Raw genomic sequence first — 43,293 nt, forward strand, 5'->3', positions numbered from 1 at the left:
TGGATTCACTTCTCGCATTAATCATTTTATAACCAATTGAAGGGTCTTTTGCCCACCTCGGAATAAACCCCCATTTTAAATATCCTAAACGATTTTTCTTTCCGTCATTAATGATGACTAAAACTTGCTGAGAAGGAGCTATATTATAACAAGCTTTATAAGAGTCATTTGGAAAAGTAATGGTCCCGTTAAACCGCCTCGCAATTGTTTCAATTGATACCGTCAATGTAAATCGTCCACACATCTTCGCTCTCCCCTTTTTTGCCCGCTTGATTGCACCTAATTAGGAAAAATACATTACTTTCACTGTTTCCAGTTTTCATTGAATACTGTCTATGTTTATAATAATAGATGACATATAGTCGCTCAACGTTTAAAATAAGAATAAGTTTGAAGAAGCATAACTTCTGCAAAAGTAACGATTTATTGGAGGTACTCATTTGATTACAGTTAATAATGTTAGTTTACGTTATGGCGATCGTAAACTTTTTGAAGATATTCATATAAAGTTCACCCCAGGAAATTGCTATGGCTTAATCGGGGCAAATGGAGCCGGAAAGTCAACTTTTTTAAAAATCCTATCAGGAGAAATCGAACCGCAAACAGGTGATATTCAAATTACTCCTGGGGAAAGATTAGCAGTATTAAAGCAAAACCACTTCGAATACGAAGAACATGAAGTATTAAATGTGGTCATGATGGGTCATGCCCGTTTATATGAAATTATGCAAGAAAAAAATGCTATATATATGAAAGCGGATTTTTCAGATGAAGATGGAATAAGAGCAGCAGAGCTTGAAGGTGAATTTGCAGAATTAAATGGATGGGAAGCCGAATCCGAAGCAGCAATCCTTTTAAAAGGTTTAGGAATCTCTGAAGATTCTCACCATAAAAAAATGGCTGACTTGTCAGGTGCTGAAAAAGTAAAAGTCTTACTTGCCCAGGCATTGTTTGGCAAACCAGATATTTTACTACTAGATGAACCGACAAACCACTTAGATTTAAATGCTATCCACTGGCTGGAAGAATTCCTAATTGATTTCGAAAACACAGTAATTGTCGTATCCCATGACCGTCATTTCCTCAATAAGGTTTGTACACATATTGCGGATTTAGACTTCCATAAAATTCAACTTTATGTAGGGAACTATGATTTTTGGTATGAATCAAGCCAGTTAGCTTTAAAAATGGCACAGGAACAAAATAAGAAAAAAGAAGAAAAAATGAAAGAACTTCAAAACTTTATTGCACGTTTTAGCGCCAATGCTTCAAAATCAAAGCAAGCAACTTCTCGTAAAAAAATGCTCGATAAAATCAGTTTAGATGAGATTAAACCGTCATCTAGAAAATATCCATATATTCAATTTACACCAGATCGTGAAATTGGAAATGACTTGCTGTTCGTTGAAGGATTGTCAAAAACAATTGACGGCGTAAAAGTACTTGATCAAATTAGTTTTACAATGAACAAAGATGATAAAATTGCCATTGTCGGCGAAAATGAGCTTGCAAAAACAACTCTTTTCAAAATCCTTGCAGGAGAAATGGAGCCAGACAGCGGTTCCTATAGATGGGGTGTTACAACATCACAGTCATATTTCCCAAAAGATCATTCCACTTATTTCGAAAATGGGGATTTAAATTTAGTTGATTGGCTTCGTCAATATTCCCCTATTGACCAAAGTGAAAGCTTTCTTAGAGGATTTTTAGGGAGAATGCTCTTTTCCGGTGAAGAAGTGAAAAAGAAAGCAAACGTCCTATCCGGCGGTGAAAAAGTACGTTGTATGTTATCAAAAATGATGCTTAGCGGTGCGAATGTACTGTTGCTTGATGAACCAACAAACCATTTAGACTTAGAGTCCATTACCGCATTAAATAATGGCTTAATCCGTTTTAAAGGCTCGATGCTTTTTGCGTCATTTGACCACCAATTTGTTCAAACGATCGCGAACCGGATTATTGAAATTACTCCAAATGGCTTAATTGATAAAACAATGAGCTATGACGAATATTTAGAACAAAAGTATGCAGAATCCCGTTAAACCTAGGAATCCATTTCCTAGGTTTTTTTCTTACTAATAAATGGTTGCAGATTCTCCATTAATTCGTTCAAACTTTCAATATGTTTTTTAACGCTTGCTTTTATTGTTGTCGAGTCCGTTGTAAGTGCATATAACTCAAGATCTGCTTGACATTTTTTTATGATCGCCTGGAACAAATCTTTTCGTTGCTTCATTGGACATTGTTTTTCCGGCCTTTTTACATATGATATCGTTGGCTGAGTATCCGGACTGGGATGTTCTTCATGCTGTTGTTGCTTTTGTACTGTTAACTCCCCGTTTGTCTCAAGAACTGCCATTTCAACATCTGAAAGTTTAAAAACATTTTTCTCTCTTAGTAATTCCATAATGTCTGCTTTATTATATTTTTGTTGTGATAAATTGTTTGAAATGATTTTACCTCTTTTAATCATGATGGTTGGCTTTCCAATTAAAATATTTCTGATTGTTTGATTTTTTAACGTGATCATTCTTAAAATAAATGGGATAACCGTCCACGTTATCAACCCGACCATACCTACCCAAAAATGATCTTTTAGCCCAATTGAAACACTTGCAGCAATATTACCGACAGTAATGCCGATTACATATTCAAAAAATGTTAATTGTGATATTTGCTTTCTGCCAAGTAGTTTTATCAATCCGAAGAGAACGAGAAATATGAATATCGAACGAACGATTACATTAAATATTTCCGTAGAAATCACAGATTTACTACCCTTCTTTCTAACTTTTAGTTACTGTTATCTTTATGCTGAATGTAATGCTGCTGCAGATCATTTTCAATTTCTAACAATTTGATCATACATTTATAGAATTGTTGCTTTTCATCGAAATTATCACAATCATTCATAATCTTTTGAGCATGTTTTCGCGCCATATAAAAATTAGTGATGCATGATTTTAAATGAATGACGATTGTCATAAATTCCCCCACGATCCTTTTTTTCGTATTTAAAGTTAGTTTGTGATGAATCAATCAATTTATGTTAGCAATAGATAAAAAAACTGACTTATCAAGAAATGACATTCTTCATAAGTCAGTTATCTATGAGCTGATTATTTTTTTATTAATCCTTCGTCAATTAAAAACTTTCGTGCTACATCATCATAATCTTTTTTCTCTAAATCAACTTCTGCATTTAATTGTTGCATTTTTTCATCAGTAATTTTACCTGCAAGCAAATTAATGACCTTTTTCAATTCAGGATGTTTCTTTAACATCTCTTCTCTTATAACTGGTGCTGCGTTATATGGCGGGAATTGATGCTTATCATCTTTTAACACGTATAAGTTAAAGGCTGGAATTCTACCATCTGTCGTGTAGGCATCAATAACATCGACTTTATGATTTTTCTCAGCACTGTAAATGATCCCTTCGTCCATCGTAGAAGTCTTTTTAAAATGAATTCCATATTTTTTTTGCAAACCAATATAACCATCTTTTCTTTCTAAAAACTCTGGTTCTGAACCAAGTGTTAAAGTCGGAGCAATTTTCGTAAGATCAGAAATCGATTTGACGCCCCATTTTTTCGCATCGGCTTTTCGAATTGTTAACGAATAGGTGTTATTAAAGCCAATTGGTTTAAGCCATATTAATTGATACTTTTTTGCATACTCATCTTTTACTTTATTATAAACAGTCTTTGGATCTGTTGAATTTACTTTTTCCTTCAATATATTGATTAACCCTGTTCCGGTATACTCAACACTGAGATCATAATCCCCTTTGCGCATTCCTTCAAATACAGGAGTAGAGCCACTTATAAAAGATTTATATTCAACATTTAAATTCGTTCGATCTTTGATCAATATTCCGTACATATGCACTAAAATTTCCTGCTCAGTAAAAGCTTTGCCTGTAATAACAATCGTATTGCCTCTTTGCTTCATTTGATAAATTCCATAACCAGATGAAACGACAACCGCCAAAATAATAATGGTAAGGAAACCAATTTTGACACCTTTTGGTATCTTTCTTTTCTGTGTACCCGGTTTTGCTCTGACTTCAATTTTTTTTAATAGCTGATCAAATAAAATAGCAATAACTGCTGATGGAATCGCACCTGCCAAAATCAAACCAGAGTTATAGGTTTGTAGTCCTCTAAAGATAAGATCTCCTAATCCGCCGGCACCAATTAATCCTGCCATCGTGGCAACCCCGATGACTAAAACCGATGCAGTACGGATCCCCCCCATAATGACATTGAATGCGAGCGGTAGTTCAACAATCCATAGCACCTGTCTGCTTGTCATCCCCATTCCAACGCCTGCCTCAACAGTGCTGCGGTTAACACCTAATATTCCTAAATATGTGTTGCGAAGAATAGGAAGCAGACCGTAAACCGTTAACGCCACGATAGCTGGGGGTTTTCCCGTTCCAATAAATGGGACAAGAAATACGAGCAACGCTAAGCTCGGTATTGTTTGGACTGCTGAAGCTAGCCCAATGATTGGATCCGCTAATTTTTTATGCCTAGTTAAAAAAATACCAAGCGGCACCGAGATAATAATGGCAATTGCAATTGCAATGAGAGATAAATATATATGTTCTAATAATAGTTTTCCAATTTCACTCCATCTATCAATAAATACATTCGCAGTTTCTTTCCACAAATTATTAATTTAAATCACTTCCTTGCTCATCACTAAATTGGCTAGCGACATAGTTTACAATACTTGATCGATTGATCATTCCTTTTACAGCATTATGCTCATCAAGAACTGGTACAAACCCAGTTCTTGATTCATTAACCATTTGTAAGGCCTTTTCAGGAGAGTCATTAATACTTAATGTAGGAAAATCTTTATGCACGATATCAATAAGATGTAGCTGTTCATCTTTATAAGCATTACGAACATCCCAAATGTTTACAACACCATAATATTGATTATTTCGATCCACGATGACTAGATGGTCAACTCGTTTTTGACGCATAAATTTGAGTGCTTCTGCAAGTCCTCTCGTAGGGTAGGCTGTAATAGGAGAAATCATGAGGTCTTCCAATTCGGGAATACTGTTGACACCTTGTAAACGATCTTCACCAATAAATTGTCGAACAAATTCGTTTGCTGGATGACGCAAAATTGTCTCCGGTTTATCTAGCTGGACAATTTCCCCATCTTTCATCAAACAAATACGATCACCGATCTTAATTGCTTCATCCATATCATGAGTAACAAATACGATCGTCTTTTTTAACTCTTGATGAATTCTCGTTAATTCATCTTGCAGCTGCTCGCGGCTAATTGGATCAAGCGCACTAAATGGTTCATCCATCAAAATAACATCAGGTTCTGCTGCCAATGCTCGAATGACACCTATCCGCTGTTGCTGACCTCCTGATAATTCACCCGGATAGCGGTCACCTACTACTTCCGGATCTAATCCAACCATTGCAATCAGCTCATCCACTTTATGTATGTATTTTTTTTCATCCCATTTATTTAATTTCGGAACGAGTGCTACATTCTCGCGGATTGTCATATGTGGCATTAAACCGATTTGTTGAATAACATAGCCGATATTTCTTCTCAGTTTAACAGGATTTTTCTTCGCAATACTTTCACCATTAATCATTATTTCGCCACTTGTTGGTTCAATTAGGCGGTTAATCATTTTCATTGTCGTTGACTTACCGCAGCCACTAGGACCAATTAACACAAGCAATTCATGATCTTCAATTGTTAGATTTAGATCTTTAATGGCGACAAATCCATCATCATATTTTTTTGTAACATGTTTAAATTCTATCAATGATACAACACCTCCGTTTTTTATATACCCGTCAACATGAAATTATAAACATTTTTTTCAGAAAAATTTTTCACAGTGATTATTTTATTAATCTGACCCCAATAAAATATCATTTATTTTTTCAAAATGATTTATTCATAAGTCGTTGTTCATATAAAAAAAAGTGGTTGATTTCCGCTCCAATTGACTATTATGAACTGTTGAAGCAAGCAAAATGTATTTCATACTTCAATTTTTCATTAGGGTAATTTTATAAACTTAGAGGACCTTTACCAAAGGGGGCCAGTTGATTTCCATTCCATTCCCTCTTTAATGGACGGAATGAGTATTCAACATTTTTTGTAAATAACCAATAAAAAAAAGATCGTATGATTAACGATCTTTTTTTCTGTTCATTATTTTGCAACCGCATTTTCTTCTTCAATTTTGCGTAAACGTTCTGCGATTTCTTCTTCTGTTAAATTATGCTCTTTTACATATAAATTTCTTGGTGAAACGCGGCATTCATGAGAACAGCTGCGCATATATTTATGTTCATTTTCTTCTGTACAAAGAATTTGTTTATTACATTCAGGATTTGCACAATTTACATAACGTTCACAAGGTTCACCAGTGAAATAATCTTTTCCAACAATTACATGTTCTTTTCGGTTGACTGGAACAGCAATTCGTGAATCAAACACGTATAATTGTCCATCCCATAGTTCACCTTGAACTTCTGGATCATATCCATAAGTGACAATTCCACCGTGTAATTGCGCTACATCTTCAAAGCCTTCTTCAAGCAACCAGCCAGAGAATTTTTCACAACGAATTCCACCTGTGCAATATGTGACAATTTTTTTGCCTTTTAATTCATCTTTATGTTCACGTACCCACGCTGGTAGCTCACGGAAAGTCTTTATATCTGGTCGTATTGCCCCACGAAAATGCCCTAGATCATATTCATAGTCATTGCGCGCATCTAAAACAACCGTATTTTCGTCTTGCATCGCTTCATAAAACTCTTTAGGAGATAAATATTTCCCAGTTTTTTCATTTGGATTAATATCATTTTCAAGACGTAAAGTTACTAACTCTTTACGAGGACGTACATGCATTTTTTTGAAGGCATGATCGTCTGCTTTATCAACTTTAAAGATCATATCACTAAAGCGAGGATCTTTTTTCATTTCTTCAATATAACGATCCGTTTGCTCTGTAAGACCTGAAACAGTACCATTAATGCCCTCTTCGGCTACTATAATACGGCCTTTTAACCCTAATTCTTTACAAAATTTTAAATGTTTTTTCGCAAATTCTTCAGGATTTTCAATTGTTACATACTTATAATACAAAAGTACTCTATACGGTTTATTTTCTTCCATTTTTCTAACCACCTATCGATTTATATTTGCAAGATATAAATGTATTTAGGCTAGGGTAACACGATACACTATTCTCTTACAAACAAATATTGTAACAAACTTTATATCATTTTCAAAGGGGGAATTCGGATTTTAATATAAAATTTATACCTTAGCTCTTAATTACGTTATACTATAAGGAACAGTTAGGAAAGTTAGGTGTCAAAATGAAATCACTTGTTTTAGCAGAAAAACCGAGCGTTGCACGTGAACTAGCACGTGTCCTAGGTTGTAATGAAAAAAAGAAGCATTATCTTGAAGGACCTCGATATATTGTTACATGGGCTCTTGGACATTTAGTCGAATTAAAAATGCCTGAAGACTATGACCATAAATATAAAGAATGGAATATGGAAGATTTACCGATTATTCCAAAGCAAATGGAAATAAAACCAATTAGAAAAACCTATCCGCAATTCAAAGCAATTGAACAATTATCTAAAAGGAAAGATGTTCAAGAAATCATTATCGCTACAGACGCAGGACGTGAAGGCGAGCTAGTAGCCCGCTGGATCCTTGAAAGAATTCATTGGCGAAAAACTGTTAAAAGATTATGGATCTCTTCGCAAACAGATAGAGCAATCAAAGATGGTTTTCATAACTTAAAACCGGCGAGAAACTACGACAATCTCTATCGATCAGCTGTTTGTCGCAGTGAAGCTGACTGGCTAATCGGGCTAAATGTCTCTCGGGCACTAACCGTAAAGTATAATGATCCTTTATCAGCTGGACGTGTTCAAACTCCGACACTCTCTTTAATTTTAGATAGGGAAAAAGAAATACAAACATTTGTGCCGAGAAAGTTTTGGACAATCCAAGCATCGATTGGAACGGTACAATTAAATTGGGAGAAGAATGGGGAAAAACGAATATTTGATGAGCAGGACGCAAAACATTTGCTAGATGCACTTGAAGGGAATAAAGCAAAGGTTGTTCAAATTACACGCAAAGAAAAACAAGAAGCTCAGCCGCTTCCATATGATTTAACAGAGTTACAGCGTGATGCCAATCATCGCTTTGGTTTTACAGCGAAAAAAACATTAAATGTACTGCAAAATTTATATGAACAGCATAAACTTGTTACGTATCCTCGCACAGATTCAAAATATCTCACAAAAGATATGAAGGATACGATGTATGATCGCTTGCTTGCCCTTAAAGCAAATTTTAAAGATATTGTACAACCGATTTTAAAAAATAAAGGAATAGTTTTGTCCAAACGTGTATTTAACGATGAAAAAGTAACCGATCATCATGCAATAATTCCGACAGATCATACTTCTTCTCTTTCGCGATTATCAGCAGATGAAAGAAAACTTTATGATCTGATCGTGCACAGATTTTTAACGCTCTTTTATCCTAGCTACCAATATGCAACGTTCATATTTACGCTTGACGTCCAAGGTAACATGCTAGTTGGTAAAGAAACAGAAATTTTAAATAAGGGATTTAAATCGATTGTTTCAAATGATCATGATCAAATGGGGAAAAGTTCCTTTCAACTACAAAAAGATAAAACGTACAAAATTGACGATGTTCAAATAATCAGTCATTTAACTGAGCCGCCAAAAAGGTTTTCTGAAGCTGATTTATTAATGAAAATGGAAAAATTCGGTCTCGGTACCCCTGCTACAAGAGCAGATATTATTGAGAAATTAGTTTCATCTGAAGCAATTCGCCGTGAAGAAGGACGGTTACATTCCACACCAAAAGGAAAACAATTAATCGACTTAGTAAATGAGGAATTGAAATCTCCTAAATTAACTGCAAAATGGGAAAAACAATTAGAGGCAATTTCTCGCGGAAAAGAAGATCCTGAAAAATTTTTACAATCTATTCGTAAAGAAACATCTCGTCTTGTGACTGAAATAAAAAATAGCGAGCAAAAATACCATGCCCACAATCTAACTGGTTCAAAATGTCCAGAGTGCGGTTCATTTATGAAAGAAGTTACTCGAAAAGACGGAAAAATGCTCGTTTGTTCTAATCGCGAATGCAATTTCACAAAAAGAAAGAGTCCGAAATTGTCCAATAGACGCTGCCCTACCTGTCATAAAAAAATGGAAATACATAAAGGAAAATCGGGTATGTATTTTCAATGCCGTACTTGTAATGTTGTTGAAAAGGCAGAACAAAAGAAAAAAGCTTTGTCCAAACATGAGGAAAAAAGATTATTAAATAAATATTCTAAAAATGAGACGTTCTCGAACAGCTTAGGTGATCTTTTAAAAGCCGCCTTACAAAAAGATAAATAAAGAAATTGGGACAAAAGTAAATTAACTAAATACGAATATTGCGCACCAGCCGCCTGAGGCAACTATGTATATTTTCGGAGTTGATTTGGGCAATGTTCGTCTTTAGCTAATCACTTTTACGTTTTGTCCCATCCTCCTTCTGTAAATATTTGAAAATTCTATATTTTGTACATGCATATTCATTCACTTTTTCAATATATTATTATATAATAAAAGTATCCCTATTTCTGATGGCTATTCCTCTGTTAATCATTCCACTTTTTTCACATATTTATATGTTTCCTAGCAAATTATATTAGAAAGGAGATACATATGAGTGAAACTAATATACAAGCTTTAATGAATGAAGGAGCGACAAAATTAAAAGTAAGATCTAAGAAAGCACGTAGGAGATTATTTCTACAACGAATTTTATTTGTGACAATAGGTGCGATTATTATGGGGGTCTCCCTCGAATTATTTCTCGTACCGAATCAAATTTTAGATGGCGGTATTACAGGTATCTCAATCATCCTCTCACATCTTACCGGTTTTAAATTAGGGGTCTTTATTTTCATCCTAAACCTCCCTTTCTTTTATATCGGCTACAAGCAAATTGGAAAAACGTTTGCAATTACGACTTTGTATGGAATTACGATCATGTCTATTACGACCGTATTGCTTACACCTGTTCATGTATTTACCGATGATTTATTGCTTTGTACCGTTTTCGGCGGGATTATCTTAGGTGTCGGAGTAGGAATTGTTATTCGCTTCGGTGGCTGTTTAGATGGAACAGAAGCGCTAGCAATTCTCTTGAATAAAAAATTACCTTTCTCTGTTGGTGAAATTATTCTTTTCGTTAACCTATTCATTTTTACATGTGCTGGCTTTGTCTTCACCTGGAAGTTTGCCATGTACTCCGTCATCACCTACTTTATTGCCTCCAAAGCTATTGATGTGGTAGTCCAAGGTTTAGACGAATCAAAATCTGTTTGGATTATTAGTAATGAAATTGATGAAATCGGTGAAGCTATTATGGCCCGACTTGGTCGTGGTGTAACGTATTTAAATGGCGAAGGTGCTTTCTCTGGTCAGGATAAGAAAGTAATCTTTTGTGTTATTACACGGTTAGAAGAGGCTAAACTAAAATCGATCGTAGAAGAATTTGATGATCATGCATTTATCGCTGTTGGAAATATTTCTGAAGTACGCGGCGGCAGATTCAAGAAAAAAGATATTCACTAAAACAGTGTATGCGCGTGAATAATTTATATGTAAAAGGACACCCTATCATTGGAGGTGTTTTTTTCATATGGCGAAAATTGGAGTTGAACAATCACTAACAGATGTCCAATCAGCTTTAAAAGAAAAAGGCTATAATGTCGTTGAGCTAAAAAATGAACATGATGCACAGGGCTGTGATTGCTGCGTTGTTACCGGACTCGATAATAACGTAATGGGAATTCAAAATACAATCATAAAAGGTTCTGTCATTGAAGCGAGAGGACTTTCCGCAGATCAAATTTGTAAAGAAGTTGAAACGAAACTTGAATCATATTCTTAATGTAAAAAGGATCAAACATGATGTGTTTGATCCTTTTTGCATTTTATACTTTTGTTGCTTTTACATAAAGTTCATTGGAGGCTTGCAAGGAGTAGCTTTCAAAAGCGAACTCTGGAACGGATATCTACCTCTTTTTTAGCAAAACAAATGTTTTCGAGAACAGCATTTTAAATATTTTTACTTTTTTAATAGATGCTACCTTTTATAAAGATGACTAAAGCGCAAGGATACGAGACTCCTACAGGAATAGCGGAATGAAGTGACCCCACAGGCGTGTAGCATGTAGCATCGAGAAGGGTCAGCATCCGCCCGCGGAAAGCAAGTATCCTGGAACGGATATTATACTCCCCTTGAAAAACGACATCCATAAAAGCGGCAATCTCTTAGAAAAAGAACCTAAATTGAAAAATATGATTATATAGCTTACTAGTAAACCTCTATGGAGATTGAAATAGTATATTTAACATCTCAAACTTTTTATATGCTCCTGTACAATAATTTTCGTAACAGAGGAAATAAAACTTCAGGAAGCTGAGAAACATTCGGAACGAGTATACTGTAATGGCCATAAATATGCTGCAGCAATAATCTTTGTTGTTCAGTAATTTCTTGATTCGATAGAAAGACATTAAATACTTCAATCCCTTTTTTTCTTGCTTCCAGCACAGCTTCATGGGTATCAAGCACACCATTTTGTTCATAGCCAAAAGCGGCAGGTTCTCCATCTGAAAAAATGAATAAAAATTTTTGACGTTCATGACAGCTTTCCAATCGCTCCGACATTAACCGGATTGCAAAGCCATCACGATTGTCTTCTGCTGGTTCTAATTGCATAATTTCTGGACCCTTGTTCTTTTGCAAAGATGTTTGAAAAGTAATCATTTCATTAAAGTAATTAGGCTGTTCAGTTTTTGTCGCTTCATTTGCATCTTCCCAAAAGCCAATAATTTCATGCCGCACTTTCACCGCTTTTAACACCTCATGAAATAAACAAATGCCTAATGTTGTCTCTTCCATTTTATCGAACATCGATGCAGAACAATCAACTAATAATGTGAAGACAGCATCAATTTCCTTAGCATTTGCCTCTTTTTTATAAAAAAGCCTTGGCCGTTCCTCTGTAAAATAGCGTGTTAACTTCTTACTTAAACGGCCATAATGCAAATGTTCCCTGCGCCATGTTCTTTTTTGCTCTAATGTTTTTTGAATCATTTTCGTCAATTTTTTTTCATAGATTTCAATTTTATGAACCTTTTCCTTGTATTGCAATATATCTTCAGCCGTTGGCATGTGTGGCTTTAAGAAAATAGGAATTGCATGCTGATTCGCCTTCCCATATTTAAATTCATTTTGGTTATAATTAGTTCGTAAAGAGGTGGGCTCCATTTCATTATATTGATTGTTACTCGTTTGCTGCTTAGATCCTTGCAATGTAAACCAAGCTCCATTATTATCTTTTTCATCTCGGCCATTTTCAGAGAATAAATTCGTTTTTGTTCCTTGTTCTAGCTCATACTGCAAAAAATGGTCTCCGCTCTCTTTCGTTTCACGATGCCATGTTTTCATTTCTTCCTTAAATGTATCTTTGTTTGAATGGTCTTCCTTCGATATATCATCATTTACTAAAGGATCGACCCGTCTAATATTGCTCAGTAATTCAGCTTTACTTTCTTCTTGTGACGTTACCTTTGGAAGATGAAAGTACTCGTTTAACATATCTTTTTGCAATACTTCTTCTAATACTGCCATAAGCTCTAAACAATGCTTTACTACTTCACTCGTTGCTTTCGCATCATAACATGTTGATAACTGTGAACGAATAAAAGGAATCACTAAATCTATGCTTTCTGAAATAGAAGGGATTTCTAAAAGTGGAGACTTTGAAAATAGCATTAAATAGATTACATTAAATAATGCATCAGTATGTATACTTTTTACAATATTCGTCTCCAATTGTGATTGAAAATATTGCAAATAGATTTCTTGACGAACAGCGAACGCTTTTTTTGTGCCCGGTCTTTCTCTTTTACAAAGTTCCTCTATCCGCATATCCTCCACTAAAGTAAATACTTGTGTTGCAAAACTTTGGAATTGCAGCGATTGACATTGCTTTTCAAACTCATAAAGATCTTTTACATCCGTATGAGTAAAGTTCCCCATTGCTCTTAAAAAGACATCTGTTTTCAATCCGTTTTTCATGACTGTAAATGGCCGATGATTCCAAAAATGTGATACATATACTTTTTTCTCTTTACGATCCAGATAGGAATGTGGCCTGAATTCTACACTATACTCCTTTTGTTTTATTAGCGTTTTAACCAAGTCATCCAATTCCATTAAAAGCATTGTATCTATTTGTTCATCGTTAAACTGAATAAACCTTTCCATATTTCCCCTCTATTCAAATAACGTTTCAGCAATATTTTGAATTGCTGCTTTTTCTCTAGTATCTTCTAATTTATCGATAATTCCTCTTTGGACTGCTCTTAAAGGCGGTAAATAAACAGCTAAGTCACAAGTATCTAAAAGGGCTCTAATTGACGCAGCTTCTTCAGATACTTGACCGTTTTGTACTTGTACAAACAAATCATTTGATAACTTAACAAACTTTTCAATCAATTTATCATCTCTTAATTTACTTTGCTGTTCAATCACTTCTTTTAATAAAAGCCCTTGAATATAGGGTACCTCAATCACGACAAAGCGATTTTTTAACGCTTCATTCATAGATACTGTACCGATATAACCTTCATTTATGGCAGCAATGACTGTAAATGATTCTGAAGCTTTCACTACATCTCCAGTAAACGGATTCAAAATCATTCGTCTATAATCTAAAACACCATTTAAAATGGGCAATGTTTCTGGCTTTGCCATATTAATTTCATCAATATATAATAAATGTCCTTTTTGCATTGCATGAATGACGGGTCCAGGAATAAAATCAATGACCGCCCCATTATTGGACTGTTGTATCGTTTTAAAGCCTAATAATCCTTCTGCATCTAAGTCGACCGAACAGTTAATGCTTTCCATTGGTTGATGTAAATATGCCGACAACGTTTCTGCTAGTTTTGTTTTGCCTGAGCCAGTCGGTCCCTTCAATAATATATTTTTTCCGAGCAATAAAGCGGTTATCGCATCAAATAAAATCGATGAATCTGACGGAATAAACCCACCTTGCCCGATATAATCGTTCTCATGTTTATTTGGAAAAAGTGATTTTCTTTTATGCAATAAATCCTTCAGCGCTGTTGGTAATGTAATATCCTTCATACAGTTAGTCCTTTCATCATGTTAAATTAAAGTTAGTATATTCATTTGATTATGTGAACAATAATTTTGTATCTTTCTCTTATCTGATTATGATAAAATAATGATTACTGATTGTAAAATATATTGAATTAAGATATACTTTGACTGATTAATTTAAGGTGTGTGAACATATTGACGCAAAATCTGATGGATTTTATGAATGACCCTATTATTTATACGCTATCATTTATGTTTCTAACAGTCGGTCTTATTTATCTTAGCCGGTTAATAGGGAAACCATCTTCCTATGTATCTGCGAAGACAACAACGATTTTAGTCGATCATAAAATTCAAAAGAAACCAACATGTGATAGTTCTAATCACTCTGTCATCATTTGGATCTTAACATGTGTTAGACGGAAAGAGTGTCCTAATGATGAGGATGATCATCATATATCCTTGCATGCACATTATGTTTTCAATTAAATTCAAGGAGGATATTTGATGAAAAGAATTTTTAGTTTATCGTTTATTATGCTCGGATTACTTGCCGTTTTGAGCGCTTGTTCTGGAGCAACAACAACTCATTCAATTCACAATAGTTTTTTACACCATTATTTTGTTAGTCCATTCGTTATGATTATTAAAGCAACAGCTAATCTTTTTAATGGAGATTACGGTATTGCTATTGTTGTAGTAACATTAATCATCCGTTTAATTTTAATGCCTTTGACATTAAAAACTTATAAGAACCAGCAAGAAATGAAAGTGAAAATGGATGTATTAAAACCAGAAATGGATAAAATTCAAAAGCAAATTAAAAATGCAAAGACAAAAGAAGAACAAGCTAAATTACAACAAGAGATAATGGGACTTTATCAAAAACATGGTGTTAATCCATTAAATATGGGATGTCTCCCAATTGTCATTCAAATGCCAATATTGATGGGTTTCTACTATGCAATTCGCGGTACAAAAGAAATTGCTTCTCACTCATTTCTATGGTTTAATCTTGGTCATGCTGATATACCAATGGCAATTATCGCCGGAATTATTTACTTACTTCAATCACAAATTTCCTTAATCGGCATGCCTGAAGCACAAAAGAAACAAATGAAGTTCATGACTTTAGTTTCTCCAATTATGATATTATTTGTTTCATTTTCTGCGCCAGCGGTTTTACCTCTATATTGGACAGTTGGTGGTCTATTCTTAATCGGACAAACCTTATTGGCGAAAAAAATCTATCAAAATAAAGCAGAAGTTGAAAAGAAAACTTCTAAATCATAATTTCAGAAACATTTAAGAAAGCTCAATGCAATACATACAGGAGATATCTCTCTTTACTTGTATTGTATCGAGCTTTTTTATTATTCTAGCTATATTGCGAGCAATTTGAGAGATACGTTATGAAAGCAGTGCAAATTTTATCTTTCATCAGCTGAACCTATACAACCTTAAGGGTTTACTTTAAAAAGGTGGAGTTGATTTCGGCGCTTCACACCTGAAGGGTCCCCTATTAGAATTACTGCTTTTCAACTTCAACCAATTTAGTGACCTACAACAGCTTATTAATTGTCGATGTGATCTCTCAGCGCTCGTTCAACATAGATTTCAATAAAAAGAGGTCCTCCTATACGGAGAACCTCTTTTTATTTTTTTGTTTTAAATGAAAATTCGAATAATTCAGATTGCACTATGCACATTTGCTGTTTCCTCGTCCTCAGATTCATTTTCATCACGAACTCTTGGATTCTTTAACCCTGTATTGGCACCAATATAGAAAGGAATTAATGATAATACAGCTACACATATTGTATCCCATGGTGCTGGTATTACTCCAATTCCACCTTTAATTCCTAAAAATCCAACGCCTGTGTCCGAGCCTTTAAATGTACCTAAATATGAGAATACTAGTAAAAATACAAAGTAGACAAGAAGCCAAATGCTCGATTTAAAATCTTCTTTAATACTTATTTTACCTTTACCAAATTCAGGATCCTTATCGACAAATGCAAAATAGAGAATTAATGATGCAATTGTGAGTCCGACTAATAATGAATCAACTGTCCAACCGCTCCAATACGTGATTAATGTAGCTGATATAAACGCAAGCGGTGCAATAATTGACATACCCGGCAGCCTGAATGGTCGCTCCATGTTCGGCAATTGTTTTCTAAAAGCAATAGCTGATACAGGTCCTACCATATAAGTTAAAACAGTTGCGGATGTTACAGCTGAAATTAAACCACTCCAAGCTTGAAATTGTCCTGGGAGCGTCCATAAAATTCCTAAAATTAGTGTTACCCACATTGCTCCACGCGGAACACCTGTTCTTGGATCCACTTTCCTGAAAATTGAATAAAAGTAACCATTTTGTGCCCAAGCAAATATAACACGTGTTGTACCAGAAAGATAAATATTTCCTGTACCCGCTGGTGAAATGACTGCATCGAATAAAATAAGTCCTGTTAACCATGAAAGCCCGACTGCTGCGGCTAAATTGGCAAATGGTGAATCGAATTGAAGAGTTGCCCAACCGTGTAATAAATGATCTGCTGGTACGGCACCTAGAAAAGCAATTTGTAATAAAATATAAACAATAAGACCAGCACAAACTGCTAAAATGATTGCTAGAGGAACATCCCTTTTTGGATTTTTTGCTTCTCCAGCAAAGTCAATTGCTTGCCTGAAGCCTAGAAAGGCAAAAACAATACCTGCATTAGCTACAGCTTGAAATACTCCGGATACTCCCCCTGGAGCAGCATGCCCAACATGAAAATTTCCCGGATGGAAAAACATAAAAAGTGCAATAATCGTAACTGTAGGTACAATAAACTTAAAAATTGTAACGATCGTATTGATTTTGCTAAAAATATTAACACTCCAATAATTTAATAAGAAAAAGACGACTAGTAAACCTATTTGAATAATAAATCCAATTGCTGTCGGCGCTCCAGATTTATCTGTTAATGCCGGCCACCAATATGTAGCATATTGTCGAACAGCTTCTACCTCAACACCAGCAGTGCTAGAATATGCGAGCATTGAAATAAATCCAATCATAAAACCGACAACTGACCCATGAGAATAATCTGGGTACTTAACAAATCCCCCTGCCCTCGGAAGTGCTGCACCGAGCTCTCCATATACTAGCCCAATTAAAATAACAGCGACTGCTCCAATAACCCATGGTAGCCATGCAAGTGAACCAGCATAGTTTGCACCTCTTAATGATGCATAAAGCCAGCCGGAACCTATAATGGAACCAATGCCGAGCATTGTCAAATCAAGTAGGTTTAATTTCTTCTTGAATTTACCCTGTTGCAAGAAACATCATCTCCTAATAATCATAATTTTATTACAATTTTGATTATAATTATAAATTAGTAAAAAATCAATATTATGTATATATAAAATCACAAAAATATGTAAGAAATTATCACATATTATATTTTTTTATTATTTTACTATATTTTTATTGCTTAACTTTTTCTTATTTGATAAATTATATTAAAGAAAGCAATAATGTAAGCGTTTTATTTAAAAATATTTCGAAATAGTAAAAAAATAAACTCCCTATAATATATAGGAAGCTGCTCAAAAAATATATATTTATTAAAGATCAATAGGTTGAAAAAAATATAGTCCACGTTCAGGCTTTTTGATTCTTGAGTCTGCCTTTTCAACAGTTTTCATAAAAGATGTCATATTTGCAATTTTAAAACCAGTTTCTTTTTCGATCAAGCGTTGTAATTCAGAACCTCTAATTGGTTCATGTTTATCTTGTAATATATGAATCGCGGCTTCCCTCATTTTACTTGATTTGCTTCTTCGTGAAGGACGCGATCTTCGCATTTTCTTATCCTTTTGTAAAAATTGATCTAAATCGTTTACTGCTGAAGACGATGAGAGAGGATTAAAACTTATGTATTCCTTTTGTTGGCTCGTTGATATACTATTATTCGTCAAGTCCAACTGTTTTTCATCTAATTCCCTTAATCTTTTGAAAATATTTTCTCGCTCTTCACGAAATTCTTTTAAAATCCTAATCTCTGCACTCTCTAACTGCTCTAGTCTAATTTTTAACGCAATTCTCTCATCAATTACCAAAAGTTATCCCCCTCGCTCTATCATTAATAGATCTATATATAGAATTATTATAATATGATAGCAGACAAATAAAAAGATAAAAAAATTATTTTTTTTTGAAAATTATCCTTTTTTGCATAAACATGCATTCCAACCCTATCCACTGCCACTACCCGACTGCTTTGTATGTAGTATATAGCACTACATTTATATTTTTTCATATTGATATTTTAAATATAAACATTTGCGATTTTGTCGATGGGAATCGAAAAAACAGTTAATATGTTTTAAAAATTCGAAATATTATTGTTGAATTTGTGAACTTTTTTCAGTAGACTATGATATGTAAGCGTCATCAAGCTACTATTATACTTTATTATTGGAGGGATTGCTTTGGATCAAATCAGCATTACTGTAAACGAAAAAGTAGAGAAGTTTTTAAAGGGAACAAAGAAACTTTATATAAACGGAGAATTCGTAGAAAGTCGTTCCGGAAAAACTTTTGACACACCAAACCCTGCTACTGGTGAAACTTTAGCTACAGTTTTTGAAGCAGATAAAGAAGATATTGATCTTGCTGTAAAAGCTGCTAGAAAAGCTTTTGATGAAGGTCCATGGTCAACTATGACGCCGGCAAGTAGAAGCAGATTAATGTATAAACTAGCTGATTTAATGGAAGAACATCAAGAAGCACTAGCACAGCTTGAAACCCTCGATAATGGGAAACCAATTCGCGAAACCTCTAATGCAGATATTCCTCTATCGATTGAACATATAAGATATTATGCTGGTTGGACAACAAAAATAACTGGGCAAACCATTCCTGTAAATGGGCCATATTTTAACTATACACGCCATGAGCCTGTTGGTGTTGTTGGCCAAATTATTCCTTGGAATTTCCCTTTGCTAATGGCAATGTGGAAAATAGGTGCGGCACTTGCAACAGGATGTACAATTATTTTAAAACCAGCAGAACAAACACCTTTATCTGCACTTTATTTAGCTGAATTAATTGATGAAGCTGGTTTTCCACCTGGTGTTGTTAATATTGTTCCAGGATTTGGAGAAACTGCTGGTTCTGCATTAGTAGACCACCCGCTTGTTAACAAAATTGCCTTTACTGGCTCTACTGAAGTTGGCAAAATGATTATGGCGAATGCTGCAAAAGGTCTAAAAAGAGTCACACTTGAACTTGGTGGTAAATCTCCTAATATTATTTTACCGGATGCTGATCTTACAAAAGCCATTCCTGGAGCGTTAAATGGAGTTATGTTTAATCAAGGACAAGTTTGTTGCGCTGGCTCTCGTGTTTTCATTCAGAAAAAACATTTTGATCGTGTTGTTAGTGATATGGCAAGTCATGCAAAAACAATTAAACAAGGCTTCGGACTCAATCAAGATATAGAAATGGGACCACTCGTTTCTAACGAACAGCAATCAAGAGTATTAAATTATATTGAAAAAGGTATTGAAGAAGGTGCAGAAGTGGTTGCGGGAGGTAAAAAGTCCCGTGAAAGCGGCTATTTTGTTGAACCTACAATTTTTGCAGATGTTAGTGATAATATGACAATTGCGAAAGAAGAAATTTTTGGTCCTGTAATTGCTGCTTTACCATATGAAGATTTAGATGAAGTAATTGCAAGAGCAAATGCTAGTGAATACGGACTAGCTGCAGGCCTTTGGACAGAAAATGTAGCCAATGCCCACTATATTGCAAATCGTCTTCGTGCAGGTACAGTATGGATCAACTGTTATAATGTGTTTGATGCAGCTTCGCCATTTGGCGGATATAAGCAATCTGGTATTGGTCGTGAAATGGGATCATATGCATTAAATAATTATACAGAAGTAAAAAGTGTTTGGGTTGCTACGCATTAATTAAGTAGCTTCCCTTATTTCCCAACATGTGTTGCTTTGCCATTAACTGTTGTTTTTAGTTTTCTTGCTTGAGGCTGGGAAAAACTCAAAAGTGGTTAGTGAAAGACGAACATTGTACAAATCAGCTTCGGAAATTACGTATAGACATAGGTGGGATCCTGCAGTGCATTAGCATGAGAAGGGCTCATCAGCCTCCGTATATTTCCGGAACGGGGATTAAAGGCAATATTCGAGTTTTCTTTTGTTAATATCCTTTTGTCTCAGCCTCTTTTAATGATTTCATAAATAAAAAACATCGGCGATATGCCGATGCTTTTTATATTATTTCATTAGAAACTATTAGCTTTCTAATAATAAGTCTTCAGGATTTTCAATTAAATCTTTCACTGTTTTTAGAAATCCTACTGCATCTTTTCCATCAATTACTCTATGATCATATGATAAAGCTACATACATCATTGGACGAATTTCAATTCGTTCATCATCAACCGCTATTGGTCTTTTCTTGATTGAATGCATACCAAGAATACCAACTTGTGAGCCGTTAATAATCGGTGTTGAGAATAGAGAACCAAATACACCGCCATTTGTAATTGTAAACGTACCACCTTGTAAATCGCTCAATGCTAGTTTTTTATCACGTGCTTTAACTGCGAGTTCAGCAATGTCGCTTTCAATTTCTGCAAAGTTCTTTCTATCACAGTCGCGAACAACAGGTACTACTAATCCATCCTCTGTTGAAACAGCCACACCAATATCATAGAATTTTTTCAATAGAAGTTCATTTCCTTGAATTTCCGCATTTACATAAGGATATTTTTTCAATCCAGCAACAACGGCTTTAGTAAAGAATGACATAAATCCAAGACGAACATCATGGTCTTTTACAAATTGATCTTTTTTACGTTTTCTAAGGTTCATAACCGCAGTCATGTCAATTTCATTAAATGTCGTTAACATAGCTGTTGTTTGAGTTACTTCTACAAGTCTCTTAGCGATTGTTTGACGTTTACGTGACATTGGAATTCTTTCAACTGGTTTTCCGCTTTCTGCTGCTGTTGAAGCTACAGGAGCTTTTGCTTTTGATGGTGCTGGTGCTTGTTGTTTAGGTTGATTTTCAAAATGTTCAACATCCTGTTTACGAACTCGTCCTAACGGATCGACAGTCGGTACTTGAGATAAATCAATTCCTTTTTCACGAGCAAGTTTTCGAGCAGCAGGTGACGCAATCGGTCTATCTTTCTTATCTCCTTCAGAGATTGTTTCTTGTGGTTGCACAGGTGCTTTTGCTTCCTGTGTTTCACTTGGGGCTTCATTTTTTTCTTGCTGGGCGCTGGAAGATCCACCTTCTCCAACAACAGCAATAACATCACCAACTTGTACAGTATCTCCCTCTTCAAACTTAAATTCTTGGATAACGCCTTCTTCTTCAGAAATCACTTCAACATTTACTTTATCTGTTTCTAACTCAACAATATATTCCCCTTTTGCTATATGATCTCCTGGTTGTTTTAACCACTGAGCAATCGTTCCTTCTGTTATTGATTCCGCCAATTCTGGTACTTTAATTTCAGCCACAACGATGTCCTCCCTGTCCTATTGATTCATATTTTTCTATATTGATTAAATACATGCCATTTGATAACAATTATTCGTTAAAGCAGAGTTTTCTCTGCTCTAACGAACTACATTTTTAAAATGGTTTGTACTAAAGCCTCTGTTAAAATTCTATTTTGTTCAAATTTATGAACAACTGGATCCCCTTCAGATGGGCTTGAGCGTCTTGGTCTACCAACATATTTTACTTCAGCCCCTTTAGGTGCTAACTTGCGTAAATATGGGGCAACAAATGTCCAAGAAGCCATATTTTTAGGTTCTTCTTGTAGCCATACGATTTCTTTTAAATTTGAATATCTTGCAAAGATTGCTTGAACCTTCTCTTCTGGGAATGGATAAACTTGTTCCAATCTCAAAATATGCAACCAACTTAAATCATTGTACTCTTTCAATTTTTCTTCTAAGTCAATCGCAACCTTACCACTACATAAAATAATTCTTTCAACCCTGTCCTGTTGTTCCCCAAGTCCAGGTTGTTCAAGAACCGTATTGAATTTTCCATTCGTCAAAGCTGATGCATCAACAGATGCAAGCGGATGACGCAATAAGCTTTTCGGCGTCATTAATACTAACGGACGAACTTCTTCTTTACTTAAAAATTGCGCTTGTCTTCTTAAAATGTGGAAGTATTGTCCAGCAGTTGACAGATTTGCCACTGTCCAGTTATTTTCAGCCGCAAGTTGCAAGAAACGTTCCATTCTCGCACTTGAATGTTCAGGGCCCTGTCCCTCATAGCCATGTGGCAGTAACATTACAAGTCCAGATTTTTGTCCCCATTTTGCTCTACCAGAAGAGATAAACTGATCAAACATAACTTGAGCCATATTCGCAAAGTCCCCGAATTGTGCCTCCCATATTACCAATGTTTCCGGAGAAAATACATTGTAACCATATTCATAGCCGACAACACCTGCTTCAGTCAGTGGACTATTATAGATCGCAAACGATGCATGAACATCTGATAGATGATGATGAGGGATATATTCAGCACCTGTTTGATCATCATGCAGAACTAGATTACGTTGTGCAAAAGTACCACGTTGTGTATCTTGCCCTGTAAAACGGATTGGTGTTCCATCTTTAAGGATTGAAGCAAAAGCTAATGCTTCTGCATGTGCCCAATCGATTTTTCCTTCACCATCAAAAACTCGTTCTCTTCTTCGCAAAATTCTTTCCAATTTTTTAAATACATGAAACTCATTTGGCCATTGAAGCAACTCAGAGTTAAGGAGCTTTAATTCGTTTTCAGCGACAGCTGTTTGATAACGCTCAAAACCTTTTACAACAATTTCAGGCGGTGTCATTTTCGTATCTGGATGTTCTTCTGCACTCGGAACTTTATCATAAGCTGCCTGTAATTGGTTTTGTACTTCCTTGTCTAAGTTTTGTACTTCTTCTTGCGGCAAGAGACCTTCGTTTGCTAATTTTTCCCCGTAAATAACACGTACTGTTGGATGTTGATGCACTAGTTTATACATCATTGGATTTGTAGTCATCGGCTCATCCATTTCATTGTGACCAAAACGGCGATAACCTACTAAGTCAATGACAATGTCTTTCTTGAATTTTTCGCGATATTCATAGGCGAAAAGTGCTGTTTGAACACATGCCTCAGGATCATCAGCATTTACATGAATAACAGGGACCTCATAACCTTTCGCTGGGTCAGATGCATATTTTGTTGAACGGGAATCATATGTTTCCGTCGTGAAACCGATATTATTATTTGCAATAATATGAATAGTTCCGCCGGTTTCATATCCATTTAATCTACTCATGTTTAATGTTTCAGCGACAATCCCTTGACCAGCAAAAGCTGCATCTCCATGAACAAGAATCGCAAATGAACGAGAAGGGTCATGTGCTGGATAACCACTTGTTGAGCGATCATCTTGAGCTGCCCTTGTATATCCTTCAACAACTGGATTTGCAACTTCCAAGTGACTTGGGTTATTCGCTAAAACAATACGAGCACTCATTGGACTGCCATTTTTTTCTTTACGGTCCGCACCTAAGTGATATTTCACATCCCCTGTCCAACCGTAAGTAATGCCAATAGAACCTTCAGATGGAATTAAATCTGCGCTTGATGCATGTTTAAATTCAGCAAAAATTAACTCGTAAGGCTTTTCAAGAATATGTGCCAAAACGTTTAAACGGCCACGGTGAGCCATCCCGATATTAACTGTTTTTACGCCTGATTTTACTGAAGCAATGATCATTTGTTCTAATGTTGGAACTAGAGCATCTAAACCTTCAATGGAAAATCTTTTTTGTCCAACAAAAGTTCTATGAATAAATTTTTCAAATCCTTCAACTTGTGTAAGACGGCGCAAAATATTCTTCTTTTGTTCTGCTGTTAGCTCAACGTAAAATTCTCCAGACTCAATCTTTCTTTGAATCCAATGTTTCTCTTCAAGATCATGAATGTGATCAAATTCAAAAGCAACTTTTTTCGTATACACTTCTTTTAAATACTCAATCGCGTCATATCCATTTTTCACTTTTGAAGGAGCATCAGGGCAAATAAACGAAGCTGGAACCGACTTTAAATCTTCAACAGTCAAGTCAAACTCATTTAATTGCATTTGTCTAATTTCCTTATTCGCCTCGTGAAGTGGATTAATGTCTGCAGCTAAGTGTCCAAATGTTCGAATATTATCAGCTAGTTTTACTGCTGCAACAATTTTACTGAATAAATTTGGGTTAGTCGGTAATTGGAATGAAATATCTGCCTGACCATGTGTTGTCTTACCTGTCTCAGGTAATATCGGAGCACCCCATTGTATAAAAAGTTCTTTCATCTCCTCAGCAACACTATCAGGATTTTCTAAATACTGTTCATACATTTCCATTACGTATCCTAGATTTGGTCCAGAAAAACTTTCCCAAAATCCCTTTGGTGTTTGTTCTGTCATTTTGAAAAACCTCCAGCACTTAAGCCTATTAATTTTCCATGATCCAATACAGTTTTAAATAGAAAAGGAAAATTGTAAATTATGTAATGATAAAGAATTTTTATAAGCTATAACGCTTACAAACACATTTTATCACTGTAAAGTGAATAGTTAAAGTTAAAAAGCACAATTTTTTAAAAAATAGATGAGCACTTATTCACTCATCTTAAGGTTGGAAATTGATAAAATTTTCTGCTTGAATACCCTTTCTAATTTATTTTGAATATTCTGTCTCTAAAACTCGCTATTATTTTTCATATTTAACACATTTCTTCTTTGAAACATAAGATATTTTATAATCTTTTTCCCTTTTTTAATGAAAGGAGCACATCCATCATGTTTCCATGGAATATGTTTCCGTTTAAACAAGATATGAGTCAATTATTGCAAAACATGGATGTCCCAAATTTATCTAAATACATGAACCAAGCTTTTTCCCAAGCTATGCCTGATAATTGGCAAGAAATGTTTAACCAAAACGGTGCATCAGATCAAGACAATGCTTCATCAGCCTCATCAGTAAACGAGAAAAAGGTTAAAATAAATATATTTGAAACATTAGATTTTATTTTTATTCAATTAACAGTAGAACAAAAAGAATGGCTTGAAAGAGTTAAAATTTTCCATACCTCTCATCAAGCCATTTTAGAAAATATTCCTGAAGCTGGTGACAAACAAACGATTGCCTTACCAGCTCTTGTTAAAAGAAAAGGAACGACCGCACAATACCGTAATGGCATTCTAGAGATCCGTTTAATTAAAAATAAAGAGACACAATTAACCGAAATAAATATTTTATACTAATTTTTAATTAGTCCACTTTTATATAATGGCAGCTTAATGGTTATTTCAGTTCCTTCTCCAACCTTACTAGAAGCGTGGATCGTTCCTCCATATCCTTCCACTAATTGCTTCGCAATTGCCAATCCTAATCCATTTCCACCTTTTTCTCTGCTACGTGCTTTATCAACTCGATAAAAGCGATGAAAAATGTGTGGTAAATCAACTTCTGGAATGCCAATTCCATAATCTTTAATGATAAGTGCTGCATCATTGGCATCTTTTTCTAAACGAATATCAACTTTTGTAATTTGATCAGAATACTTAATTGCATTATCCACAATAATGATTAAAATTTGTTCAAGATGGTTTTCGCTAATTTGTACAAGATAGTCTTCTTTTTTTTCATATTTAAAATGAAAATCAAAGTGTTCGTGTATCATTTTGAAGTTTCTAATGATTCTTTCAACAACATGGATTAAATCTGTTCCAGTATCATTTTTCATGATTTTCATTTCTTCGGCCCTGGACAAATCAAGCAACTCCTCAACTAGTTTTTTCATTCTGCTTAATTCTTGAAGTGAAGCTTGCAATGATTCTTCCAGAACAACAGGGTCATTTTTCCCCCAACGATTAAGTAAATTTAAATGTCCTTCCATAACTTGGACTGGAGTTCTTAACTCGTGGGAAGCATCCTCTACGAAACGTTTTTGCTGATTAAATGATCGCTCGATTTGATCCATCATTTCGTTGAAAATATTTGTTAATTCGCCCATTTCATCCTTTGATTGACTGGGCTCCATTCTTTCTTGAAAACCTTTTTTACGAATACTTTGCATTGTCGAAGCAAGCTTCTGTAATGGTTTTAAAAAGTTTTTTGCCATGATGAACCCTAAAAGAGCACTTAATAGTAGCCCTATGCCACCAGCAACTAGCATCACAAATAAAACATTTCGCATTAATCTTTCATAGCGGTACAACGGATAAATTACTTCAATATATCCATTAAACGATTGTGAGTGGAAACTCGTACGTCCAATTAGTATTTTTTCGTTTTTTGTTTCCATAAGACTTACTACTTTACTATGGACAGGAACAAATGGAACTTTCGCATTGGAGGAATGTTCACTTCGAACGACAAGTACTGATTTTCCCGACTTATCTAATATTCGAATGGATTGATCTTTTTCTAATACTTGCTGAAAAAGTAAACGATTTGACAATAAATCATCCATATTCTGTACCCTTGAGTCCAAATCGTCTAATACTTGAGCAACACTGCTTGCTTCTTCATGAAGCAACCATCTGCTAATTAATGTATATTGTAGAAAACCAAAGATTAAAAAAGTAAGAAAAATCGCGATACTGGCACCGACAGACCATTTAACTTTTAATGAACCTTTTTGTAACCATGGTTTGATCCGTTTCATTCACGCATCACATATCCTGTTCCTCTCACCGTTTGAATATAGCTATCTTCATTTTCTGTGTCCACTTTATTGCGTAAATATCGTATGTATACATCGACGACATTCGTCTCTACTTCGGATTCATATCCCCAAACTTTATTAAGTAATGCATCCCGCGTCATCACGATATTTTTATTTTCAAGTAATGTCAGTAATAAATCGTATTCGCGTTTCGTTAGCTCAATCACTTGATCTCCTTTTTTAACCATTCTACTTTCTTTTTCAACAACTAAATCCCGAAAGGTATAAGTGGTTAACGGAGTAGCTTTTGAACCTTGTAGCTCCATTCTTCTAAAAATTGCTCTTAATCTAGCTAATAATTCTTCGATAGCAAACGGTTTTACGATATAATCATCTGCTCCGTGATCTAAGCCTGAAACTCTATCCATTATACTATCACGAGCAGTGATCATAATAATTGGAGTATCTTTCTCCTGCCTAATTCGTCGGCATACTTCTAATCCGTTTAATTTAGGTAACATTAGATCTAATAAAATAACATCCCAGTTTTCATCTAAAGCGTATTGGAGGCCGTCTCTTCCGTCATATGCTACTTTAATTTCATATCCTTCATGATGCAATTCAAGCTCAATAAAACGGGCTAAATTTTTCTCATCTTCAACTAAGAGAATTCTCTTCATTTCAATCCCCTTTTCAACTTAATGAAAATATCATTTCTTTTTATCTTTCCTTATAAATATTATACACATACTTAGCTGATGAAAAGAAATTGATATTGAATATAATGTAACATTGACAGTGAGAGAACAAATAAACTTCTTTCATTTTTATCTTAATAAAACCTTTTATACAAATTTCAACTTCTTCTTTTAAGACTAAATAAATGCTTTAACTTTTTGTAAATTTATTAATAAGAATGACAATAATCAATGCTATGCTTCCAAAACAAATCTTAATGAATAATTCCTATAGAAGTATGAAAGAATTGTTAAATTTTCATGAGAAAATGAATGAATTTGTAGAAAGTTATCGTTTATTCCATTCAAACATATCGTTTTCTGTCTATTAAACGCTCTTTTCAGCTTACTTATAGGACTACAGCTCAAGCAAGGTTATTTTACAAAGCCATCATAAAAAAAATGAAATTGTAAATATTAATAATGAGATGTACGTAAAAGAAAGGAAAAACATTATGGAAAAAACAATGTCATCGACTTCACTGTCTGATAAAAATAACGAAATCCACGAAAAAAGATGGGCGATTGTGGCACTTTCATCAATCCCGCTCATTATGACACTTGGAAATTCAATGTTAATTCCAGTATTGCCTCTAATGGAAAAAGAAATAGGAATTACAAAAGTACAATCGAGTTATATCATAACCTTCTATTCAATTGTAGCGATCATTTTAATTCCGATCGCTGGGTTTCTTTCTGATCGATATGGAAGAAAGATCGTCATTATTCCTTCTCTCATTATTACAGGTATAGGAGGACTAATCGCGGCATATGCAGCTTGGAAGATCAGTAACCCTTTTCTATTTATCCTTATTGGAAGGACATTACAAGGTGTTGGAACAGCCGGTGCTGCGCCAATTGTGTTACCTTTAGTCGGGGATATGTTCCATCGCGATCGAGACGTTAGCGCAACACTCGGCATTATAGAAACTTCAAATACATTCGGCAAAGTATTGAGTCCTATTTTAGGATCATTTTTAGCAAGTATTATTTGGTTTTTACCTTTTACAGCTATTCCAGTATTCTGCCTAATTTCTGTCCTTTCTGTCTTGTTTTTAGTAAAAAAACCTAAGCATGATCAAGCTGGTCCTAGTTTTAAAGATTTTCTGAGCAACACGAAAAAAGCTTTTCATACACATTCTCGCTGGTTGCTTGCTGTTTTTGCTATAGGGGCAATTGTTATGTTTGTTCTTTTTGCGGTACTATTTTATTTATCAAGTAATTTAGAAAGCCAATATCATTACCACGGCGTAAAAAAAGGATTCATATTAGCAATTCCTTTAGCAGCTCTCTGTCTAGCTTCATATGTTACAGGAAAATTGATTAAAGAAAATATGGTGCTAATGAAATGGATCATATTTTCAAGTGTGATTGTTACGGGAGCTGCGATTTTAATCATTCGCTTTTCAGATCACTTTATTTATTTGATTACTGTTTTTTTGATTTCTGGGATTGGTATTGGTGCGAGCCTTCCTCCATTGGATGCTTTAATTAACCAATCAATTGAAAAAAATGTTAGAGGTACGATTAGTTCAATTTATAGTTCAATGCGATATATTGGAGTTGCCGCAGGTCCATTATTTATGGCCTATTTTATGAATAAAAATGTAATGATTAGTTTTATGATCATGGCTGTACTTTGTTTAGTTGCAGCTGGTCTCACCTTTGTTGCTGTTAAGCCAGAAGAAAAAGAAAATATAGTACCCTCCCCTACCTAAATTAAAGCCAATTCTTTAAAGAGTTGGCTTTATCCTTGATGATGAACCATTTAATTTTTGAGGTAATTTTATTGTCCCCATTGCTTTGCTTTTCTTCATATGTTCGCTATCATATTACATAGCTTATAAATAGCGACATACGATATTTTAGCTTTTATGTAAAAGAAAGAAGGTGGATATGTGTCAACTTTTAAAAAGCCCAATCGACTTATTAACGAGAAGTCCCCTTATTTGTTACAACACGCACATAACCCTGTTGACTGGTTTCCGTGGGGCGAAGAAGCTTTTGAGAAAGCAAAACAAGAAAATAAACCTGTTTTTGTAAGTATTGGGTATTCTACTTGTCATTGGTGTCACATTATGGAAAAGGAATCATTTGAAGATACTCAAGTGGCACATCTATTAAATCAATATTTTATATCAATTAAAGTGGATCGTGAAGAACGACCTGATATCGATTCAATATATATGAATGTCTGTCAAATGTTGACCGGTCAGGGCGGCTGGCCTTTAAACGTTTTTTTAACACCCGAACAAAAGCCATTCTATGCAGGTACATATTTTCCGAAATTGAGTATGTATGGTCGTCCAGGTTTGATCGATATTCTCAATCATCTTCATAAAAAATACGAAGAGGACCAACAACGCATTGTGGAAATCGCAGATAAAATTACTTCTTCTTTGAATGAACGTTCAAAACTTGCTCGTGGAGCAGGCATTCATGAAGATATTCTTCATCAGGCATTTCATAGTCTTCAACATTCTTATGATTCACAATACGGCGGTTTTGGCAATGCACCAAAGTTTCCGATGCCCCATCAATTCATGTTTTTATTACGCTATTTTCATTGGACGAACAATCAGTACGCATATGAAATAGCAGAAAATACATTAACTTCCATCATTAACGGAGGAATTCATGACCATCTTGGCGGTGGATTTGCCCGCTACTCAACAGATCGAGAATGGCTTGTTCCACATTTTGAAAAAATGCTCCATGACCAAGCCTTAATGCTCTATGCATTAACAGAAATGTATGAAATTAGCCATGAACAAAAATGGAAAGCGGTCGGCGGAGAAATACTAGCATTCATTAAACGAGAAATGACAAGCGAATACGGAGCATTTTATTCAGCATTAGACGCAGATAGTGAAGGAATTGAAGGGAAGTATTACATTTGGACAAAAGACGAAATTGATCATATTTTAGAGGAAAAAGAAGCAAAGATTTTCTGCAAAGTCTATCATATTACAGATATAGGAAACTTTGAAGGAGAAAATATTTTACATAAGATTCATACAAAGCTAAACAACGTTGCAAACGACTTGAACATGTCTGTTGCAGAAGTAGAAATGATCATTCAAAATGCAAAAAATAAATTACTTCATGAACGAGAAAAAAGAGTACATCCTCATTTAGATGATAAAATCCTCACCTCTTGGAATGGGTTGATGATTGCTGCCTTAGCAAAGGCTTCTAAAGTATTTAATGACACTGCTTATTTACAAGCTGCAAAGCAAGCAATGAAATTTATCGAGGAACAATTATGGAAAGATAAAAGGCTTTACGCACGCTTTCGCGATGGTGAAATAAAGTATCCTGCATATATTGATGACTATGCCTTCTTAATGTGGGCCTATATTGAGCTTTATGAGGCTGATCACCAAACAACGTATATTGAAAAAGCGATAGAGATTAGCAATATTCTTCTCTCTACTTTTTGGGATGACGAAAACGGGGGATTTTATTTCACAAATCAAGAAAACGAAACACTTATTTTACGAGAAAAGCAAGGCTTTGACGATGCTTTGCCATCAGGTAATAGTGTAGCTGCCTTAATGTTGTGGAAGCTTGCAAAAATATGTGGAAATGCTGAATTATTCCAGAAGGTTGATGAGATTATAACAAGCTTTCAAGACGATATAGAACAATATCCAAGCAGTTTCTTGTTCATGCTCCAAGGATTAATGGGAAGAGTCATCGGAGGAAAAGAAGTGGTCGTTTCAGGGTATAGTGAAGCGCAAAGGCAACAGCTAGAAGCAAGATTTTACAGCTGCTTCCGCCCTTTTGATGTTTTTATAGATGCAAGTCCAAATAATCAGGTTCACTTTTGGAGCGATAAAATAGACAACAATCATCCTTTCGTTTTATACTTATGTGAACATTTTTCTTGTCAAATGCCCGTCTACAACTTGGACCACTCATTACAGCTACTATAAAAAGAAGTTGAGACAAAAAAAGAACCCCTCAAGTAATCTGAACTGTAACCCAATTTACGGACAGTTTAAAAAAAGTGCTAAGCAGATATTAGATGACTCCGGTATTGTACCGGGGTCATTTTATTCAATCCCCATTGATAGCGATAATTGTTATACTCCTCGATTACTCGATCTATTTCACTTTTAACATCTTTTACATTATCAAGTGATTTATAATCTGCCAAATCCTTAAAGTGACCAAAGAAGCTTTCCATCGGTGCATTGTCCCAACAATTTCCCTTTCGGGACATGGATTGTGTTAGGCCAAGCTTTTTTACTTTACATTGGAACAAGGGGTGAGTGTAGTGGAAACCATGATCAGAATGTAATATGGCTTCAGGATGAAAATGATTGCCAATAGCTTGTTTTAGTTTTTTTAAAGTCTCATAAACGACATCCATTGTTAAGGATGTGGACAGGTGATAAGCAACAATTTCTCTTGTAGATCCGTCCTTTACACAAGATAGATATGCTTTTTTGCCTTTTCCATAATAGAGATATGTAATGTCTGTAAGCAGGACTTTCCCTAATTCCTCTTGAACGAACTCCCGATTAAAAAGATTAGGACAAGTTAAATGCTCCTGAGTTGCCTTGGCCATCTTTCGATAAGGATTTGCTTTTCTAACCTTTGTTTCAAGATTATACTTTGCCACCAGACGCCTCATTTTCTTATGATTCATGACAACTGAATAATCATTCTCCATGTTCATTTTAATTTGGAGAGCCCCTATTTATTCTTTTTTGTTTATAAAGACTTTTCAGATTAACTTTACGTCCATTTCATCCTGTTCGTCATGTTGTGCCCTTATTGGTGCAGCATTCAACCAATCATAGTAGCCACTTCCGCTGACACCAGCCCGTTCACATAGGTAGGATACAAACTTCTTTAACTGATGTGTTCTAATAGTTTTCTCGATTAAAGTATACTTCTCGTCTGTAGTTAGGATTGTTTTTTCTTCACCGCCTGCCTTTCTAGCACCTCTAGCTTTTTTAAGAAATCATTCTCTGCCTCAAGAAACTTAATCCTTGCCTCTACCTTCCTAAGTTTATCTTCTACAGAAAGCTCTTTTGAAGGGATGGTCGTCCTGTACTCCCTTTGCCACGACGTTCCGCAAGGAAAAACCTTCCTCTCCAAATTTCCGAAAAGTATCTCGCCGGCGTTTTAGGCAACGCTTAGGCTGCCCCTTCCCAATCATCTCTAAATCGAAACCATGTTCAATAAAGATTTGTGATGGAGTTTTACCACTTTTATACTCTGTTACTGCTTTCATCTTAAATTCCAAACTGTAAGAGATTGACCGGTAGGAAACACTCGAAATATTAGGATTCTTCTCAAGTTCTTTGATTTGGAATTCATTATATATATTCTTACTCATAATAATCCTCCGCCCATATTCATTAAATCTATTGAAACACAAAAAACCCCGGACACGGGGCACTTTTTTATCAGTGTCCGGTATCCGGGGTATAGTTCACCTTGAGGAGTTCTTTTTTTATTTTTTACTGTCAGTACTCGTAGTTTTTGATTCATTCTTCGTTCTTGGTAAATCTGACATATTTGTTTGGTCTTTAGTATAGTCGAAATCGTTGCGGTTAATTGGCTTAAATCCTTTTGGTGTATAGAAACGCAACAAGTCATCATATACAACTTTATCAGAAAGACTTAATTCTTGTTTTACAAATGAATTATCCTTCTTACCTAATTTCGTATCTACTCTTTGACCAGTTTTATTATCATATAAAACACCAGAAACAGAAGTATATTTATTCGTTACAAAATCACCATTTCTAAATGGTACGATTTGACGATGTTGTTTAGACAATAAATCTGAACCAAATTGGATATAATTTTTTGTATCTACTCCTAGTAAGTGCATAACTGTTGGCTCTACGTCAACTTCTCCACCGTAAGTGTGGTTTACTCCACCTTTCACACCTGGGATGTGAATAAATAAAGGCACTTTTTGTAATTGAGAATTAAGATAAGGAGTAATCTCTTTAACACCTAATACTTTAGCCATCGCTTTATTATGGTTTTCAGAAATACCATAGTGATCACCATATAAAACAATAACTGTATGGTCATATAATCCTGATTGTTTTAAATACGTAAAGAACTGTTCAAGTGCTTCGTCCATATAATGCGCCGTTTGGAAATAGTTATTAACTGTAGTATCACCAAAGTCGCCTTTAGGAAAATCAATATCTTTATCATCAAGTACAAAAGGAAAATGGTTTGATAATGAAATATATTTTGCATAAAAAGGCTGTGGCAACTTAGTTAAATATTTCATTGACTCTTTATACCATGGCTTATCTTTCATACCATAGTTAATTGTATTTTCATCACTCATATCGAAATATTTCGCATCAAAGAATCGGTCATAACCAAATGATTTATACATTTCATCACGATTCCAGAATGTTTTATAGTTACCATGCATTACAGCTGTCGTATAACCTTTTTCACCTAAAATTGAAGGCGCAGCTTGATACGTATTTTGGGCTTTTGTAGTGAAAACAGATCCTGTAGGCAATGGGAACAATGAGTTTTCCATCATAAATTCAGCATCAGATGTTTTACCTTGCCCTGTTTGATGGTAGAAATTATCAAAATAAATCGTGTTTTTATCGTTCACTAAAGAATTCAAGAACGGTGTTACTTCTTTACCGTCTAATTTGTAATTAATCATAAAGTTTTGGAATGATTCTAATGATACATAAATCACGTTCATTCCTTTAGCTTTACCAAAATACTGCGGATTTGGCTCAGTATAATTAGACTTAACAAAGTTCTCAACATCACTTATATCACTGCTGTCAGCCATAGCACGCTGAGCAGAAGATTTTGTTGTTTGAACAGCATCATAAATCGTGTAATTATACATCCCTAAATATTTCACAATATAGTTACGGTCAAATGTACGTGTTAATAGCTGCGGACGATCAGCTTCTGCTAATCCTAAATTGAACACAAAAAAAGCAATTGCAGCAATAAAAAGTCCAGCTAAAGAACGACGGTTCACTTTTTCATAATTTACTTTAATTACTTTGAACACTAATAAAGCGATCAAGATGATTGAATCTAAAAAGTACAATACGTCGTAAGGCTTCATTAACGCTGCAGTACTTCCACCTAAATCACCAAAGTTCTTCGTTTGTGTTAGCACTGGCAATGTAATAAAATCATTAAAGAAACGGTGATAACATACATTTGCATAAAGCAGAATCGATAAAATTAGATTGATCACAACAAATGCAATCGATCGAGCCCGTCCTTTAAAAAACAAAGCAATAGCAAAGAAAAATATAGCAGAACTTACTGGGTTAATAATTAATAAAAACCTCTGCATCCCATTTTGTATGTCCAAGTTAAATTCTGCTAAATAAACTGCATATGTTTTAATCCAAAATAATAATACAACCAAAAAATACAGCGAATACTTTTTATTTAGCAAACTTTTAATCTTGCTTAACGAAACCTTCATTAAATAATTACCTCCTAAACGCCAAAATTGACTGTAGGTAGCATAAAAGCATTAAGATTGTCATTCATATCATCATATTTTAATACAAAATTAAAAAAAAGCAAGTAATATTTCCAAACAACTATTGGTGTTTTCTTATAAAATGTACCATTTTCACTCCATTCAATGCATAAGATAAGGCACAGGCTATATTAATTTGTCGTGTAATATAATTGTAAATCAATGATAACAAATACGATAAACGTTTTACAAAATATTTACGTACAGATTAAATATCTTGTCCACTTTTAACAAATTTCTTATGCAACGGGAAGCGTTTTTCAATAAACATAAACAAACGCGATGTTATTAACACCCACATAAGACCTGCTATATAACCCCCAATGACATCACTGGGATAATGCACACCTAAGTATATTCGGCTTACTCCAATTGAAAGAATAATGAAACCTGCTGCAATCATAACTACATGATTAATCCATTGATGCTTACATAATTTAAAAAGAGTAAACACTAACGTGCCATATAATATCATTGATCCCATCGAATGTCCACTTGGAAAACTATAACCAGTTTCCTGCACGACACGCATAATATCTGGGCGTTCCCGTTTGAAAATAGATTTTAAAACAGCATTAAAAGCCCCTGCTCCCAACACGACAGAGCATCCTACATAAATACTTAGCACTCTGTGCCGAATCAACCAAAGTATCAAAATAGTAATAACCGTTATGATTGCGATTCCATTTACAGAACCAAGAAACGTAATCATCAGCATTAATACTGTCATTCTACTCGATACATAACTTTGAATAAAGTTAATAATGGTATGATCAAAATGTTTGATTTCACGTCTATTGAAATCATCTGCAATCTCAAAAAAAGCCCATGTACATAATATGAGAATTACAAAAAAAATACCTACTTTCATTGTTGCTATACTTCTGTTCATTTTATCCTCCAATATGGATAAACTTATCATATCAAGCGGTTAACAGCAAAATAAATTTCTCGACATATTCTGCGTTTTTCACATGCAATATGATAAATAATGCCTATTCAAGACCTATCACTTACAGTTATAAAAATAGTATATGTTTTTTTTTAGAAAAGTATGTCCATTTAAATAAACATAAAAACCAGCGAGGTTATCGCTGGTATCAATTAACTACAAATCATATTGATAATTCTTTTTCGATATATTTGCTTGCAAATGTTTCTAACTGCGCGTATTGGTCTTGTTCACTATATTCATTTTTTTCATTGATTGTAACTCGAGTTGGGTTATTTAATTCTATCGTTATCGTGGCATCATATAAATACGTTGCGTTCCCAATTAAATCAATACCATAATGTTTATCATCTTGTTTATGGACAAGACACCTTACTTTTCCTCCATTATTATATACGTCAATTGCCTCTTCATAGTCATTAAAAGCTAAAAGACATGATACTAAACTTGATGCTGACATCGCAGTTCCACATGCATTTGTAAAACCTACACCACGTTCAAATGTTCGAACATAAAGTTCACCTTTTTTTAAAAATTTGACAAAACTCACATTAACACCATCAGGGAAAATATCATTAGGCCCATTTACATATTCAGATAAAGTCTTTTGCTTACTAGATTTAAACATATCGTTATCAACAAATGTAATAAGATGTGGGTTTGGAACAGCGACTGCTGTAAATGTCAAATCACTATCAAGTTCCGGTACTTGTTCATTAATCAATACTTGCTTTCCGATATTCATCGGCAATTTTTCAAGTTCAAATAAAACTGGTGAAATTTCAACCCTGTACGTAGGAATCTCACCAAAAATCGGCTCTGCTTTTTTTACATATAAATTTGCTTTTTTCGTTTCAACGATAATATCATCTTTTTCTAAAAGATCACATACATATCTTCCAACACAGCGAAGTCCATTTCCACACATAGATGCTTCAGAACCATCTGCATTAAATACCCTCATTTGTGCGTCTGCTACATCACTAGCAGATACGAATAAGATTCCATCAGCCCCTAATGCTGTATTACGATTGCATAGTGCTAATGCTAATTGTTTTCTATCTGTATCTGTAAAATGATAGTTATTTGATAGTTCATCGATAATAAAAAAGTCATTTCCAGATCCATGAGACTTTATGAGCTTTATATTCATATATTACACCCTCACTTATGTATTGTTACATCTTAGTATGTATAATGATAAAAATCATCTTTAATTTACAGCTAAGGCTGCTTACGAATCGAAATCGAGTTGTTTAATATTTGACTAGGACTCTTCAGTTGAAAAGTGTCTGTATCTTTTGCGTAGTCGATTGTTAGCTGATCATCAAAAAAGATGAACTGACTATTTTCAATGGCAACAGGTAAACAGTTCGTATCAATAATACGATCATATGTCGTAAGCTCATTTTTCTGAATTAATATTAATTCCGGTATACCATCTAATCCACAACCGCATCCTTCAGTATCATAATGAAGTTTTAAGATAGAGTTTTCTTGAAGAATATCTTCTTTTAGTTTTCTTTCCGCAGCTGACGAGATTGAAATCATTGCTATCACCTCTTTCCTTGTTATAACTTGAAATTTGAAAATTTGCAAGTTATTGATTTAAGCTGATTTTCAAAATAGATGTATCATTATACCTTATAGAGATAAAAATATACTAAAAAAGCAGTGGTCAATATTTTTTCCTCGTCATTCACATTATGTTCGAAAGACAAAATTGGTGTATTAGGTGAAAAAATTTGTTGCCATTTAACGGGCATAAATCCACGTCTAACCCTTGCTATCATTTTACCATTATAAACGCATTCAATCTCTTCGTTATGATTTTTTTGTACGACCATATCATCCTTTTTTGATTGAAAAACGATTTTTCTTCTATTATTACGAGCAAGATAAAACATTTTATGAAACGAAGAACATGAAACAGTAAGCTTCGGACGATTATGATGTGTAATTTTAATCAAGATCCTTTTCATTTGTGCTTTATTTTGCAGCAAGTAATGATCAATTGTTGTCTTTCCTTTTCGCTTTTTATGTGCCCCTTTTATTTCCCAACTGCATATCCCATTGCTCGTATAGAATTGTGCGTAAAAAGATGATGAAGGTAAAAATTCTATCATGTATTGCTGATCCACTTCATTTTCTTTATATGGTTTTATGGAGTCAAGTTTAATTTGACGATTTTTTCCTTTATAGTATAGATATTTCACGAAAAAAACAGCAATAAATAACCAAACGACAGCCATCATATATGGAATCAGTTTATTAACCTGAAAAGATGATAGAATGATACAGCTGCCTGAAAATGCTAGTGAAATCATGATCATTTGATTAAGATAGATTTTCGACATCGTTGCATAATATTTTTTAATATCCATGCGATAACCCCTATTTCTTTTCTCTTAATCCTATCTTATGAACAAATGTAAAGGATCATGCTAAAAAAGAAGTTTATCATGACAGTGAATCTTCTTTTTTTAACAATGTCTGATTCCATATGATTAACTTATCTATTAAATTTTCACCAGCTTTTTTTCCTAGTTCATATAAATCTATTAAGCGTTTCTCATTTTTTCAATTCTTCTTACTTTTATGGGGGCTTTAGGACAAACTAAAAAAACATGGCCTTTTTGCTCTTCTGTTTCAATGTATTCGATTGTTTGATTATACACTTGCCATCGATCCTTCATCGCCTTATAAACCCCTGGATAATTCTCATATTTTCTTTTAGCTAGCGATAACAATTTAGAAGGCTTTTTTCGATAGCCCTGTTTCTTGTTGAAAGAACAAGATTGTGCTTTTTTAATTGGAAGTGGGTCAGACAAACGGCCATAAGCAGATGATATCCCTGTAATTCAACAATTGGTGGCTACATAAGGTAAAGAACTAGAGGCGCGAATAACTTGTAAAAATGTTTCCCGATTATACTCTTTTTGGGAAAAATAGACGGGCTTGCCGCTTTGACAATCGGTTGTTCCGATCACAAACGCTGCTGAATGGTTAAAAAATGTTTCATAGTCAAAAGGCACTATTTTGTTTGGAATCTCATCAAACACATAGTCCATACCGAACAGTTCTCTTTTTCGAATGTAATTTTTCCAAGATAAATATCGATCTTCTTTTATAAAATCAATATTAATTTTGCGATTTCTGCCTTTTTGTTTCGATATATATGATGCTGCATTACATGCACCTGCTGACACACCAATCAATATGATGTTCTAAAAAACTCTCAAGCACTCCTGCAGAATATACTCCTCTCATCCCCCCGCCTTCCAGGATAAGTCCTGCACTCAATAGTATAAAAATCCCTTTCCTTTCAAAGATTCTTACTAGTATTTAATAATCATGGCATCAATAAAAGCAATTGACAAGTATTTTACAAAATAGAGTAACGTTGACTTTTTGGTATAAAAAACAAACTCTCTTCATTCATAAAAGAGAGTTTGTATGCACAATAAACTTACTTATAGAATATGCTGTTATGAAAAAAGTCTGATTACAAATGGAATTCTGTATTTATATCCAGAATATGCCTTTATAGCCGCAATAATTGTGAAAAGGAAATAACCGACTCCCAACAGTGGCAAAATTAGAAATCCAATCAACACAATCGTTAATATTCCAGCAATAAGGCTATAAATTGCATAGGAAATTAAAAAATTGAAGTATTCTTTTCCATAAAAATCAATAAATGTAGAAGAATCCTTTTTTAATAGCCAAATTAATAATGGACCAATAATAGTGGTAAAAAGACTTAAAACAAAGATGGCCATGGCTAACATACGTTCATCTCTTGTTACCATTCTCTTCTCTCCCTAACTATAGTTAATACTATTATTACGTTTATGCTGACAAAATGTTTCATTTCAGCATGAATTTGTACTCCCATTTTTTAGTGATACTTCGTCGTTTAACCAAATATTAGATATTGAAATCTCTCTATACGTTAAGTAAAATAATTCTTCAAGCAATATAAAGGAATAAACTGTTTAGAAAACAATTCGATTAAACAAAAAAGCCTTTCAAAAAGAAAAGATTGTTGTATAGATATTCTTTACTTTAACAATTCAAAAAGTTTTTTAGAGCGGAAGGATGCGAGACTCCTGCGGGATTAGCGGATTGAAGTGACCCCACAGGCGTGTAGCGCCGAGGAGGCTCAACTTCCGTCCGCGGAAAGCGAGCATCCTGGAGCGGCAATCATCCGCTCACTTCTAAAAATTTTTAAAACACCATTTCGAACAAATAGTTATTTTTCAATGAATTTTATTTTCTCTAGCATTCTTAAAAACGTTTAGAGCGGAAGGATGCGAGACTCCTGCGGGATTAACGGATTTGCTGAGACCCCACAGGCGTGTTGCGCCGAGGAGGCTCAGCTTCCGTCCGCGGAAAGCGAGCATCCTGGAGCGGCAATCATCAACTCCTTTTTAATAAAAACAGTAAAAAAATTGTCGATAAATAATACTAAAATCTTCATCATTTCTTAATAGAACATTATTTTCTTTTTAAAACTTTTATAGTAAGATGTAATCAGTTATTTTCCATATTATTAATAAGCAATTCTGGGAAGGCAAATGGTGCGCCACCAGTTTTTACTGGTTCTAGTGGGTTCGATTCCCACCCCGAAATTTTTTATGAGCTTTTAAAAAATTTCGAGGGTGGGTACTTCCTTTTTGGGGACTGCCCTCAATAGGAGGTATAATAATGCTAAAAAAACGTGAACTGAACTGGCAAGAATGTCATACGTTATATGACTTGATGGTACACCCTGATGTCTTCCCTTTTGTTCGGCAAAAAGCATCTTCCCAAGATGAATTTTTGTTTTTAACAAAACAAACAATTGAAGCTGAAGAACGTGGGGAAATCATTTCACGCACTATTTTAGACGAATGGGAAAATCCAATCGGTGTGATCACGTTGTTTGATATTGAGAATGGTGCAGGTTTTTTAGGAACATGGCTAGGAAAACCATACCACGGAAAAGGCTATAACCAACTTGCAAAGCAAGCATTTTTTAAAGAGCTTTTTTATGAATTAAATATTGAAACAGTGTTCATGAAAATACGAACACAAAATATCCGTTCTTTCAAGGCAGCAGAAAAATTACCTTATGCAGTATTAGCAAATGAAACACATAAAGAAATCTTTCAACAATTAAACAAAGAAGATTATATATACGACCTTTTTGAAATTACAAAAGATTTATATTCTCTACATTTAATGAGAGAAAACGAGCAAAATGATTCTTGTTTACAGGCTTAATCCCCAAACTTAAACCTTCATAAAACAGCACAGTTTCCAAATGAATAAATACCCAATAAGCGAGCAATTAAGACTGGCGCCAAACTTAAGAAATAAGTTTGGCACCAGTCTTTTTGTTTTAATTAGAGAGCGGTTCTCTGAAGCTTACCAAACGAGCATCCTGAAGCAAGAATCACTTACGCTTATTTATACCCTGAAACTCGCCAATAGGCGAGTTTTTTAGTTATGGTATAATTTCATGAGTCGTTATAAGAAATGAGGAGTTCTTTATGATAGAAACAAACACCTTACTAGCAAAGTATAAACAGTTATTCATTTTGTTTATTCCTATATTAATTACGCAAGTTGCGATGTATGCGATGAACTTCTTTGATACTACGATGTCAGGACATTTTTCAAAACAAGACTTAGCAGGAGTTGCGATTGGTTCTTCACTTTGGTTTCCAATTTCAACTGGTTTCGGCACAGTTTTACAGGCACTCACACCTATTACAGCCCAATTAATGGGAGCAAAAAAAGAAAAAGATATTTCCTTCATTCTCATTCAAGGATTTTACGTTGCCTTCAGCATTGCAGCTATCATTATTATTGTAGGTGATCTTCTATTAAAGCCTATTCTTCATATGATGCAGCTGGATCCATACGTTGAAATAGTAGCAAAACATTATTTATGGGCATTAGCAATTGGAATTATTCCTCTTTTTATATATAATGTTTGCCGTTCATTTATTGATGCTCTTGGCATGACTAAAATATCAATGATAATTACATTACTATCTTTGCCCTTAAATATTTTATTGAACTATCTATTTATTTTTGGAAATTTCGGATTCCCGAGATTAGGTGGTGCTGGTGCTGGATTTGCAACAGGGATAACTTATTGGATCATTATGATGATTGCAATATGTGTCATACATAATATGAAGCCATTTTCGCAATTATATATTTTCCGAGCGTTTTATCGTGTTTCTCTCGTAAAATGGAAAGAGATTTTTTCATTAGGCGTTCCTATGGGATTGTCGACATTTTTTGAAGCTAGTATTTTTTCAGTTGTTACGCTGTTCATGAGTAAATTTGGAACAAATACAATCGCAGCACACCAGGCAGCTATGAATTTTGAGTCACTATTATATATGCTCCCGCTTAGTATCTCCATTGCCATGACAATTACCGTTGGCTATGAAGTCGGTGCAAAAAGATACAAGGATGCTCGTGCATATAGCCACATCGGCATATTTATAGCAATTTTATTTGCTACTGTAACTGGGATGTTGTTATTCATTTATCGCAATTCAGTCGCTTCTATCTATAGCGAAGATCCAAGGGTTATAGCATTAACTAGTCACTTTTTATTATACGCCATCTTTTTTCAATGGTCAGATGCCATCCAAGCCCCTGTTCAAGGAGCATTAAGGGGCTATAAAGATGTACATATTACAACGATTATGACTTTTATTTCTTATTGGATTATCGGTTTGCCTCTTGGATTTATGTTAGATGCAATTACCGCTCTCGGTCCTTTTGCCTATTGGATTGGTTTGATCAGCGGTTTAGGTGTCGGAGCGATTACATTATTTAGTCGGTTGTTCCATATTCAAAGAAAAAAAGCTATAAATAGAAAAAAGGCATCGCTAGCATGAGCGATGCTTCACAGTATAGCCAAACCCTCACTGGATCTATTGATATGCTCCCCTTTAGGTAGACAGATTAAAAAATAAAAATCTGGCTGCTTATGGGGGAGTATTTGTTATGTCCAAAAGATCTTACTCTGCAGAAGA

At 34.6% G+C, this 43,293-nt stretch carries 34 protein-coding genes and 1 pseudogene (1 of these 35 cut by a window edge); 12 read left to right on the forward strand and 23 right to left on the reverse strand.

Annotated elements, in window-relative coordinates; all coding sequences use genetic code 11:
- Positions 1 to 244 carry the 5' portion of an SOS response-associated peptidase gene (locus G4D61_RS07620; RefSeq protein WP_163173618.1) on the reverse strand. 431 nt of this gene lie to the left of the window's left edge, so only the first 244 of its 675 coding nucleotides appear in the window; the start codon lies at positions 242 to 244; its stop codon lies beyond the left edge, outside the window.
- A 196-nt stretch (positions 245 to 440) separates the two neighbouring features.
- Between G4D61_RS07620 and G4D61_RS07625 the strand changes: the two genes are divergently transcribed.
- The gene (locus G4D61_RS07625) at positions 441 to 2,042 is read left to right on the forward strand and encodes an ABC-F family ATP-binding cassette domain-containing protein (protein WP_025729341.1); all 1,602 of its coding nucleotides are present in this window, start codon (positions 441 to 443) and stop codon (positions 2,040 to 2,042) included.
- Positions 2,043 to 2,059: 17 nt separating this feature from the next.
- Here G4D61_RS07625 and G4D61_RS18135 read toward each other — a convergent pair whose 3' ends face one another.
- From G4D61_RS18135 to trhO, 5 genes are all read right to left on the reverse strand, one after another.
- Positions 2,060 to 2,767 (reverse strand): DUF421 domain-containing protein, encoded by a 708-nt coding sequence (locus tag G4D61_RS18135; protein ID WP_163173620.1) that lies wholly within the window; start codon positions 2,765 to 2,767, stop codon positions 2,060 to 2,062.
- Between the two features lie 26 nt (positions 2,768 to 2,793).
- Positions 2,794 to 2,985 carry a hypothetical protein gene (locus G4D61_RS07635; protein WP_163173622.1) on the reverse strand — a complete coding sequence of 64 codons (192 nt, stop codon included), beginning with the start codon at positions 2,983 to 2,985 and terminating at the stop codon, positions 2,794 to 2,796.
- 134 nt (positions 2,986 to 3,119) lie between these two features.
- Positions 3,120 to 4,676, reverse strand: a complete 1,557-nt coding sequence (locus G4D61_RS18420) for a glycine betaine ABC transporter substrate-binding protein (protein WP_205603235.1) — start codon at positions 4,674 to 4,676, stop codon at positions 3,120 to 3,122.
- Positions 4,677 to 4,680: 4 nt separating this feature from the next.
- A complete protein-coding gene (locus G4D61_RS07645; protein ID WP_163173624.1) occupies positions 4,681 to 5,817 on the reverse strand; it encodes an ABC transporter ATP-binding protein in 1,137 nt (378 codons plus the stop codon).
- Between the two features lie 395 nt (positions 5,818 to 6,212).
- Positions 6,213 to 7,184: an oxygen-dependent tRNA uridine(34) hydroxylase TrhO gene (gene trhO, locus G4D61_RS07650; RefSeq protein WP_163173626.1), complete on the reverse strand. Its 972-nt coding sequence runs from the start codon at positions 7,182 to 7,184 to the stop codon at positions 6,213 to 6,215.
- A 206-nt stretch (positions 7,185 to 7,390) separates the two neighbouring features.
- On the opposite strand from trhO, the gene G4D61_RS07655 reads away from it, so the two are divergent.
- From G4D61_RS07655 to G4D61_RS07665, 3 genes are all read left to right on the forward strand, one after another.
- Positions 7,391 to 9,478: a DNA topoisomerase III gene (locus G4D61_RS07655; protein ID WP_163173628.1), complete on the forward strand. Its 2,088-nt coding sequence runs from the start codon at positions 7,391 to 7,393 to the stop codon at positions 9,476 to 9,478.
- A gap of 312 nt (positions 9,479 to 9,790) precedes the next feature.
- Positions 9,791 to 10,705: a YitT family protein gene (locus tag G4D61_RS07660; protein WP_371316492.1), complete on the forward strand. Its 915-nt coding sequence runs from the start codon at positions 9,791 to 9,793 to the stop codon at positions 10,703 to 10,705.
- A gap of 67 nt (positions 10,706 to 10,772) precedes the next feature.
- Positions 10,773 to 11,024 (forward strand): YkuS family protein, encoded by a 252-nt coding sequence (locus tag G4D61_RS07665; protein WP_025729326.1) that lies wholly within the window; start codon positions 10,773 to 10,775, stop codon positions 11,022 to 11,024.
- A 477-nt stretch (positions 11,025 to 11,501) separates the two neighbouring features.
- On the opposite strand, the gene G4D61_RS07670 is transcribed toward G4D61_RS07665, so the two are convergent.
- Together G4D61_RS07670 and G4D61_RS07675 are read right to left on the reverse strand one after the other, a co-directional pair.
- On the reverse strand, positions 11,502 to 13,412 hold the full coding sequence (locus G4D61_RS07670; protein WP_163173630.1) for a vWA domain-containing protein: 1,911 nt from the start codon (positions 13,410 to 13,412) through the stop codon (positions 11,502 to 11,504).
- A 9-nt stretch (positions 13,413 to 13,421) separates the two neighbouring features.
- Positions 13,422 to 14,300 (reverse strand): ATP-binding protein, encoded by an 879-nt coding sequence (locus G4D61_RS07675; protein ID WP_052137940.1) that lies wholly within the window; start codon positions 14,298 to 14,300, stop codon positions 13,422 to 13,424.
- Positions 14,301 to 14,471: 171 nt separating this feature from the next.
- On the opposite strand from G4D61_RS07675, the gene G4D61_RS07680 reads away from it, so the two are divergent.
- Positions 14,472 to 14,765: a hypothetical protein gene (locus G4D61_RS07680; protein ID WP_025729321.1), complete on the forward strand. Its 294-nt coding sequence runs from the start codon at positions 14,472 to 14,474 to the stop codon at positions 14,763 to 14,765.
- Positions 14,766 to 14,783: 18 nt separating this feature from the next.
- Positions 14,784 to 15,569, forward strand: a complete 786-nt coding sequence (gene yidC, locus G4D61_RS07685; RefSeq protein WP_035355738.1) for a membrane protein insertase YidC — start codon at positions 14,784 to 14,786, stop codon at positions 15,567 to 15,569.
- Positions 15,570 to 15,965: 396 nt separating this feature from the next.
- Here yidC and G4D61_RS07690 read toward each other — a convergent pair whose 3' ends face one another.
- Together G4D61_RS07690 and G4D61_RS07695 are read right to left on the reverse strand one after the other, a co-directional pair.
- On the reverse strand, positions 15,966 to 17,609 hold the full coding sequence (locus G4D61_RS07690; protein ID WP_025729317.1) for an APC family permease: 1,644 nt from the start codon (positions 17,607 to 17,609) through the stop codon (positions 15,966 to 15,968).
- Between the two features lie 288 nt (positions 17,610 to 17,897).
- On the reverse strand, positions 17,898 to 18,392 hold the full coding sequence (locus G4D61_RS07695) for a Rok-like winged helix domain-containing protein (protein ID WP_025729315.1): 495 nt from the start codon (positions 18,390 to 18,392) through the stop codon (positions 17,898 to 17,900).
- Positions 18,393 to 18,764: 372 nt separating this feature from the next.
- Between G4D61_RS07695 and G4D61_RS07700 the strand changes: the two genes are divergently transcribed.
- Positions 18,765 to 20,249, forward strand: a complete 1,485-nt coding sequence (locus G4D61_RS07700; protein WP_025729313.1) for an aldehyde dehydrogenase family protein — start codon at positions 18,765 to 18,767, stop codon at positions 20,247 to 20,249.
- Between the two features lie 339 nt (positions 20,250 to 20,588).
- Here the strand turns inward: G4D61_RS07700 and odhB are convergent, their stop codons facing one another.
- Together odhB and sucA are read right to left on the reverse strand one after the other, a co-directional pair.
- A complete protein-coding gene (gene odhB / locus G4D61_RS07705; protein ID WP_025729311.1) occupies positions 20,589 to 21,827 on the reverse strand; it encodes a 2-oxoglutarate dehydrogenase complex dihydrolipoyllysine-residue succinyltransferase in 1,239 nt (412 codons plus the stop codon).
- 107 nt (positions 21,828 to 21,934) lie between these two features.
- Positions 21,935 to 24,784, reverse strand: a complete 2,850-nt coding sequence (sucA, locus tag G4D61_RS07710; protein WP_025729309.1) for a 2-oxoglutarate dehydrogenase E1 component — start codon at positions 24,782 to 24,784, stop codon at positions 21,935 to 21,937.
- Positions 24,785 to 25,159: 375 nt separating this feature from the next.
- Here sucA and G4D61_RS07715 point away from each other — a divergent pair, with 375 nt between their 5' ends.
- Positions 25,160 to 25,627 (forward strand): Hsp20/alpha crystallin family protein, encoded by a 468-nt coding sequence (locus G4D61_RS07715; RefSeq protein WP_025729307.1) that lies wholly within the window; start codon positions 25,160 to 25,162, stop codon positions 25,625 to 25,627.
- Here the strand turns inward: G4D61_RS07715 and G4D61_RS07720 are convergent.
- A complete protein-coding gene (locus tag G4D61_RS07720) occupies positions 25,624 to 27,033 on the reverse strand; it encodes a HAMP domain-containing sensor histidine kinase (protein WP_025729305.1) in 1,410 nt (469 codons plus the stop codon). The two genes, G4D61_RS07715 and G4D61_RS07720, sit on opposite strands and share 4 nt — an antisense overlap.
- Complete coding sequence (locus G4D61_RS07725; protein ID WP_025729303.1) at positions 27,030 to 27,713, reverse strand: response regulator transcription factor; 684 nt, start codon at positions 27,711 to 27,713, stop codon at positions 27,030 to 27,032. Before G4D61_RS07725 ends, G4D61_RS07720 begins: the two co-directional genes overlap by 4 nt.
- Positions 27,714 to 28,225: 512 nt before the next feature.
- Here G4D61_RS07725 and G4D61_RS07730 point away from each other — a divergent pair.
- Positions 28,226 to 29,488 (forward strand): MFS transporter, encoded by a 1,263-nt coding sequence (locus G4D61_RS07730; RefSeq protein ID WP_163173632.1) that lies wholly within the window; start codon positions 28,226 to 28,228, stop codon positions 29,486 to 29,488.
- 180 nt (positions 29,489 to 29,668) lie between these two features.
- Positions 29,669 to 31,708, forward strand: a complete 2,040-nt coding sequence (locus G4D61_RS07735) for a thioredoxin domain-containing protein (protein WP_025729299.1) — start codon at positions 29,669 to 29,671, stop codon at positions 31,706 to 31,708.
- A 77-nt stretch (positions 31,709 to 31,785) separates the two neighbouring features.
- On the opposite strand, the pseudogene G4D61_RS07740 reads toward G4D61_RS07735, so the two are convergent.
- From G4D61_RS07740 to G4D61_RS07775, 9 genes and pseudogenes are all read right to left on the reverse strand, one after another.
- A pseudogene (locus tag G4D61_RS07740) lies at positions 31,786 to 33,123 on the reverse strand (IS3 family transposase).
- A 117-nt stretch (positions 33,124 to 33,240) separates the two neighbouring features.
- Positions 33,241 to 35,235, reverse strand: coding sequence for a lipoteichoic acid synthase (ltaS, locus tag G4D61_RS07745; protein WP_035353737.1), 1,995 nt, complete (start codon positions 35,233 to 35,235; stop codon positions 33,241 to 33,243).
- Between the two features lie 268 nt (positions 35,236 to 35,503).
- On the reverse strand, positions 35,504 to 36,187 hold the full coding sequence (locus G4D61_RS07750; protein ID WP_025729293.1) for a phosphatase PAP2 family protein: 684 nt from the start codon (positions 36,185 to 36,187) through the stop codon (positions 35,504 to 35,506).
- Between the two features lie 223 nt (positions 36,188 to 36,410).
- A complete protein-coding gene (dapF, locus tag G4D61_RS07755) occupies positions 36,411 to 37,400 on the reverse strand; it encodes a diaminopimelate epimerase (RefSeq protein ID WP_025729291.1) in 990 nt (329 codons plus the stop codon).
- Between the two features lie 71 nt (positions 37,401 to 37,471).
- Positions 37,472 to 37,798, reverse strand: coding sequence for an iron-sulfur cluster biosynthesis family protein (locus G4D61_RS07760; RefSeq protein WP_035353739.1), 327 nt, complete (start codon positions 37,796 to 37,798; stop codon positions 37,472 to 37,474).
- An 86-nt stretch (positions 37,799 to 37,884) separates the two neighbouring features.
- Positions 37,885 to 38,631 (reverse strand): hypothetical protein, encoded by a 747-nt coding sequence (locus tag G4D61_RS07765; protein ID WP_025729287.1) that lies wholly within the window; start codon positions 38,629 to 38,631, stop codon positions 37,885 to 37,887.
- Between the two features lie 177 nt (positions 38,632 to 38,808).
- Positions 38,809 to 38,943: a DUF6363 domain-containing protein gene (locus G4D61_RS18330; protein ID WP_268978346.1), complete on the reverse strand. Its 135-nt coding sequence runs from the start codon at positions 38,941 to 38,943 to the stop codon at positions 38,809 to 38,811.
- A gap of 165 nt (positions 38,944 to 39,108) precedes the next feature.
- Positions 39,109 to 39,456: a patatin-like phospholipase family protein gene (locus G4D61_RS18150; protein ID WP_340139769.1), complete on the reverse strand. Its 348-nt coding sequence runs from the start codon at positions 39,454 to 39,456 to the stop codon at positions 39,109 to 39,111.
- Positions 39,457 to 39,735: 279 nt separating this feature from the next.
- Entirely contained in the window at positions 39,736 to 40,059 is a 324-nt protein-coding gene (locus tag G4D61_RS07775; protein ID WP_025729285.1) for a DUF4870 domain-containing protein, read from the reverse strand.
- Between the two features lie 898 nt (positions 40,060 to 40,957).
- Here G4D61_RS07775 and G4D61_RS07780 point away from each other — a divergent pair.
- Positions 40,958 to 41,515, forward strand: coding sequence for a GNAT family N-acetyltransferase (locus tag G4D61_RS07780; RefSeq protein WP_025729283.1), 558 nt, complete (start codon positions 40,958 to 40,960; stop codon positions 41,513 to 41,515).
- A 269-nt stretch (positions 41,516 to 41,784) separates the two neighbouring features.
- Positions 41,785 to 43,155: an MATE family efflux transporter gene (locus G4D61_RS07785; protein ID WP_035353748.1), complete on the forward strand. Its 1,371-nt coding sequence runs from the start codon at positions 41,785 to 41,787 to the stop codon at positions 43,153 to 43,155.
- The last annotated feature ends 138 nt before the right edge of the window (positions 43,156 to 43,293 follow it).

The sequence above is a fragment of the Heyndrickxia ginsengihumi genome (assembly GCF_011008565.1).
GTDB lineage: Bacteria > Bacillota > Bacilli > Bacillales > Bacillaceae_C > Weizmannia > Weizmannia ginsengihumi.

Bases quoted from the DNA above. Each gene is read 5' to 3' on its own strand.
- G4D61_RS07725 (WP_025729303.1), bottom strand. From the start codon at position 27,713: ATGAAGAGAATTCTCTTAGTTGAAGATGAGAAAAATTTAGCCCGTTTT.
- G4D61_RS07715 (WP_025729307.1), top strand. From the start codon at position 25,160: ATGTTTCCATGGAATATGTTTCCGTTTAAACAAGATATGAGTCAATTA.
- G4D61_RS07720 (WP_025729305.1), bottom strand. From the start codon at position 27,033: ATGAAACGGATCAAACCATGGTTACAAAAAGGTTCATTAAAAGTTAAA.
- G4D61_RS07675 (WP_052137940.1), bottom strand. From the start codon at position 14,300: ATGAAGGATATTACATTACCAACAGCGCTGAAGGATTTATTGCATAAA.
- G4D61_RS07655 (WP_163173628.1), top strand. From the start codon at position 7,391: ATGAAATCACTTGTTTTAGCAGAAAAACCGAGCGTTGCACGTGAACTA.
- ltaS (WP_035353737.1), bottom strand. From the start codon at position 35,235: ATGAAGGTTTCGTTAAGCAAGATTAAAAGTTTGCTAAATAAAAAGTAT.
- yidC (WP_035355738.1), top strand. From the start codon at position 14,784: ATGAAAAGAATTTTTAGTTTATCGTTTATTATGCTCGGATTACTTGCC.
- sucA (WP_025729309.1), bottom strand. From the start codon at position 24,784: ATGACAGAACAAACACCAAAGGGATTTTGGGAAAGTTTTTCTGGACCA.
- G4D61_RS07665 (WP_025729326.1), top strand. From the start codon at position 10,773: ATGGCGAAAATTGGAGTTGAACAATCACTAACAGATGTCCAATCAGCT.
- G4D61_RS07635 (WP_163173622.1), bottom strand. From the start codon at position 2,985: ATGACAATCGTCATTCATTTAAAATCATGCATCACTAATTTTTATATG.
- G4D61_RS07750 (WP_025729293.1), bottom strand. From the start codon at position 36,187: ATGAACAGAAGTATAGCAACAATGAAAGTAGGTATTTTTTTTGTAATT.
- G4D61_RS07775 (WP_025729285.1), bottom strand. From the start codon at position 40,059: ATGGTAACAAGAGATGAACGTATGTTAGCCATGGCCATCTTTGTTTTA.
- G4D61_RS07785 (WP_035353748.1), top strand. From the start codon at position 41,785: ATGATAGAAACAAACACCTTACTAGCAAAGTATAAACAGTTATTCATT.
- G4D61_RS07765 (WP_025729287.1), bottom strand. From the start codon at position 38,631: ATGGATATTAAAAAATATTATGCAACGATGTCGAAAATCTATCTTAAT.
- G4D61_RS07780 (WP_025729283.1), top strand. From the start codon at position 40,958: ATGCTAAAAAAACGTGAACTGAACTGGCAAGAATGTCATACGTTATAT.
- G4D61_RS07660 (WP_371316492.1), top strand. From the start codon at position 9,791: ATGAGTGAAACTAATATACAAGCTTTAATGAATGAAGGAGCGACAAAA.
- trhO (WP_163173626.1), bottom strand. From the start codon at position 7,184: ATGGAAGAAAATAAACCGTATAGAGTACTTTTGTATTATAAGTATGTA.
- G4D61_RS18330 (WP_268978346.1), bottom strand. From the start codon at position 38,943: ATGAAGGATCGATGGCAAGTGTATAATCAAACAATCGAATACATTGAA.
- dapF (WP_025729291.1), bottom strand. From the start codon at position 37,400: ATGAATATAAAGCTCATAAAGTCTCATGGATCTGGAAATGACTTTTTT.
- G4D61_RS07670 (WP_163173630.1), bottom strand. From the start codon at position 13,412: ATGGAAAGGTTTATTCAGTTTAACGATGAACAAATAGATACAATGCTT.
- G4D61_RS07730 (WP_163173632.1), top strand. From the start codon at position 28,226: ATGGAAAAAACAATGTCATCGACTTCACTGTCTGATAAAAATAACGAA.
- G4D61_RS07760 (WP_035353739.1), bottom strand. From the start codon at position 37,798: ATGATTTCAATCTCGTCAGCTGCGGAAAGAAAACTAAAAGAAGATATT.